65 protein-coding genes (1 of these 65 only partly in view) are annotated in these 54,021 nt (G+C 64.1%); 28 read left to right on the forward strand and 37 right to left on the reverse strand.

Annotated features, from left to right (window positions below; all coding sequences use genetic code 11):
- From VGN68_RS19955 to VGN68_RS19965, 3 genes are all read left to right on the forward strand, one after another.
- Positions 1 to 240: hypothetical protein (locus VGN68_RS19955; protein ID WP_327479386.1), on the forward strand; the 240-nt coding region annotated here is incomplete at its 5' end.
- A gap of 207 nt (positions 241 to 447) precedes the next feature.
- Positions 448 to 750 carry a hypothetical protein gene (locus tag VGN68_RS19960; RefSeq protein WP_327479388.1) on the forward strand — a complete coding sequence of 101 codons (303 nt, stop codon included), beginning with the start codon at positions 448 to 450 and terminating at the stop codon, positions 748 to 750.
- A 245-nt stretch (positions 751 to 995) separates the two neighbouring features.
- Positions 996 to 2,003 (forward strand): hypothetical protein, encoded by a 1,008-nt coding sequence (locus VGN68_RS19965; protein ID WP_327451651.1) that lies wholly within the window; start codon positions 996 to 998, stop codon positions 2,001 to 2,003.
- Here VGN68_RS19965 and VGN68_RS19970 read toward each other — a convergent pair.
- Positions 1,991 to 2,752 (reverse strand): hypothetical protein, encoded by a 762-nt coding sequence (locus tag VGN68_RS19970; RefSeq protein WP_327479390.1) that lies wholly within the window; start codon positions 2,750 to 2,752, stop codon positions 1,991 to 1,993. The genes VGN68_RS19965 and VGN68_RS19970 overlap by 13 nt on opposite strands.
- Before the next feature lie 202 nt (positions 2,753 to 2,954).
- Here VGN68_RS19970 and VGN68_RS19975 point away from each other — a divergent pair, with 202 nt between their 5' ends.
- The 6 genes from VGN68_RS19975 to phhA all read left to right on the forward strand — a co-directional run bounded on the left by VGN68_RS19975 (position 2,955) and on the right by phhA (position 10,343).
- Positions 2,955 to 3,725 (forward strand): hypothetical protein, encoded by a 771-nt coding sequence (locus VGN68_RS19975; protein ID WP_327479392.1) that lies wholly within the window; start codon positions 2,955 to 2,957, stop codon positions 3,723 to 3,725.
- A 392-nt stretch (positions 3,726 to 4,117) separates the two neighbouring features.
- Complete coding sequence (locus tag VGN68_RS19980) at positions 4,118 to 5,287, forward strand: sterol desaturase family protein (protein WP_327479394.1); 1,170 nt, start codon at positions 4,118 to 4,120, stop codon at positions 5,285 to 5,287.
- 215 nt (positions 5,288 to 5,502) lie between these two features.
- The gene (locus VGN68_RS19985; protein WP_327479396.1) at positions 5,503 to 5,895 is read left to right on the forward strand and encodes a hypothetical protein; all 393 of its coding nucleotides are present in this window, start codon (positions 5,503 to 5,505) and stop codon (positions 5,893 to 5,895) included.
- Positions 5,896 to 6,045: 150 nt separating this feature from the next.
- Positions 6,046 to 8,055: a TonB-dependent receptor family protein gene (locus tag VGN68_RS19990; protein ID WP_327479398.1), complete on the forward strand. Its 2,010-nt coding sequence runs from the start codon at positions 6,046 to 6,048 to the stop codon at positions 8,053 to 8,055.
- 16 nt (positions 8,056 to 8,071) lie between these two features.
- Positions 8,072 to 9,427 carry a PepSY domain-containing protein gene (locus VGN68_RS19995; protein ID WP_327479400.1) on the forward strand — a complete coding sequence of 452 codons (1,356 nt, stop codon included), beginning with the start codon at positions 8,072 to 8,074 and terminating at the stop codon, positions 9,425 to 9,427.
- 40 nt (positions 9,428 to 9,467) lie between these two features.
- The gene (phhA, locus tag VGN68_RS20000) at positions 9,468 to 10,343 is read left to right on the forward strand and encodes a phenylalanine 4-monooxygenase (protein ID WP_327479402.1); all 876 of its coding nucleotides are present in this window, start codon (positions 9,468 to 9,470) and stop codon (positions 10,341 to 10,343) included.
- A 98-nt stretch (positions 10,344 to 10,441) separates the two neighbouring features.
- Here the strand turns inward: phhA and VGN68_RS20005 are convergent, their stop codons facing one another.
- From VGN68_RS20005 to VGN68_RS20020, 4 genes are all read right to left on the reverse strand, one after another.
- The gene (locus tag VGN68_RS20005) at positions 10,442 to 11,413 is read right to left on the reverse strand and encodes a 50S ribosomal protein L11 methyltransferase (protein WP_327479404.1); all 972 of its coding nucleotides are present in this window, start codon (positions 11,411 to 11,413) and stop codon (positions 10,442 to 10,444) included.
- A 3-nt stretch (positions 11,414 to 11,416) separates the two neighbouring features.
- Entirely contained in the window at positions 11,417 to 12,109 is a 693-nt protein-coding gene (locus VGN68_RS20010; protein ID WP_327479406.1) for an SDR family oxidoreductase, read from the reverse strand.
- A gap of 160 nt (positions 12,110 to 12,269) precedes the next feature.
- Positions 12,270 to 13,622, reverse strand: coding sequence for a methyl-accepting chemotaxis protein (locus VGN68_RS20015; protein WP_327479408.1), 1,353 nt, complete (start codon positions 13,620 to 13,622; stop codon positions 12,270 to 12,272).
- Positions 13,623 to 13,749: 127 nt separating this feature from the next.
- Entirely contained in the window at positions 13,750 to 14,223 is a 474-nt protein-coding gene (locus tag VGN68_RS20020) for an Lrp/AsnC family transcriptional regulator (protein WP_327479410.1), read from the reverse strand.
- A 160-nt stretch (positions 14,224 to 14,383) separates the two neighbouring features.
- On the opposite strand from VGN68_RS20020, the gene ald reads away from it, so the two are divergent.
- The 6 genes from ald to sdhA all read left to right on the forward strand — a co-directional run bounded on the left by ald (position 14,384) and on the right by sdhA (position 19,470).
- Entirely contained in the window at positions 14,384 to 15,499 is a 1,116-nt protein-coding gene (gene ald / locus VGN68_RS20025) for an alanine dehydrogenase (protein ID WP_327479412.1), read from the forward strand.
- Between the two features lie 21 nt (positions 15,500 to 15,520).
- The gene (locus VGN68_RS20030; protein WP_293697871.1) at positions 15,521 to 15,760 is read left to right on the forward strand and encodes a hypothetical protein; all 240 of its coding nucleotides are present in this window, start codon (positions 15,521 to 15,523) and stop codon (positions 15,758 to 15,760) included.
- A gap of 313 nt (positions 15,761 to 16,073) precedes the next feature.
- Positions 16,074 to 16,682, forward strand: coding sequence for a hypothetical protein (locus VGN68_RS20035; RefSeq protein ID WP_327479415.1), 609 nt, complete (start codon positions 16,074 to 16,076; stop codon positions 16,680 to 16,682).
- A 127-nt stretch (positions 16,683 to 16,809) separates the two neighbouring features.
- Complete coding sequence (sdhC, locus tag VGN68_RS20040; RefSeq protein ID WP_327479417.1) at positions 16,810 to 17,253, forward strand: succinate dehydrogenase, cytochrome b556 subunit; 444 nt, start codon at positions 16,810 to 16,812, stop codon at positions 17,251 to 17,253.
- Positions 17,253 to 17,654, forward strand: coding sequence for a succinate dehydrogenase, hydrophobic membrane anchor protein (gene sdhD, locus VGN68_RS20045; protein WP_327479421.1), 402 nt, complete (start codon positions 17,253 to 17,255; stop codon positions 17,652 to 17,654). Before sdhC ends, sdhD begins: the two co-directional genes overlap by 1 nt.
- Before the next feature lies 1 nt (position 17,655).
- Entirely contained in the window at positions 17,656 to 19,470 is a 1,815-nt protein-coding gene (gene sdhA, locus VGN68_RS20050) for a succinate dehydrogenase flavoprotein subunit (RefSeq protein WP_327479423.1), read from the forward strand.
- Between the two features lie 63 nt (positions 19,471 to 19,533).
- Here the strand turns inward: sdhA and VGN68_RS20055 are convergent, their stop codons facing one another.
- The 7 genes from VGN68_RS20055 to leuC form a co-directional block, all read right to left on the reverse strand.
- Positions 19,534 to 19,830, reverse strand: coding sequence for a type II toxin-antitoxin system RelE/ParE family toxin (locus VGN68_RS20055; protein ID WP_327479425.1), 297 nt, complete (start codon positions 19,828 to 19,830; stop codon positions 19,534 to 19,536).
- On the reverse strand, positions 19,823 to 20,074 hold the full coding sequence (locus VGN68_RS20060) for a type II toxin-antitoxin system ParD family antitoxin (protein WP_327479427.1): 252 nt from the start codon (positions 20,072 to 20,074) through the stop codon (positions 19,823 to 19,825). The genes VGN68_RS20055 and VGN68_RS20060 overlap by 8 nt, the downstream gene beginning before the upstream one ends.
- A gap of 32 nt (positions 20,075 to 20,106) precedes the next feature.
- Positions 20,107 to 20,394, reverse strand: a complete 288-nt coding sequence (locus tag VGN68_RS20065; protein ID WP_293697860.1) for a hypothetical protein — start codon at positions 20,392 to 20,394, stop codon at positions 20,107 to 20,109.
- Between the two features lie 99 nt (positions 20,395 to 20,493).
- Positions 20,494 to 21,489, reverse strand: coding sequence for an NADPH:quinone oxidoreductase family protein (locus VGN68_RS20070; protein WP_327479430.1), 996 nt, complete (start codon positions 21,487 to 21,489; stop codon positions 20,494 to 20,496).
- 10 nt (positions 21,490 to 21,499) lie between these two features.
- Entirely contained in the window at positions 21,500 to 22,093 is a 594-nt protein-coding gene (leuD, locus tag VGN68_RS20075) for a 3-isopropylmalate dehydratase small subunit (RefSeq protein WP_327479432.1), read from the reverse strand.
- Position 22,094: 1 nt separating this feature from the next.
- Positions 22,095 to 22,943, reverse strand: a complete 849-nt coding sequence (locus tag VGN68_RS20080) for an N-acyl homoserine lactonase family protein (protein WP_327479434.1) — start codon at positions 22,941 to 22,943, stop codon at positions 22,095 to 22,097.
- 25 nt (positions 22,944 to 22,968) lie between these two features.
- Entirely contained in the window at positions 22,969 to 24,399 is a 1,431-nt protein-coding gene (leuC, locus tag VGN68_RS20085) for a 3-isopropylmalate dehydratase large subunit (protein WP_327479436.1), read from the reverse strand.
- 147 nt (positions 24,400 to 24,546) lie between these two features.
- On the opposite strand from leuC, the gene VGN68_RS20090 reads away from it, so the two are divergent.
- Positions 24,547 to 25,065 carry a sterol desaturase family protein gene (locus VGN68_RS20090; RefSeq protein WP_327479438.1) on the forward strand — a complete coding sequence of 173 codons (519 nt, stop codon included), beginning with the start codon at positions 24,547 to 24,549 and terminating at the stop codon, positions 25,063 to 25,065.
- A gap of 28 nt (positions 25,066 to 25,093) precedes the next feature.
- On the opposite strand, the gene VGN68_RS20095 is transcribed toward VGN68_RS20090, so the two are convergent.
- The 18 genes from VGN68_RS20095 to VGN68_RS20180 all read right to left on the reverse strand — a co-directional run bounded on the left by VGN68_RS20095 (position 25,094) and on the right by VGN68_RS20180 (position 37,110).
- Complete coding sequence (locus VGN68_RS20095; protein WP_327479440.1) at positions 25,094 to 25,774, reverse strand: glutathione S-transferase family protein; 681 nt, start codon at positions 25,772 to 25,774, stop codon at positions 25,094 to 25,096.
- Positions 25,762 to 26,739, reverse strand: coding sequence for an NAD(P)-dependent oxidoreductase (locus tag VGN68_RS20100; RefSeq protein ID WP_327479442.1), 978 nt, complete (start codon positions 26,737 to 26,739; stop codon positions 25,762 to 25,764). The genes VGN68_RS20095 and VGN68_RS20100 overlap by 13 nt, the downstream gene beginning before the upstream one ends.
- 74 nt (positions 26,740 to 26,813) lie before the next feature.
- Positions 26,814 to 28,121, reverse strand: a complete 1,308-nt coding sequence (locus tag VGN68_RS20105; protein ID WP_327479444.1) for a serine hydrolase domain-containing protein — start codon at positions 28,119 to 28,121, stop codon at positions 26,814 to 26,816.
- A 52-nt stretch (positions 28,122 to 28,173) separates the two neighbouring features.
- The gene (locus VGN68_RS20110) at positions 28,174 to 28,623 is read right to left on the reverse strand and encodes a hypothetical protein (protein ID WP_327479446.1); all 450 of its coding nucleotides are present in this window, start codon (positions 28,621 to 28,623) and stop codon (positions 28,174 to 28,176) included.
- 27 nt (positions 28,624 to 28,650) lie between these two features.
- Positions 28,651 to 28,971, reverse strand: coding sequence for a nucleotidyltransferase domain-containing protein (locus VGN68_RS20115; RefSeq protein ID WP_327479448.1), 321 nt, complete (start codon positions 28,969 to 28,971; stop codon positions 28,651 to 28,653).
- Positions 28,972 to 28,975: 4 nt separating this feature from the next.
- Positions 28,976 to 29,395: an HI0074 family nucleotidyltransferase substrate-binding subunit gene (locus tag VGN68_RS20120; RefSeq protein ID WP_327479450.1), complete on the reverse strand. Its 420-nt coding sequence runs from the start codon at positions 29,393 to 29,395 to the stop codon at positions 28,976 to 28,978.
- Positions 29,396 to 30,031, reverse strand: coding sequence for a CoA transferase subunit B (locus VGN68_RS20125; protein ID WP_327479451.1), 636 nt, complete (start codon positions 30,029 to 30,031; stop codon positions 29,396 to 29,398).
- Positions 30,031 to 30,903: an HAD family acid phosphatase gene (locus VGN68_RS20130; protein WP_327479453.1), complete on the reverse strand. Its 873-nt coding sequence runs from the start codon at positions 30,901 to 30,903 to the stop codon at positions 30,031 to 30,033. Before VGN68_RS20130 ends, VGN68_RS20125 begins: the two co-directional genes overlap by 1 nt.
- Positions 30,903 to 31,232, reverse strand: a complete 330-nt coding sequence (locus VGN68_RS20135; protein ID WP_327479455.1) for a DUF5076 domain-containing protein — start codon at positions 31,230 to 31,232, stop codon at positions 30,903 to 30,905. Before VGN68_RS20135 ends, VGN68_RS20130 begins: the two co-directional genes overlap by 1 nt.
- Positions 31,229 to 31,936, reverse strand: coding sequence for a CoA transferase subunit A (locus VGN68_RS20140; RefSeq protein ID WP_327479457.1), 708 nt, complete (start codon positions 31,934 to 31,936; stop codon positions 31,229 to 31,231). Before VGN68_RS20140 ends, VGN68_RS20135 begins: the two co-directional genes overlap by 4 nt.
- Entirely contained in the window at positions 31,933 to 32,586 is a 654-nt protein-coding gene (locus tag VGN68_RS20145) for an HAD-IA family hydrolase (protein WP_327479459.1), read from the reverse strand. Before VGN68_RS20145 ends, VGN68_RS20140 begins: the two co-directional genes overlap by 4 nt.
- 16 nt (positions 32,587 to 32,602) lie before the next feature.
- Positions 32,603 to 33,007 (reverse strand): hypothetical protein, encoded by a 405-nt coding sequence (locus VGN68_RS20150; protein WP_327479461.1) that lies wholly within the window; start codon positions 33,005 to 33,007, stop codon positions 32,603 to 32,605.
- 48 nt (positions 33,008 to 33,055) lie between these two features.
- On the reverse strand, positions 33,056 to 34,159 hold the full coding sequence (locus VGN68_RS20155; RefSeq protein ID WP_327479463.1) for a DUF2855 family protein: 1,104 nt from the start codon (positions 34,157 to 34,159) through the stop codon (positions 33,056 to 33,058).
- Between the two features lie 94 nt (positions 34,160 to 34,253).
- A complete protein-coding gene (locus VGN68_RS20160; RefSeq protein WP_327479465.1) occupies positions 34,254 to 34,943 on the reverse strand; it encodes a VIT family protein in 690 nt (229 codons plus the stop codon).
- A 23-nt stretch (positions 34,944 to 34,966) separates the two neighbouring features.
- Complete coding sequence (locus VGN68_RS20165) at positions 34,967 to 35,359, reverse strand: type II toxin-antitoxin system VapC family toxin (RefSeq protein WP_327479467.1); 393 nt, start codon at positions 35,357 to 35,359, stop codon at positions 34,967 to 34,969.
- Entirely contained in the window at positions 35,356 to 35,634 is a 279-nt protein-coding gene (locus VGN68_RS20170) for a type II toxin-antitoxin system prevent-host-death family antitoxin (protein WP_327479469.1), read from the reverse strand. Before VGN68_RS20170 ends, VGN68_RS20165 begins: the two co-directional genes overlap by 4 nt.
- 64 nt (positions 35,635 to 35,698) lie before the next feature.
- Positions 35,699 to 36,163 carry a heme-binding protein gene (locus VGN68_RS20175; protein ID WP_327479471.1) on the reverse strand — a complete coding sequence of 155 codons (465 nt, stop codon included), beginning with the start codon at positions 36,161 to 36,163 and terminating at the stop codon, positions 35,699 to 35,701.
- Between the two features lie 26 nt (positions 36,164 to 36,189).
- A complete protein-coding gene (locus tag VGN68_RS20180) occupies positions 36,190 to 37,110 on the reverse strand; it encodes an SMP-30/gluconolactonase/LRE family protein (RefSeq protein ID WP_327479473.1) in 921 nt (306 codons plus the stop codon).
- Between the two features lie 46 nt (positions 37,111 to 37,156).
- On the opposite strand from VGN68_RS20180, the gene VGN68_RS20185 reads away from it, so the two are divergent.
- Both VGN68_RS20185 and VGN68_RS20190 read left to right on the forward strand, forming a co-directional pair.
- Complete coding sequence (locus VGN68_RS20185) at positions 37,157 to 37,756, forward strand: TIGR02466 family protein (RefSeq protein ID WP_327479475.1); 600 nt, start codon at positions 37,157 to 37,159, stop codon at positions 37,754 to 37,756.
- Positions 37,757 to 37,888: 132 nt separating this feature from the next.
- Positions 37,889 to 39,322, forward strand: coding sequence for an NAD-dependent succinate-semialdehyde dehydrogenase (locus VGN68_RS20190; protein ID WP_327479477.1), 1,434 nt, complete (start codon positions 37,889 to 37,891; stop codon positions 39,320 to 39,322).
- A 148-nt stretch (positions 39,323 to 39,470) separates the two neighbouring features.
- On the opposite strand, the gene VGN68_RS20195 is transcribed toward VGN68_RS20190, so the two are convergent.
- Together VGN68_RS20195 and VGN68_RS20200 are read right to left on the reverse strand one after the other, a co-directional pair.
- The gene (locus tag VGN68_RS20195) at positions 39,471 to 40,232 is read right to left on the reverse strand and encodes an SDR family oxidoreductase (RefSeq protein ID WP_327479479.1); all 762 of its coding nucleotides are present in this window, start codon (positions 40,230 to 40,232) and stop codon (positions 39,471 to 39,473) included.
- Positions 40,229 to 40,600 carry a dihydroneopterin aldolase gene (locus VGN68_RS20200; RefSeq protein ID WP_327479481.1) on the reverse strand — a complete coding sequence of 124 codons (372 nt, stop codon included), beginning with the start codon at positions 40,598 to 40,600 and terminating at the stop codon, positions 40,229 to 40,231. The genes VGN68_RS20195 and VGN68_RS20200 overlap by 4 nt, the downstream gene beginning before the upstream one ends.
- Positions 40,601 to 40,689: 89 nt before the next feature.
- Between VGN68_RS20200 and VGN68_RS20205 the strand changes: the two genes are divergently transcribed.
- The 4 genes from VGN68_RS20205 to VGN68_RS20220 all read left to right on the forward strand — a co-directional run bounded on the left by VGN68_RS20205 (position 40,690) and on the right by VGN68_RS20220 (position 43,701).
- Positions 40,690 to 41,193 (forward strand): N-acetyltransferase, encoded by a 504-nt coding sequence (locus tag VGN68_RS20205; RefSeq protein WP_327479483.1) that lies wholly within the window; start codon positions 40,690 to 40,692, stop codon positions 41,191 to 41,193.
- A 146-nt stretch (positions 41,194 to 41,339) separates the two neighbouring features.
- Entirely contained in the window at positions 41,340 to 41,924 is a 585-nt protein-coding gene (locus tag VGN68_RS20210; RefSeq protein ID WP_327479485.1) for a DUF1285 domain-containing protein, read from the forward strand.
- Complete coding sequence (locus VGN68_RS20215) at positions 41,924 to 42,508, forward strand: CoA pyrophosphatase (protein WP_327479487.1); 585 nt, start codon at positions 41,924 to 41,926, stop codon at positions 42,506 to 42,508. Before VGN68_RS20210 ends, VGN68_RS20215 begins: the two co-directional genes overlap by 1 nt.
- Positions 42,505 to 43,701: a CCA tRNA nucleotidyltransferase gene (locus VGN68_RS20220; protein ID WP_327479489.1), complete on the forward strand. Its 1,197-nt coding sequence runs from the start codon at positions 42,505 to 42,507 to the stop codon at positions 43,699 to 43,701. The genes VGN68_RS20215 and VGN68_RS20220 overlap by 4 nt, the downstream gene beginning before the upstream one ends.
- Here the strand turns inward: VGN68_RS20220 and VGN68_RS20225 are convergent.
- Entirely contained in the window at positions 43,674 to 45,356 is a 1,683-nt protein-coding gene (locus VGN68_RS20225) for a bifunctional diguanylate cyclase/phosphodiesterase (RefSeq protein WP_327479491.1), read from the reverse strand. The two genes, VGN68_RS20220 and VGN68_RS20225, sit on opposite strands and share 28 nt — an antisense overlap.
- Before the next feature lie 89 nt (positions 45,357 to 45,445).
- The gene (parC, locus tag VGN68_RS20230) at positions 45,446 to 47,746 is read right to left on the reverse strand and encodes a DNA topoisomerase IV subunit A (RefSeq protein WP_327479540.1); all 2,301 of its coding nucleotides are present in this window, start codon (positions 47,744 to 47,746) and stop codon (positions 45,446 to 45,448) included.
- 296 nt (positions 47,747 to 48,042) lie between these two features.
- On the opposite strand from parC, the gene VGN68_RS20235 reads away from it, so the two are divergent.
- The 5 genes from VGN68_RS20235 to VGN68_RS20255 are packed head-to-tail and all read left to right on the forward strand — an operon-like array spanning position 48,043 to position 51,670.
- Positions 48,043 to 48,681: a lysophospholipid acyltransferase family protein gene (locus tag VGN68_RS20235; RefSeq protein ID WP_327479493.1), complete on the forward strand. Its 639-nt coding sequence runs from the start codon at positions 48,043 to 48,045 to the stop codon at positions 48,679 to 48,681.
- Positions 48,678 to 49,496, forward strand: coding sequence for a DUF1295 domain-containing protein (locus VGN68_RS20240; protein ID WP_327479495.1), 819 nt, complete (start codon positions 48,678 to 48,680; stop codon positions 49,494 to 49,496). Before VGN68_RS20235 ends, VGN68_RS20240 begins: the two co-directional genes overlap by 4 nt.
- Positions 49,472 to 49,891: a ribose-phosphate pyrophosphokinase gene (locus VGN68_RS20245; protein ID WP_327479497.1), complete on the forward strand. Its 420-nt coding sequence runs from the start codon at positions 49,472 to 49,474 to the stop codon at positions 49,889 to 49,891. The genes VGN68_RS20240 and VGN68_RS20245 overlap by 25 nt, the downstream gene beginning before the upstream one ends.
- 40 nt (positions 49,892 to 49,931) lie before the next feature.
- On the forward strand, positions 49,932 to 50,948 hold the full coding sequence (locus VGN68_RS20250) for an ABC transporter ATP-binding protein (protein WP_327479499.1): 1,017 nt from the start codon (positions 49,932 to 49,934) through the stop codon (positions 50,946 to 50,948).
- Complete coding sequence (locus VGN68_RS20255; RefSeq protein ID WP_327479501.1) at positions 50,945 to 51,670, forward strand: ABC transporter permease; 726 nt, start codon at positions 50,945 to 50,947, stop codon at positions 51,668 to 51,670. Before VGN68_RS20250 ends, VGN68_RS20255 begins: the two co-directional genes overlap by 4 nt.
- A gap of 51 nt (positions 51,671 to 51,721) precedes the next feature.
- Here the strand turns inward: VGN68_RS20255 and VGN68_RS20260 are convergent, their stop codons facing one another.
- Positions 51,722 to 52,651 carry an isopenicillin N synthase family dioxygenase gene (locus VGN68_RS20260; RefSeq protein WP_327479503.1) on the reverse strand — a complete coding sequence of 310 codons (930 nt, stop codon included), beginning with the start codon at positions 52,649 to 52,651 and terminating at the stop codon, positions 51,722 to 51,724.
- 281 nt (positions 52,652 to 52,932) lie between these two features.
- On the opposite strand from VGN68_RS20260, the gene VGN68_RS20265 reads away from it, so the two are divergent.
- Entirely contained in the window at positions 52,933 to 53,358 is a 426-nt protein-coding gene (locus VGN68_RS20265; RefSeq protein ID WP_327479505.1) for an EVE domain-containing protein, read from the forward strand.
- A 148-nt stretch (positions 53,359 to 53,506) separates the two neighbouring features.
- On the opposite strand, the gene VGN68_RS20270 is transcribed toward VGN68_RS20265, so the two are convergent.
- The gene (locus VGN68_RS20270; protein ID WP_293697790.1) at positions 53,507 to 53,836 is read right to left on the reverse strand and encodes a PilZ domain-containing protein; all 330 of its coding nucleotides are present in this window, start codon (positions 53,834 to 53,836) and stop codon (positions 53,507 to 53,509) included.
- Between the two features lie 87 nt (positions 53,837 to 53,923).
- Positions 53,924 to 54,021, reverse strand: the end of a protein-coding gene (locus VGN68_RS20275; protein WP_327479510.1) for an SOS response-associated peptidase family protein. It continues 493 nt past the right edge of the window; only the last 98 of its 591 coding nucleotides appear in the window; the start codon falls outside the window, past its right edge; it ends in the stop codon at positions 53,924 to 53,926.

The raw sequence follows: 54,021 nt of genomic DNA on the forward strand, positions 1-54,021 counted from the left end.
GCGCTGCGTGCGCCTCCGGGCGGGCTACGCCCGCCCTCCGCCGCACGCAGCGCAAGGCTCACCTCGACAAACCCCTATCATATCCGCAAGGGGGTCCTTCTTCGACGCCGATCGGGGGTCCCGTTTGAACGCCGTTTGACAGCCCTGATAATCTTTAACACTGGCTGGATCGCATCAATTTTAATCTGGATCTTCGTGATCGAGGGTTATGCGAACGCAGTTACCGATGCCGCAGGCTAATCTGGCACCGTTAAGACACGGCGACGCTGCCGTAGGGTTTAAGCGGACTAAAGATGAGATGACCCGACCAACAGACACTCCTTGTCTTCCTGGCGAGCGAGGCGGGTCAATATTGGCCGAATTTCTGTAAATTTAAGTCGATCTCACGCCTGCGTCTGAAATTCCGCAGCGTGATTCACCGAACGCTCGGACGTTGAGCGTGGTCGGGTGCGCGAGGCATTGGCAACCGGCACGGCGTGCGCCGACCTGATCTTCAACATTCTGTCGCGGCGCCGCGAACCGCCTCGACCGCTCACCATCATCATCTCCGAGGAAAGCGCCTCGCGCCATCCGCCGATCGCCGACTGCGCCCGTTACGACCACCTGAGGACCTTCGATGCAGCGGCAAAACATGATGGAAGCGATGCGCGGGCTCAAGGCATGGCGGGCGCGTTCGACGATGCGATCACCACCGGCCTTCAGCGCCAGCGCACCACGATGGAGAAACTGACCGACCCTCTCCGCGCGTAAGCAACATCGCCATGCTGCCTCGCTCTGATACCGGATGGCGGCCGCCCGGCTGCCAGTCGGAAGGATGGAGGGTGTGTCCCTCATCTTGAGCCTTATCTTAGCTGACCATTCGGCCGCGACACAGCTGCTGGAGCGAGCGAGTCCAAACTCGCGCTCCATCACAGAACTGAAGATGTCCAAAGTCGTGAAGGCTTCACAATCCTAAACAGCTGAATTTTGTTATCTTTCATCAAGGGGAAAAAGCTATGTCCCACGACCTCATGTTCGTGGCACCCGAGCAGCGCGACGAGGTGCGTCGCAGGATCGCAGCCGTGGAACAATTCATTGCCGCGCCCGGGCGCAGGGCCGCCGAGGCGGCCGCTGCGAGACTAGGCCTCAGCACGGCCCAGTTCTACAACCTCGTCCGCGCTTGGCGGGCGAAGCAAAGACCGGAAATAATGATGGGTCGCCATTCGCCGCGCGAGATGCAATCCCGGATCGACCCATTAGTGCTCGATCTCATTGACGAGGTGATCAGCGCGGATCGCCGAGCTGCCGCCAGCGTCCTTGTCGAGCGAGTCCGTTCGTTGGCGGCGATCCGCGGTATTGAACTTCCGGACCCGAGCACTGTGGCGCGCTCCGTTCGACGCAAACGGCCGATGCTACTGACCGAAGAGCATAGGCGGGATGTCGATCTCATCATCGACCATACCGTCGTTGATCTGCCTGTCGACTTCGGTGATGGTCAAGCCCGACGCCCTCTCGTGACTGTCGTCATCGACGTCGCCTCCGAGGCTCCCGTCGCGTTGTCTATCTCCCGCTCGGTGCCGAGCCAGGCGGCCACCGCCGAAGCAATATTCGATGCGCTCCGCGGCGGCATCCGACACGCCAACGGTAGGGCAGCGAAGAGACGCATGAGCATCGTGGCGATGTCGGAGAAAGAGGGTGCCAATGTGGTCGCCACCCTGCGGCAGGCGGGTATCGATGCGGGCCTCATAATGACGGGCGCCCACGGTGGCGGGCTGGTCGTGGAATCGCTACTCGGACCGGAACCTGTCGGACTGCGGCTTAAGCAACGGCTCGTATGGCATCACGGCGAAAAGAGGTTGGCTGCAGTGCGTTCAGGTGCCCCGCCGCTGACAATCGCCGAAGCCGAGACGCTCATCAGGGGACGCCTACTTCACGGTCGTCCCACCACGGCGTTCAGCTCTTTAAGCAACCGCGACCAGGCATATCTGGCCAGGAGCTTGGCGAAGATCGCTCAAGCCGACTGAAGCGCGACCAGCGAGGCACGGATCACGGCGGCTAGACGTCCGTCGGTTACGCCACCACCAATGATGTTGGCTCGGGTCAGAGCGACAATGCGATCGACGTTGTGACGTTCAACCTCCCGCATCCAGATTCCACGTGCTTCTTCTAGCGCCACAATGGGGGCAACTCGACTCTTGAGGTATTCGTCGATGTCCATATCTGCCAGCAAGGTGCGCCGGGAATTCAACGGTATCCTGCCAATCCGCGGACCAGTCACCTGCTGGACTTGCTGACCAAAGGAAAACCCGCCAGCCCGGCCCATCACCAGTTCGCTGACATGCGGCTCCAGCGTCTGGATCAACGACTCAGCGTGTATGTCCGGTGGCAACATCCAGCCCAAACTCGGCATCGTATCGGGCTGGGGCGGCAGATCGGCCCTGTTAAGCTGAAGAAACGAAAGGCCGGCGGATAAGGCTTCGCGCTGGAGCGCACGGCCGTTATCTTTTCTGCCGAGCGCCGAGCCTAGAACGAGGCCACTAGCTGTTTCCATCAAGATGGCCGCCACCGCGAGGGCACGCTCTGTTCCGTCGAGAACAATCTGGACAGCGGTAAGGTCCAAGACCATTTCGCCACCAAATGCAGCGCGGACAAATTTGGGATCCCCAGTAAGCCGCCGACGTTCATCGCCGACTAGCCGCTGAAGGCGCTGGAGGACGGTGAGTGCGTGGTTGGCACCCGCGTCGGTCCGGACGAGATCCGGGTTCGCCTCCATGATACGCCTCGCGACATCAACGTTACGCGAGAGCGGGTTCGAGCGTAACAGGGTCTCGGCTTCTTTCCGAAGCGGACTCTCATCGCTGGCATCTACGCGCCTGCCGCTACGAGTGTCGTGCGGGACCAGACCGGCGAGCGAGTGGGTGCGCCACGCAACGCGCAAGTTGTAGAAGGCTGCGCGCTTAGACGGATCAATTTCAATGGCCCTGTTTGCGCGGCAGACCTATCTCCCGACCTACGCGATCGAGAATCTTTGTGATCATGGGATACTCGAGCGCGAAAGTGACCCAGCACTGTTTCACCTTCGCCATGGCTCCAGCATCACACGGACGTCGATTGAGTCGCTTCGCGCGACGATATTCGAATTGGAACGCGGCACGGCCGCGAGCGATGCCGTCCCGCTCGGGACCGCCACGCGGCGGATTGGAGGCCGCTTAAAGCCATGGGCCGATATCGTAGTCGCATTGCGAGACCGGTCGCTTACGTGCTGGATAGCTCCCAACGCGACTTCGGAGACACCCTGGCTACGCAGCATCCTGATTGCGCCTTCCCAATTCGCTCAGTTCGACAGTATCCCGATGACCGAGCCACCCGGACAAAGCCCACGATCGCTCGCCGACTGTTCGTTGTCCGATGCAAAGGAAATTCTCAACCTTCGAGGCACACCATCAGTTGATCTTCAGGACGTCTTCGCAAAAGAAATCGCGGCATGCGAGCAACGGGGCCCGCGCAAGGCAGTTCCGATGGCGAAGGTCCTAGAGAAGGCTGAACAAGAAATCGGCATCGGCGAGATCTGTGCACGTGCTAATTGGAACGCGCGTCAGGCAAAATGGGCGCTGGCACTCTTCGCGAATGATCGCACGGCATGCGGGTGGAACCGCGCCGCAATCGAGAAATCGGGGGTTTTGGAGACGCAAATTAACTGGAGCGTCAGAGCGCATCGCCGCGATCCAAGGACGTTGGGGTCGTAATAGCTTGTAACCGGTCGTATTAGGTCAAATTAGCTTGTAGCCTGTCAGCTTGTTCTACCCAAGGAACGTGGGTCGTTTCAAGGTTGGGCGAAGGGCGGGGTAGGATGGTCCTCCCTGTGGCGAAGCCATGGGGAGGGGGACCGTTCGCGAAGCGAATGGTGGAGGGGCCGCGACCTTGGCGCCATTGCCCCTCCGTCAGTCCTTCGGGCTGCCACCTCCCCATGGCTTCGCCACAGGGAGGATGTTCCGGATGGTGCGCGTCGTCACAGACGGTTCGGCGTGGTAACCTATCGCTCTCGTCACCCCGGACTTGATCCGGGGTCCATGACGTTAGGGGCGATGATGGATGCCGGATCAAGTCCGGCATGACGAATGAAGGGTTGGGGGACCAAATGGCCAAACGCGATTATCTGACCAACCTCATGCGCGATCTGGAATCGCATACCGAGGTGCGGCGGTTTGGCAGCGGGTGGCTGTCGGGGTTTTTCGCGCTGCTGTTCGCGATCGTCGGGTTCGGGATGGTGATCGCGCTGCGCTTCCCCGACTGGTTCGCGACGCCGGAACTGGCGATCATCAAGGATTGGGGCGGGTTTCGCGGGGTGGTGCATCTGGTGCTGCTCGCGAGTTACGGCCTTGCGCTGCTCAGCCTGTTGCTGCGTCCGCGCAAGGTGCTTGGCGCGACCGCGTTGATGATTGCGCTCGCCGCGACGCTGATCGGCGGCGCCAATGTCCAGCCTGAGGAAACGCGAAGCTGGGGAATTTTCTTCGGACTCGACTTTTTTGTCGTCAACCTGTTGATCACCGGCTTCATGTTCGCGCCGCTCGAACGACTGTTCCCGCATCGCCGCGCGCAGCGCCTGTTCCGTACCGAATGGCGCGAGGATCTGTTCTATTATCTGGTCAGCACGATGTTCGTGCAGGTGCTGGGCTTTCTGGCGCTCGCGCCGTCGACGATCATCAACGAAAGTACGAACAGCTGGGACGCTTTCCGAGCGACCGTCGGCTCGCTACCCTGGCTGGTGCAGTTTGCGATCGTACTCGTCGCGTCGGACCTCGCGCAATATTGGTACCACCGGTTGTTCCACAAAGTGCCGTTCCTGTGGGGGTTCCATGCGATCCACCACAGCGCCAAGTCGATGGACTGGCTGGCCGGATCGCGGATGCATTTTGTTGAGATCATCCTGCTGCGCTCGATCACCTCGCTGCCGCTGTTCACTTTGGGGTTCAGCCCGTCGGTGATGCAGGCTTATATCGGCTTTGTGTATGTCTGGTCGTCGCTGCTCCACGCCAATGTCGGGGGCAATTTCAACCGGCTGGGCCACTGGATCGCGACGCCGCGCTTTCACCATTGGCACCATGGGCTGGAACGTGAGGCGTTCGACGTCAATTTCGCGATCCATTTCCCGTGGCTCGACAAGATTTTCGGGACATTTCATCTGCCGAAGGACCGCTGGCCGGAGAATTACGGCATTCCCGAGGATGTGCCGAAACATTATTGGGGGCAGTTTCTCTATCCGTGGAAGCGGACGGGGAAGAAGATCGACGAGACGCCGGCGGAGTAGCGCCCGGCACGAAGTCGCCGGATGGTTCTCCTTATATTCGCGCAGAGGCGCAGAGAACGCAGAGACGATAGGCGCAGCGGTCCTCGACCCCGCCGACCCACATTTTTTTGAGCGGCTTTGCCGCTCAGTTCATTTTCTCTGCGTCCTCTGCGCCTCTGCGCGAATCTTTCCACCGCTTCTTGCCAGAACCAGCGACCGGACATAAAGGCCGCCGTGTGCGCCTGCTCGCTGCCTTTCGCCGTCCCGGCATCTTGCTGTTGTTGCCGCTGCTGCTCGCGCTCGGCGCGCGGGTGCTGGTCGCGCCGGGGTGGATGATCGAGAGCGATGCGGGCGGGTCGATCACCGTGCGCATCTGTTCGGACCCGACCGATCCCGGCAAGACGGTGACCATCCCGCTGGAAAAAGCGGGCAGCCATGACGCGGGCGAGACGCAGCAGCATTGCCCGTGGGGCGCGCTGGCGAATGCGCCGATCGTGCCGGGTGAGCCGCTGTTGCTGGCGGCACCGATGGTTGCGGCGCCGAACCCGGTGGCGGTGCGGTCGCTGGGCTTTGCGCCCGGCATTGCGTCGCCGCTGCCGCCGAGTACCGGACCTCCTTCCCGAGCTTAATTGTCATCCCGGCGCAGGCCGGGATCTCACCCTTGCGTATTGGCGCAGCGTTGAGACCCCGGCCTGCGCCGGGGTGACGATCACATGAGCATTGCGCTCAAGGCTGTGCCTTCGGCGTGGATCCAAACTGTTTCCGGGAAGAATCTTCCAATGACAACAACTGCCTATCGGGCGGCGCCTTTGCTGGCGCTCGTCCTCTCGCTCGTCCCTGCCGCGGCGCACGCCGCCGAGGCGGAAGCCGATGCGACGATCATCGTCACCGCCCCCGAACTGACCAACGAGGCCGAAGCCCGGGTCGCCAAGACCGCGGGCGGCGCCGACGTCGTCAGCCATCAGGATTATGCCGACAAGTCGATCGTGTCCTTGCGCGACACTTTGGCCTTTTCGCCCGGCGTCTATCTCCAGCCGCGTTACGGGCAGGAGGTCCGCATCTCGATCCGCGGATCGGGGCTGTCGCGCGGCTTCCATATGCGCGGTCTGACGCTGCTCCAAGACGGGGTGCCGATCAATCTGGCCGATGACAATGGCGATTTCCAGGAGCTGGAGCCGATCTTTTTCGACCATCTCGAAGTCTATCGCGGCGCCAATGCGCTGCGTTTCGGGTCGGGCACATTGGGCGGCGCGGTCAATGGCGTGACGCCGACCGGGCGCACGGCCGAGGGCTTTTACCTGCGCGGTGACGTCGGCAGTTTCGACAGCTATCGCGGGCTGGTGTCGGCAGGCGTTGCGAGCGAGCGCGTCGATGCGTGGGCGGCGGTGAGCGCCGACACGTCGAGCGGCGACCGCGAGCATGTTAATCGGCGCAGTTTCCGCTTTCACGGCAATGTCGGGCTGAAGCTGAGCGATGTCGTTTCGACGCGTTTCTATGCCAGCTATAACGACATAAAGCAGGAAATCCCCGGCGCGCTGACCTTTACCCAGGCGCTGACCACCCCACGCGCGGCGAGCGCAGCAGCCGTGGCGGGCGATCAGGCGCGCGACATCGTGTCGCTGCGGCTCCAGAACCGCACCACGTTCGACTGGGGCGCGTTCAAGCTGGATGTTGGCGGCTTCGTCAACGCCAAGTCGCTCTATCACCCGATCTTTCAGGTGATCGATCAGGACTCGCTCGATCTGGGTGGATTTTTCCGCGCCGATTATGCCGCGGGGCCGGTCGAGGTGACGCTGGGCGGCGAGCTGCGCCGCGGCAGCACCGATGCGCGGCAATATGTGAATATCGCCGGGCGGCGCGGCGCGCTGGTGTTCGATGCCGATCAGACCGCGCGTACCGCCAACATCTATGGCGAGGTGCGGGTGCGGCCGGTCGAACAGCTGACCTTGATCGCGGGCGGCGTCTATGCCGACGGCTTCCGCAAGCGGCGGGTCAATGTCTCGACCTCGCGCGACGGGCGGATCGATTTCGACGCCTTTTCGCTCAAGTTCGGCGTGCTGTTCGAACCGAGCGAAGATGTACAGTTCTTCGCCAACTACAGCCGCTCGGCGGAATTTCCGGGCTTTGGCGAAGTGTTCCAGACGATCGGCACGCCGCCGGTCAGCCAGGTGGTATCGACGATCCGTCCGCAGCGCGCGTGGACGGCCGAGGTCGGCACCCGCGGCAAGACCGGGATCGTCAGCTGGGATCTGGCGCTCTATCGCTCGACGCTAAAGGGTGAATTGCTGCAATTCACGACCAATGTCAGCATTCCGGCGGCGACCTTCAACGCCGATCGCACGCTGCATCAGGGGGTCGAGGCGGCACTGGAAATCGCGCCGACCGATTGGCTGCGGCTGCGGCAGGTCTATACCTACAGCGACTTCCGGTTCCGGAATGACAGCCAGTTCGGCGACAACCGCCTGCCGGTGGTGCCGAAGCATGTCTATCGGGTCGAGGCGCGGATCGGGAGCGACGCGCTGCACATTGCGCCGAATGTCGAGTGGGTGCCCGATGGTCCCTACGCCGATTATCGCAACCTGGTGCAGACGCCGGGCTATGCGCTGCTGGGCGTGACGGGCGGGGCGCGGATCGCCGAGGGGATCGACGCCTTTGTCGACGTCCGCAACATCACCGGCAAGAAAGCGATCGGCGACATCAGCGCGGCGATCACGGTGACACCGACATCGGCGGTCTATTATCCGGTCGAGCGCCGCGCGGTGTCCGCGGGCATTCGCGCGCGCTTCTAAAAAAGGAGGACAGGGGATGACCGACATCAACCGGATTCCGCTCTATCGCACGATCTGGCGCTGGCATTTTTACGCCGGGCTGTTCGTCATCCCCTTCATCCTCATGCTGTCGGTGACGGGGGCGGCCTATCTGTTCAAGCCGCAGCTCGACCGGTGGCAGGAGCGTGGCTGGCGCGACCTGCCGATCGCCGAGCGGGTCGATGCCGATGCGCAGGTGAAGGCAGCACTGGCCGCCTTTCCCGGCGCGAGTTTTCATTATTACCGCTTGCCGGAGGCGCCCGGCGATGCGGCGATCGTTCACGTCGGGCTTCCAGCCGGCGGGATGCGCGACGTTGCGGTGTCGCCGCGGGGTGCGGTGATCGGCAGCGCCAATCCCGACGACCGCATTTCGGCGTGGCTGGCGAAGATTCACGGCAGTCTGCTGATCGGCAAGCCCGGCGGCATCATCGTCGAACTGGCGGCGAGCTGGGCAATCGTGATGATCCTGACCGGGCTGTATCTGTGGTGGCCGCGCGGGCGCGGGCTCGCTGGGGTCGTGTGGCCGCGCCTGTCGCTCGGCGGGCGCACCGCGCTGCGCGACCTGCACGCCGTGACCGGGTTCTGGGTGTCGGGGCTGGCATTGGTGCTGTTGCTCACCGCCTTGCCGTGGACCGATGTCTGGGCGCAGGGCTTCCGCGCCGTGCGTGCCGAAATGGAGTGGGTGCAGGGCGCGCAGGATTGGAAAAGCGGCGGCGATGCCGGTCATCATGCCGCGCATGATCATCGTGCGATGGCCAAAGCTACGCCTGCTCCCGTAGCGGTCGGCGATGCGCCGCGCGTCCCGCTCGATCGCATAGTGCTGCGCGCGCAAAACGAAAATCTGCCCGCGCCGGTGATCATCCAGCCGCCGGGGGCGCCGAACCATTTTGGCCCGCCCAATGGCGACACCTGGACGCTGACCACCCAGACGCAAAACCGGCCGCTGGTGCGCAAGGTGAATTACGATGTCGTCACCGGGATCGAAGTGTCGCGCAGCGGTTTTGCCGACAAACATGTCATCGACCGCATCGTCGGCATCGGCATCGCCTGGCACGAGGGCGCGCTGTTCGGGATCGTCAGCCAGCTGATCGGGGTGCTCACCGCGCTGATGCTAATCACTCTCGCGGTGTCGGGGTTCCTGATGTGGCGCCGCCGCAAGCCCGAGGATGAGCTCGGCGCCCCGCCGCTGCCGCGCGATCCGGCGAAGCTGAAGGGGGTGGCGGCGATTGTGCTGTTGCTCGCCGCGCTGCTGCCGCTGCTCGCTGCCTCCCTGATCTTGCTATGGATCGTCGATCGGCTCATCGTCCCGCGCCTGCCGCGCGCCGCCAAATGGCTGGGAGTCGTTCGCGCATAAATGGTTTCTTTTGAAACCAGTTCATGTTAGGTCGCAGCTTATGAAAGACGGCTTTACCCACGTTCATGAAACGCCGCCGCCAGAGGCCGCGGCCGACTGGACGATATCGCAGGATTGGGACGCCTTTTCCGCCGCCGAACATGCGATGTGGGACAAGCTGTTCGCGCGCCAGTCGGCGATGCTGCCCGGCCGCGCCTCGGAGGCGTTCCTGCGCGGCATCGACGTGCTGCGGCTCGAAAAACCAGGGATTCCCGACTATCGCGAGCTTAACGCGCGGCTGATGGCGGCGACGGGGTGGCAGGTGGTCGCGGTGCCGGGGCTGGTCCCTGACGAGGTGTTTTTCAACCACTTGGCCAACCGGCGCTTTCCCGCGGGCAATTTCATCCGTACCCCCGAACAGCTCGATTATTTGCAGGAACCCGACGTGTTCCACGACGTGTTCGGCCATGTCCCGATGCTCGCCGACCCGGTGTTCGCCGATTATATGGTCGCCTATGGCGAGGGCGGTCTGCGCAGCCTGCAATTCGACGCGCTGAAGCAGCTGGCGCGGCTTTACTGGTATACGGTGGAGTTCGGGCTGATCCGCGAGGCGGGCGGCCTGCGCATCTATGGCGCGGGGATCGTGTCGTCTTATGCCGAGAGCGTGTTTGCGCTCGACAGCGACAGCCCGAACCGGATCGGGTTCGACCTCGCGCGGGTGATGCGCACCGATTACCGGATCGACGACTTCCAGCAGAATTATTTTGTGATCGACAGTCTGGACCAGCTGCTGGACACCACAGTGAACACCGATTTTGCGCCGCTTTATGCCGCCAATGACGCGCTGCCGCCGATCGCGATCGCGGATATCTTGCCGGGTGATGCGGTGATCACGCGCGGTACCCAGGATTATGCGTTAGGCAAACAAACCGCCTGAACCCGTTCGTGTCGAGCGAAGTCGAGACACGCATGTGTGGCGCACGACTTCGGGGTGTCTCGACTTCGCTCGACACGAACGGAAACGGCTGCGGTCTGCTACCAGCTCCCGAAACTCGCATCCGCTGGATCGGCGCGATGGAAGGCGCGTTCCTTGCGGCGCCAGCCGTAACGGCGGCGTTTGACCAGCAGCAGGCATGGCCATTCGGCGCTGCCGCCGCGCGCGGCGAGGCGGAAACCCTGCGAGCGATAGGCGGCGAGCACTGGGTCCATCTGGCGCGCGATCAGCCCGGCAAGGATGGCATGGCCACCCGGCGCCGTCGCGGCGGCGATGTCGGGGGCGAGGGTGATCAGCGGCCCGGCGAGGATGTTGGCGATCACGAGATCATAAGGCGCGCGGTGGCGTATCGCCGGATGGTCGGTCCCCGGTGCAACCGCGAGCGTCAGCGCGCCGCTGCCGCGACCGAGCCGCACGCGGTTGATCACGGCATTGTCGCGGGTGACAAAAATGCTCGCGGGATCGATGTCCGACGCGATCGTGCGGGCGCTGGGCCATAAGGACATCGCGGCAAAGGCCAGCAGCCCGGTGCCGGTGCCGATGTCGGCGATATCGCGCGGGGCCATGCCTTTGCGCTTCAGCCGGTCGAGCATTGTGAGGCAGCCCGTGGTGGTGTCGTGACCGCCGGTGCCGAACGCCTGACTCGCGTCGATCAGGAACGGCGTGGTGCCGGGCGGGGCGCGGTCGGCGTAGCTGCTGGTGTGGACGAAAAAGCGGCCGGCCTGGACGGGTTCCAGTCCCAGCTGCGACAGCGTGACCCAATCCGCTTCGGGAAGCTCTGCGACGACGGCTTTTGTGCCTTTCGCGCTCGTCACCAGCGATTGCAGCAATTTGACCAGTGCCGCCCCGGGCTTGTCGTCCATATACGCGTCGAGCTGCCACAGCCCCGCAACCTCGTCGATCTCGCGCGTCACGATGACGGGCGCCTCGGGCAGCGCGTCGAGTTCGGGAATCTCCCCCGACAGCGCCTCGGCCTCGGCGCGCGTACAGGGGAGCGAGACGATCCAGCTCATTGGTCAGCGCACATAGCTCGCGCCGTTCACATCGAGCACTGCGCCGGTCATCGATGCGGGGGCGTCCATCGCGCACCAGCGCGCCATTTCGGCGACCTCGTCGGGCATCGCGACGCGGCCGAGCGGGATTTCGGCGAGCAATTTGTCACCGCCGCGGCTGGCCAGATAGTCGTCGGCCATACCCGTCATCGTGAAGCCGGGGCAGATGGCAAAGGCGAGGATGCCGTCCTTCGCATAGGCGCGGGCGATCGTTTTGGTCATCGCGACCATACCAGCCTTTGACGCGGCATAATGCCAGTGGGCGGGGCTATCGCCGCGGTGTGCGGCGCGGCTGGCGATATTAACGATGCGGCCGTTGGTCTGGCGAGCCTGCCAGTGCAGGACGGCGCGGCGGCAAAGGTCGGCGCTGGCGGTCAGGTTGATCTGGAGCGTGCGGTTCCAGCTTGCGAGCCAGTCGACGTCGTCGCTGTCGATCGGGTTGGCTTCGAAAACTCCGGCGTTGTTGATCAGCACGTCGATGCGGCCGTCGAGCCGATCGAGACAGTGCTGCCATAGGCGGACAGGGGTGGCGGGATTGGCGAGGTCGCCGTCGGCGCTGGATAGGGCGACGGTTTTGGTCTCGTCCGAGGTCAGCGTTTCGGCGATAGCGGCGCCGATGCCGCGGCTGGCGCCGGTGATCAGGATGTGGGTTTGCATCCCTCTGCCTTAGGCAGGGGCAGGATGCTTGCCAAGCGGGTGCGGTTAAAGCGCCATCTTCCCTATGCGTCATCCCGGCGAAGGCCGGGATCGCAAGCTGGGCGCCTTGCACAATCGGCGAGATCCCGGCCTTCGCCGGGATGACGATGTGGTAAGGGGGCTACGCCACCCGGCGGCTGAACTCGCTCGCGGCCTGTTCCAGCTGCTGCAACCGCCCACCCATCTTGCCGAATTCCTGGCTGAGCACGCTGATCTCGCTGGCGACCATCCCCGAATCGTTGCGGATGCTGGCGATCGTCGATGACATGCTGTCGGCGGCAAGCGCCGTTTCATCGACTGCGGCGGTGATCGAGGTGACGGTCTGTGCCTGCGCGTCCATGGCATCGCGGATGCGCTGCGCCGAGCGCTGCACTTCGACAATCGTCGCCTGGATCGACTGGTTGGCGCTTACCGATCCGCGCGTCGCCTGTTGAATCGCCGTGATCTTGCCCGCAATATCGTCGGTGGCGCGCGCGGTTTCATTGGCCAGGCTTTTGACCTCCTGTGCGACGACGGCAAAGCCCCGGCCCGATTCGCCGGCGCGCGCGGCCTCGATCGTGGCGTTGAGCGCGAGCAGGTTGGTCTGGCCCGCGATTTCGCGGATCAACCCCAAAATCGATTCGATCGATTCGGCGTGGTGCGAGAGTGCCTCCGACATCGCGACGGCCTCGCCCGCCTGTTCCGATGCGCGGGTGGCGACGCTGGCCGACGCTTCGACCTCGCTGCGCGCATCCTCGATCGCGCGGATCAGCCCGGCGGCGGTCGACGCGGCTTCGCGCATCGCCATCGCCGATTGTTCGGACGCGGCGGCGACTTCGCTGGTCTTGGCGATCATGCCCTTCGCCGCCTGATCGGCAGAGGCGGCCTGTTTGGCGAGTTGTTCGCGCACCCCGTCGGTGTCCTGCACCAGCGAGGCGATCGAGCGATCGAAATCGCCCGCCAGCATCTGGCGTTCGCTGGAAATCACCGCGCGGTCGAGCTTTTCAGCATAGCGCTGCATGATGTCAAATTCGAGCAGCGCGAGCCGGTTGACGGCACTGGTCAGCCGGGCCAGCCGTTCCGCATCGTCGATGCACGCGGCGACGATATAATCGATGGTGAGCCGCTGGCTTTCCGCGATGCACGACATGACAAGCGCCAGCGGCAGTTTGACGCGCCGTGCCATATGCGCGTTCTGGCAAGCGATTGTCGCCACTTCCTGTCCGGCCGCGTCGGCATATTTGACGTCCGAATGGCGCGCGCTGCCGCGCACATAGGATTCGAGCAGTTCGCCTTCGACGGCGCGTTCGACGCTGGGCAGCGCGTTGAACGCATCCCAATAGGCGCGCGCAATCGCTTCTTCGCGTCCGGCGATGATCGCGTGGATCTCGGCGGCGTTGGCGGCCAGCTGACCGTCGAGGTCGTAATAGGGGAAGCGATCGGCCATCGAAATCGGGTCGATTTGCTGCTTATGAATCGGATTTTCCTTCACCATGATCCTGCTTCCCTGATCGATCCACTGGGGCACGAGTCTGCCGCTCGTCATCGTTCCCAAAACATGTGACCGGGGTATGCGCCAGCGATGGTAAATTGGTCGTTAACCAGCGAATCGTTTTTGCGGCCTAATGCTGATCGACCGTCGGCACGGGATAGCCCTCGAAGGCTTTGATCGTGCGCAGCGCAAAGGCGCTGTGCATCGCCGCAACCCCGGGCAGGCGTGACAGGCAGTGGCGGTGCAGCCGGTCGAAATCGGCAACATTGCGCGCCGCGACGCGCAGCCGGTAGTCGGATGCGCCCGACAGCAACTGGCATTCGAGGATTTCGTCAAAGCTTTTGACCGCGCTTTCAAAGGCGGTCAGCGCTTCCTCGCTCTGTGAGGTCAGGCTGATATCGACAAAGACGTCGAGCCCGAGGCCGATGCGGTCGGGCGCCAGACGCGCGGTGTAGCCGGTGATGATCCCCGCCGCCTCCAGCGCGCGGATGCGGCGGTGGCACGCCGACGCCGACAGCCCGACCGCTTCGCCCAGTTCGGCAGCGGGACGCGGGCCGTGCCGTTGCAGCATGTCGAGGAGCTTGCGGTCGATTCGATCAATCATTGTGCGTCCCTTGATCATATTACGCGTGATTTGTGCGTGTTTGTCGCGAAACCAGCGACGATATGCAAGCACCTCGCGCGCCGTTTCTGCTATCAGGCAGAGTCATGAACGACGCGGCGCCGGGACAGCGTGACCGGCGACGAACCCATGGAGAGCGACAATGATCATCGGCACCCCCAAGGAAATCAAGAATCACGAATATCGCGTCGGGCTGACCCCTGAAAGTGCGCGCGAGTTGGCCGTCCATGGTCACCGTGTGCTGGTGCAGACCGGCGCCGGCGCGGGTATCGGGGCGCACGACCGTTTCTATGTCGAGGCTGGCGCCGAGATCGTCCAGACTGCCGAGGAAATTTTCGCGACCTGCGACATGGTGGTGAAGGTCAAGGAGCCGCAGCCGGGCGAGCGTGCGATGCTGCGCGAAGGGCAGATCCTCTACACCTATCTTCACCTTGCGCCCGATCCCGACCAGACGCGCGACCTGATGAAATCGGGCGCGGTGTGCATCGCGTATGAAACCGTCACCAGCCCGCACGGCGGCCTGCCGCTGCTGAAGCCGATGAGTCAGGTCGCGGGGCGCATGTCGATCCAGGCCGGCGCGACCGCGCTCGAAAAGGCGCATGGCGGCCGCGGCGTGCTGCTCGGCGGCGTTCCTGGCGTGGCGCCGGGCAAGGTATGCGTGATCGGCGGCGGCGTCGTCGGCTTCAACGCGGCGCAGATGGCGGCGGGGCTTGGCGCCGACGTCACCATTCTCGATCGCGATCCCGAAGTGCTCGAACGCGTCGGCACCTTCTTTGAATCGCGCGCCAAGACGCGCTTTTCGAACCGCGCCAATCTCGCCGAATGCGTGGCGGAGGCCGATCTGGTCATCGGCGCGGTCCTGATCCCCGGCGCCGAAGCGCCCAAGTTCGTCACCCGGGAGATGCTCGGCACGATGCAGGCGGGCTCGGTGCTCGTCGACGTCGCGATCGATCAGGGCGGCTGTTTCGAAACCAGTCATGCAACCACCCACGCCGACCCGACCTATGTCGTCGACGGCATCGTCCATTATGCGGTCGCCAACATGCCGGGCGCGGTCTCGCGCACGAGCACCTATGCGCTGAACAACGTTACCCTGCCGCACGCGCTGCGCATTGCCGACCTGGGCTGGAAAGACGCATTGCGACGGGACGTGCATCTTGCGCAGGGTTTGAACGTATGGAATGGCAAGGTGACGTTCGAAGCCGTAGCGGAAGCGATCGGAACCGATTATGTGTCTGTTGAACAGGCACTCGCCTGATAACAAGGACATAGGTACATAATGACCGAGCAAACTCCCCCGCCGCCGCAGAATGACGCGCCGGAAGAAAATGAAGTCCTGCGCGCCGCGCGCGAGCAGCGCCAGCAGAAGGAGGCCGCCGATGCGGCCGAAGCTGCCGATCGCGACGCGGCAAAGGGCGGCAAGCGCGGCTGGAAAACCGCGGCCGCGGCGGGTTTAGGCATCGGCTCGGCCGCGGTGATCGCGGCGCTGCTGTATGTGAACCGCGACAAGATCAAGTGATGCGGTGACGTGACCGTTTGGGGGGTGGGACCGGACGTAGCCGATCCTCCCTGTGGCGCAGCGGACCGCGCGCGAAGCAAGGGGTTGAGAGGCCGCGACCTTAGGGCCATTTGCCCCTCCGACAGCGCTTTGCGCTGCTACCTCCCCGTCGCTGCGCGACAAGGAAGATTGATGGCTAGAAATGGTCGATTTTGATCATTCCCCTTTCCTTCGTTGTTATCGATTGACCTCGAAACACTCGCTGAGTCGCGTGTGACGTTTGGGTGCACCTCAACTTCGGAATTAATTAAACCTGCTTGGCTAGGCTCACGTCATGGCTGCTCAAAACCCCACGATCGAGCGAGAAAAGGCGGCGCTTGTCGCGCTACTTCGATACGAAAAGCCCCACTATATTTTTTCCCGTTCGATCGCTGGTGAAGGCCGACCGCTGTCGGAAAAAGAAGCCGTCAAAATGCTGGTCGAGTATGAGCTGATGCTGGCAGCGCAGGTGCGCCAGTTTAGCCGGTCGGTGTGGGCTTCACTATGCCTCACTGTCGTTTTTGCTTTGCTCGCTGCGAAGCTTTGGACCCCTTTTGCCCTATTTGCATTACTCTCAATTCCCGGCTGGTTTGTTGTGGCAGTCTGGCACCGCTTTCAGCGAATGAAGTTCAAAATGATGGTGTGGAGAAGGCTCGAAACCCGTCCGGTTGTTCACGCGCTGACGCGTGAGCAGAAAATCGCGCGTGGCTATGCTTTGCCGATGCGAACGCTGGTGCCAATTGTGCTTGGGGCCATACTCTTGGGTGTCGTAATATATACTCCCGCCAATCTGCTTCCCAACGGTTGGGGGGCAATTCGTACCTTTGTCATCCTGGCCCTCGTTTCTGTCACGGTCATCACCATGGGGCTGGCCCAATTGCTGTCGAAGCAGAGGGGCGGCTAGGCGGTACACTTTGTGTCGAATACGTCATGATTTCTTGAGCGCGTATCCCCGCTAAGCAATTGCATATCACCGCGGGAAGGCTTAACCGGCTCCACATCGACCGAAGAGAGTCAGAAACGGGGCTGATATGGCTGGCAACGAACCAAATACGCGCCCACGCGCGCCGCATTTACAGGTCTATAAATGGGGCCCCGCGATGGCGGTGTCGATCCTGCACCGTGCCAGCGGCGACGGGCTGGCGATTGTCGGCGCCGGCTTGTTCCTGTGGTGGCTGGGCGCGATTGCCGCGGGGCCGGATGCCTATGCGGCGTTTGTCGCCTGCATCTGGCACGACCCCAGCCCTGAAATCAGCCTCTTTCATCAGATCACCAACATCCTGGGCAAAGTCGTGCTGGTCGGACTGACCTGGGCATTTTTCCAGCATCTGTTTTCGGGGCTGCGCCACCTGGTGCTCGATGCGGGGGCGGGATATGAACTGAAATCCAACAAGCTGTGGTCGACCGTCGTGATCGCCGCGGGCGTGTTCGCGACCGCCGCGACCTGGCTCTATATCCTGGCGGAGGCACTCTAATGGGCGACGGTTCGCATCTCGGCAAGGTCCGCGGCCTCGGGTCGTCCGGGCACGGTTCGCACCACTGGCTGCAACAGCGGTTAACCGCGCTGGGTAACATCCTGCTCGTCGGGTTCCTGTTCGTGTCGCTGATCCGCCTGCCGCTGGGTGACCATGGTGCGGTGCTGCGCTGGGCGTCGAACCCGATGGTCGCGCTGGCGCTGATCCTGATGGTGGTCAGCGTCTTCTGGCATCTGCGGCTCGGCTTGCAGGTGCTGATCGAGGATTATGTCCACGGGCCGATGCGCTTGCTCGCGCTCGTTTTGCTCAATTTCTATGCTATCGGCGGCGCCGCCTACGGGATCTTCGCGATCGTCCGGATCGCGCTGGCGCCTGCCGTGGCCGGCCCGGGGGGCATGTGACATGACCGACGCTTACAAGATCATCGACCATATCTATGACACCGTCGTCGTCGGTGCGGGCGGATCGGGGCTGCGCGCCACAATGGGCAGCGCCGAGGCCGGGCTGAAAACCGCGTGCATCACCAAGGTGTTCCCGACGCGCAGCCACACGGTGGCGGCGCAGGGTGGCATCGCCGCGTCGCTCGGCAACAACTCGCCCGACCACTGGACGTGGCATATGTACGACACCGTCAAGGGGTCCGACTGGCTCGGCGACCAGGACGCGATCGAGTATATGGTCCGCGAAGCGCCGCAGGCGGTGTATGAGCTGGAACATGCCGGGGTGCCCTTTTCGCGCAACGCCGACGGCACCATCTATCAGCGGCCGTTCGGCGGCCATATGCAGAATATGGGCGAAGGCCCGCCGGTGCAGCGCACCGCCGCGGCCGCCGACCGTACCGGCCATGCGATGCTCCACGCGCTGTACCAACAGTCGCTGAAATATGACGCCGATTTCTTCGTCGAGTATTTTGCGCTCGACCTGATCATGGAAGACAGCCCCGACGGTAAGGTTTGCCGCGGCGTTATTGCGCTGTGCATGGACGACGGCAGCATCCACCGTTTCCGGTCGCAGGCCGTCGTGTTGGCTACCGGTGGCTATGGCCGCAGCTATTTCACCGCCACCTCGGCGCACACCTGCACCGGCGATGGTGGCGGCATGGTGCTGCGCGCCGGGCTGCCGCTGCAGGACATGGAATTCGTCCAGTTCCACCCGACCGGCATCTACGGCGCCGGGGTGCTGATCACCGAAGGCGCGCGCGGCGAGGGCGGGTACCTCACCAACTCCGAGGGCGAGCGGTTCATGGAACGCTATGCCCCGTCGGCAAAGGATCTGGCGTCGCGCGATGTCGTGTCGCGGTCGATGGCGCTCGAAATCCGCGAAGGCCGCGGCGTCGGCCCGCACAAGGATCATATCTTCCTGCACCTCGACCATATCGACCCGGCGGTGCTCGCCGAGCGGCTGCCCGGCATCACCGAAAGCGGCAAGGTGTTTGCGGGCGTCGATCTGACCCGCCAGCCGCTGCCCGTCGTGCCGACCGTCCATTATAATATGGGCGGCATTCCATGTAATTATCATGGCGAAGTCGTCACGCTGGGCAAGGATGGTCCCGACACCGTGGTCCCCGGCCTATTCGCGGTCGGCGAAGCGGCGTGCGTGTCGGTGCACGGCGCCAACCGTCTCGGCTCGAACAGCCTGATCGACCTCGTCGTCTTTGGCCGCGCGACCGGGCATCGGCTGCGCGACATCATCAAGCCGGGTGCGGCGCAGCAGCCGCTGCCGACGGACAGCGCCGACCTTGCGCTCGGCCGCCTCGACCATTTCCGCCATGCCAAGGGCGGGTCGCCGACGGCGGAAATCCGCACCGAAATGCAGCGTGCCATGTCGGCGCATGCCGCGGTGTTCCGCACCGACGAGCTGATGGCCGAGGGCAAGGAAAAGCTGACCAAAACCTATCAGCGGATGAACGATGTCGGGGTTACCGACCGCAGCCTGATCTGGAACACTGACCTCATCGAAACGCTCGAGCTCGACAATCTGATCAGCCAGGCGACCGTGACGATGCATTCGGCGTATAACCGCAAGGAAAGCCGCGGCGCCCACGCGCATGAGGATTTCCCGAACCGTGACGATGCGAACTGGATGAAGCACACCGTGGCATGGTTCGACGGCTGGGGCGGCAAGGGCGGCGGCGTCCGCCTCGATTACCGCCCGGTCCACGAATATACGCTGTCGGACGATGTCGAGTATATCAAGCCGAAGGCGCGGGTTTATTGAGGGAGGGCCGGGAGTCGGCGTTCTGCGCGAAACTCCGGGGTGGCTAGCCCACGCTAGTCTATCTTAGTCCCTCAAATGCCGCACGGCATCGCGGCGCTCATGCATCACGCGGACGACATCGACCTTTTCGTCGTCGATCAGAAAGAAGATGAAGTGATGTCCGCTGCGCATCCGTCGTAATCCCGGATAGGCTTCCGTCTCTTCGGGAAAGCGCAGGCCGTCGATAGCGAGACGGTCGATGGCTTTCTGAATGTCGCCGATGTAGCGACGCGCCTGATCGCGGCCCCATTGCTCCATGGTGTAGTCTGCGGCGTCTTCAATATCCACTTCCGCTTCGGGGCGGACGACGATGCTACGCATCGTTTTCGGGGCCGAACTTTCGCTCCATGAAAGCATCCCAGTCGAATGGCTGGGGAGGGCCGCTGTCGATGCCTTTTTGAATTTCGCGCCGCAAAGCTTCGACCCGATCATCATAGGCAATATAGCGCCGCATGGCTTCGCGCACGACTTCGCTCGTCGTCGCGAACTCGCCCGATTCAACCTTGCGACGCGCGAACTGGATGAAGGGTTCGCCGAGGGCGACCGAGGTATTTTTTACAGCCATGACCCAAAATTACCAAAATTTGGTACCGGCGTCTAGAACCAGCTTTCGATCGGATTGATGTCGGAGAAGGGCTGATCGACGTCCTGGCCCATGACCCATAATTTCTGGCACGCGATGGCAAAAAAGATCAGCGCGATCGTCCACACAATGAAGGTTTTGCGCGCGACCCAGCGGCGTTCGGCTTCGGCCGCCGCGGCGCGCGCTTTATAGTCGATGCCGAGCTCGCCCTCGAACTCGGCGACGAGCTGCGCGCGGCGGGTACGCGAAATGTTCGCGAGGCTCGCGTTATTTTCAACAGCCTTTGCGCGGCGAGTCGCCATTGTTGCACCCTGACCCAGATAGTCCTGCCATCACCGTTAGGACAAAGCCCCTGCGAAAGCGTTAACCGGACTAGTACAATTCTGAATCAGGCCGATATTTTAGATGGCGATGACCAGCTTGCCGACCGCACTGCGGTCGCCAAGTTTCGCGATCGCCTGGCCACCATCGGCTAGGGCGTAGGAGCCGGTGACGCGCGGCTTGATCTTGCCCTGCTCCCACAGCTGGAACAGCCGCGCGACATGCGCCCGGTTGCGCTCGGGCTCGCGCGCGACAAAGGCGCCCCAGAACACGCCAGCGACGTCGCAGCTTTTGAGCAAGGTCAGGTTGAGCGGCAGGCGCGGGATGCCGGCGGGGAAGCCGACGACGAGGTAACGGCCTTCCCATGCGATCGAGCGCAGCGCAGGCTCGGCATAATCGCCGCCGACGGCGTCATAGATGACATTGGCGCCGCCGGCTCCGACCGCTTCCTTGAACTTGTTCGCCAATTCTTTCGACTGATCCTTGTCGAACGGTTGGCGGCCATAGACGACGACCTCGTCAGCGCCCGCCTGCCGCGCGACGTCGGCCTTTTCTTCGCTCGATACGCCCGCGACGACGCGCGCGCCGAATGCCTTGCCGAGTTCGACCGCGGCGATGCCGACGCCGCCCGAGGCGCCGAGGACAAGCAAGGTCTCGCCTTCCTGGATATGGCCGCGATCGATCAGCGCGTGGATGCTGGTGCCGTAGGTCATCAGCAGCGACGCACCCTCGGCGAAATCATGGCCTTCGGGCAGGTGATAGACATTGTGAACGCCGACCGCGACGGCTTCCGCCATGCCGCCGTTGCCGCAACCCGCGATGACACGGTCGCCGACCTTGAACCCGGTCACGCCTTCGCCGATTTCGGCGACGAGGCCCGCGACTTCGCCGCCGGGGGCAAAGGGGCGCGCGGGCTTGAACTGATATTTATCCTCGATGATCAACGTGTCGGGGAAATTGACCGCGCACGCCTTGACGTCGATGACGATCTGGCCCGCGCCCGCGGCCGGTCGCGGAAGCTCGCCAAGGACCAGCGTTTCGGGGCCGCCGGTAGCGGTCGACAAGAGAGCCTTCATCATCTTCTCCTCATATTGTCGCGGGGGTCAGCCAGGGCTGATCCGTCGCAATCTTTTTCTCATGCGCGGCGATCGCCGCCTCGCTCTTTTCGGTGAGTGAAATCTCGTCGAGGCCGTTCAGCAGGCACATCTTGCGGAACGGATCGATGTCGAAGGTGAAGCGGTCCTGAAACGGCGTCGTCACCGTCTGGGTGTCGAGATCGACATGGATCGGATCGGTTGTTGCAACTTCCATCAACCGGTCGATGGCCGATTGGGGAAGCACGACGGGCAGGATGCCATTCTTGACCGCATTGCCCGAGAAAATGTCCGAATAGCTTGGCGCGATCACGACCCGGATGCCGAGGTCGCCGAGCGCCCACGCGGCATGCTCGCGGCTCGACCCACAACCGAAATTGTCGCCCGCGATCAGGATTGGGGCGCCCTTATACTCGGAGCGATCAAATAGATTGTCGGGGTCGGCGCGCAGCGTTTCGAACGCGCCGCGGCCCAGCCCCTCGCGGCTGATTGTCTTGAGCCATTTCGCCGGGATGATGACGTCGGTGTCGACATTCTTCAACCCGAACGGGATGGCGCGACCTTCGACCTTTTCGATTGGCGTCATATTATTCGGCCGCCTTCGGGAAAGCGGGCAGTTTCCCGACATCGCGCGGTTCGTGCTGGATGATCACCGTCGCCTTCAGATTTTTGGCTAGCGCCTTGAAGCGGCCGAAAGAGGCGAGCGTGTCGGCGCGGTTGGTATTGAAGGTCGGTACCCCGTCGCTGTCGTAATTTTCCTGAAAATGCGCTTGGTCGCCGCTGAGCAGCGCCGGTCCGCGACCCGCCAGTCGCACCAGCAGCGTGTGGTGGCCCGGGGTGTGACCCGGCATGTCGAACATCACCACGCTGCCATCGCCAAAGATATCCTTGTCGCGCGCGACCGGCTCAACTTTGCCACCACCGCTGATCCAATGGGCGAAAGGGGTCGGATCGACAAACGCGGGCGGGGGGCTCTGGGTGAGCACGTCCCAGTCGCTCTTGCCGATGTAGAGCTTCGCGCTTGGAAAATCGGGCAATTGACCGATATGGTCGAAATGGAAATGGCTGACGCCAAGGATATCGATATCCTCCGGCTTGATACCAAGCTCGGCGAGCTGTTCGACGAGGGTGCGGGTGACCGATGCCGACATGTCGCCGGTTGCGGCAAGCGCCGCGCCCTTCAGCGCGCTGGGCAAGCCCAGATCCCACAGCATCAGCTGGTCGCCGTGGCGGATGAGATAGCAACCGACGGTCAGGTCGCGGCTCTGCCCCGGATAGGCTTCGGTGTCCGAAAAGGCGTTGAGCCGATTGACGCGCACGGTGCCGCAATCGAGGCGAGTCAGGCTGACCTTGGCGGCTTCCGGCTTGTCCTGCGCGAGAGCAGGGCTGGTGAGGGCCAAGGCCGCTGCAGCCGATGCGATAGCTTTCCAGATCATACTCTTGGCTCCCTCTGCCGCGCGTTCAATCGATCAATTCCCGCACGTCGGTGAGCCGTCCGGTCACCGCCGCGGCCGCTGCCATCGCGGGCGACACCAGATGGGTGCGGCTGCCCGGCCCCTGACGGCCGACGAAATTGCGGTTGCTGGTGCTGGCGCAGCGTTCGCCCGCAGGCACCTTGTCGGGGTTCATCCCAAGGCACGCTGAACAGCCGGGTTCGCGCCACTCCAAACCGGCGTCGGTGAAGATGCGGTCGAGCCCCTCGGCCTCGGCCTGCGCCTTCACCAGCCCCGATCCGGGGACGACGATCGCCCATTTGACGGTGTCCGCCTTGCGCCGCCCTTTCAGCACCGCGGCAGCCGCGCGCAGATCCTCGATCCGGCTGTTGGTGCAGCTGCCGATGAAGATATTCTCGATCGCGACGTCCTGCATCCGGGTGCCGGGTTCGAGCCCCATATAGGCCAGCGACTTGGCGGCGGCGGCCTGTTTCGACGGGTCGGCAAAGCTACTCGGCGCGGGGACGCTGCCGGTGATCGGCACAACATCTTCGGGGCTGGTACCCCAAGTCACGCTCGGGGCGATGTCCGCGGCGTCGATGACAACGGTCTTGTCGTAAGCCGCGCCAGGATCGGTCGCGAGGCTGGTCCAGTAAGCCACCGCGGCGTCCCAATCGGCGCCCTTCGGCGCATAGGGGCGGCCCTTCAGATAGGCAAAAGTCGTCGCGTCGGGCGCGATCAGACCGGCGCGCGCGCCGCCCTCGATCGCCATGTTGCTGACCGTCAGGCGCCCCTCGACGCTCAGCGCCCGGATGGCGCTGCCGGTATATTCGATGACATGGCCGGTACCGCCCGCGGCGCCGATGGTGCCGGTGATGTGGAGGATGATGTCCTTGGCGGTCACGCCTGGGCCAACCGCGCCCTCGACGCGAACTTCCATCGTTTTGGCAGGCTGGAGCAGCAGCGTCTGCGTCGCGAGCACATGTTCGACCTCGCTGGTGCCGATCCCGAACGCCAGCGCGCCGATGCCGCCGTGGCACGCGGTGTGGCTGTCGCCGCACACGATGGTCGTGCCGGGCAGCGAAAAGCCCTGCTCGGGACCGACGACATGGACGATGCCCTGCTCGGCGGCGGTCGCGTCGATATAGCGGATGCCGAACTCGGGCGCGTTGGTTTCGAGCGCCGCGAGCTGCGCCGCGCTTTCGACGTCGGCAATCGTGAGCCGGTTGCCCGCCGCATCCTTGCGCGCCGTTGTCGGCAGGTTGTGGTCGGGCACCGCCAGCGTCAGGTCGGGGCGGCGCACGGTGCGCCCGCTCGCGCGCAGCCCGGCAAACGCCTGCGGGCTGGTGACTTCATGAACGAGATGGCGGTCAATGAAGATCAGGCAGGTGCCATCGGGGCGCTGTTCGACAACATGCGCGTCCCAGATTTTTTCATACAGGGTGCGGGGGCGAGTCATGCGGTTGCCTTAGATCAGCGGCACAACTTTGCAAGCTGGTGGCGATAGGAAACGCAATTTTCGGTCGCGGTACGTCGGTCTCATCCCTGTACGGCCATCCCGGCGAAGGGAGTGGCGTGACCGGTTGGGCACGCCTATATTCGCCCCATGACGATTCCCGCCATCCTCGCGCTTATTCTCGCTACCGTCGTCGCGATGGAGTTCGTCGCGTGGGCATCGCACAAATATATCATGCACGGCTTTGGCTGGGCATGGCACCGTGACCATCATGAGCCGCACGACAAGATGCTGGAAAAGAACGACCTGTTCGGACTGTTCGGCGCGGCGCTGAGCATTTCGATGTTTGCGGTGGGCAGCCCGATGATCCTGGGCGCCAGCGCATGGGAGCCGGGGACGTGGATCGGGCTGGGGGTGCTGTTTTACGGTATCATCTACACCGTCGTGCACGACGGGCTGGTCCATCAACGCTATTTCCGCTGGGTGCCACGGCGCGGCTATGCCAAGCGGCTGGTGCAGGCGCACAAGTTGCACCATGCGACGGTCGGCAAGGAGGGCGGGGTCAGCTTCGGCTTCGTCTTTGCGCGCGATCCCGCGAAGTTGAAGGCGGAGCTGAAGGTGCAGCGCGAAGCCGGGATTGCCGTGGTGCGCGAAGCATTGGTCGATTGATCGCTGCCGTCGCGAAGGGCGACGGACGTTAACCGGTCCGGTAATCCGCCGTGATCACCCCTGCTGCCGCCAACTCCTCCTCATGCCCCACCTCGCGCCAGCTTTCGGCTAGCGCCTGCCGTTCCCACTCGAGCATTGCGGGGTGCGACAGAATATGATCGACCCATGCCTGCCCGGCGCCGACGTCGAGGCCATAGGTGCGGATGCGGAACGCGACTGGTGCGAAGAAGGCATCGACGGCGGTAAATTCGCTGCCCGCGAGCCATGGTCCGCCGAACTTCGCCAACCCTTCCTCGAACAGCTCGCCGATCCGCGCGACATTGGATCTGAGCGCGGTCGACATCGGCTTGGGCGTGACGCGCACCCCGACATTCATCGTGCAATCATTGCGCAGTGCTGCGAAGCCGCTGTGCATTTCGGTGGTGGCGCATTGCGCCCAGGCGCGCGCGTCGGGATCGCGCGGCCACACGCCCTCGTGCCGGTCGGCAAGATACAGGGTGATCCCGAGCGAATCATAAATCGTGCGCCCTTCATGGAGCAGCGCGGGAACCTGTCCGGTCGGCGAGAAGCTGCGGAAATCGTCGTAGTTCGCCGGTTTGGTGAAGGGTTCGATGCGGTCGCGAAACGCGATGCCCAGCGCCTTCATCAATATCCACGGGCGCAGCGACCAGCTCGAATAATTGCGGTTCGCGGTGATCAGTTCGTACATGCTTCGCGCTCCTGTGCGACGATGGGGGAGGTGTAGGCGGGGTCGTGTGCGAACGGCAGCGCGCTGCCCTCGCGGAGCGCTGCCAGCACGCTGGCGAAGTCGCTGCGGGCGCGCCAGCCGAAGCGGCGCTCGGCGCGCGACGGGTCGTAAACGCGGTCGATCGTTTCGGGAAGCACCCATCCCGCCGCTGCATAGAGCTCGGCGGCATCGGGGTGGGCGCGCGCGATGACCGCGCGGGCGTCGCGGGCAAGCTCCTCGGCATCGTCGCGCGCAAAGGGCGGCGGCGCCGAGAGGATGAAGGTATCGCAGCCGATCGTCGGCGCCGCCTCCAGCGCCGCAAGATGCGCCGCCGCTGCATCCTCGACCGTCAGGCGGCGGTGGAGCATCTCATTGGCCTTGAGGTTCGGCCCGCTCGGCACCGCATGGGTGTCGTCATCCTCGGGAAAAAAACGGCCGGTGCGCAGGATCGCCACGTTGATGCCATGCTCGCGGTGGACCAGCCGGCATGCCTGCTCGGCGGCGAGCTTGGTGATGCCATAGATGTTGCGCGGCGCCAGCGGACCGAAATCCTCGTCCATCCACCAGGCGCCGGTGTCGCCTGCACCGGCCCGGACGTCGGCGCGCACCATCAGCGAGGTAGTCGAGGTGAACAGGAAGCGATCATTGCCCGCCGCGACCGCCGCCTCGATCAGGTTCAGCGTCCCACTGACATTGACGTCGATGAACGCCTGCCGCGGATAACGGACGATGTCGGGTTTGTGCAGCGCGCCGCTGTGGATGATCGCTTCGATGCCATGCTCGCCCATTGTGCGGTCGACGAGCGGCCGGTCGGCAACGGTGCCGATCACCTGCGTGTGGGCGCCGGACACGACATCGATGCCGGTAACGTCATGCCCGCCCTGGCTGAGCAACGGCGCCAGATATCGGCCGAGCCAGCCCGATGAACCGGTCAGCAGCACGCGCATCGATGATTCTCCTCTGGCTCCTGTACGCGCGCCTTACCCAAGCAGCGGTCCGGTCCGCAACCAGGTCGCGCGCTTCAGCCTTTCGGTGCTGCGGCAACCGGGATCGGTGCTGCGGCCACACCGCGCGCAGGCGGCAACTCGCTGAGGTCGAGCCAGCCGGCGTCGTCGCGTTTGTGATAGCTGTCGATCACCGTGAAGGGGATGCGGAAGGGAAAGCCCCAGTCGCTGTTCCACATCGCCACGACCCCCGTCCGCGTCGCCGGTTCGAAGATCATCGTCGCGCGGTAACCCGAAACCGCGCCCGAATGGCCTTCGAGCCGGTGGCCGCCATAGGTGAAGCTGCGCCAACCAAGCCCATAGGATGCGTCGCCCATCGCCTGCCGCAAGGTGCCGCCATAGAGTTTCGCAGTGCCGACGCGCGGACGGTGGGCGAGCTGCAACACCGATTGCGGCAGCACATCGGGGCGCGCGCCCATCATCGCCTGCATCCATTTGGCGAAATCGACGATATCGCTCTCGACTCCCGCTGCGGCGGGAACGCGCCAATAGGCTTCTTTGACCGGCAGCGTCTGATGCCCGCGGTGCGGTTTCGCCCAATCCTTGGCGCCGGTCAGCCGCTCCATCCCGAAACCGGCGCTGACCATGCCGAGCGGCAAGAAGAATCGATCTTCGACCGCGTTGGAAAAGGGTTTGTCCGCGGCGGCGGTCAAAATCTCGGTCGCCGCATCGAAGGCGATATTCTGATAAGTGTGGCAGGTGCCGGGGTCGCATTGCAGCGGCGCTGCGGCGAGGCCAGTGCGGATCAGCGCAGGATTCTGTCCTTCCTCCAATTTCTCGTCATAGGCGTTTTTGGTAAGACCGGTGCGCTGGGCGAGCAGGTCGTCGAGCGTCACCTGCGTCTCCGCGCCGCGGGGCAGGCGCAGCGACGTGCGCCATGCGGCGACGGGGCGGTCAAGATCGAGGGCGCCGTCCTTGGCCAGCGCCGCCGCCATCACGCCGGTGGTGGTTTTGGAGACCGAGGCCCAGCGGAACATGGTCTGCGCGGTGACCGGCGTGCCGGTCGATACGTCGGAGACGCCATAGGCACGCACGAAGCGCAACTCGCCATCCTCGACTACCGCGACCGCCAGCCCCGCCATTTCGGGGCGCTGCGATAGCGCGGCCAATTGCCGGTCGAGGTCGCGATAGTCGATCCGGCCGCGCCATTGCGCAGGGGTTTCTGGAAGATTTTCCGGCGCCGTGATCGGGATCGAGACGCTGGCGAGCGGTTGGTTGCCGCCAACGACGTGAATGCCAAACCAGCCCGAAAACCCCAACGCGACGATCGCGATCAGGATAGTTAAAACGCGCGCGATTGACGTTGGGTTGGACTGCGACCTCATGATTGATCGCTGTCTTAGCCGCAGCTTCCCCGGCCGTCACCCCCGCAAGGGCTCAGCTCGTCAGATAACGCCAGGCTTTGATCGTGCCGATGGCATGGACGGTCCCATAGAGGAGAACGATCAGCGACGACCAGATCGCAAAGCTGTCGCTATGCTGCGGCCGCCACAGATGGAGCGGCACAAAGATCAGCGCGCGCACCAGATAGATGGCGGTGATCGTCACCAGCCCCGTGCGGAGCAGCGGCAGACGCGGGAGGGCGCCCGCGCCCGAAAAGGCATAGGCGGCCCAGACCGTCAGCACCGCGCTGATCGCCAGCGTAATCAGCGTCGGGGTCCAGTCACCCCGCGCCGCAGCGCGCGCCATGCCCTCACCCGCACCAAAAAAACGATACCAGTCGGGACCGCCAAAGATGCACGCGATATGGAGCAAGGCCGCCGCGACCGACAGTGCGCCACCGACCAGCAACCAAGTCGAACCGGGGTTGGCGGCGACGTCAGGCAAGCGCGTGGACGGTCTTCTGCCGTTCGCTCATTGACGGATTGCCATCAGGTCATCACGGGTGAAAAGAAGCTGGCACCGCTTCAAAATCTCGTCGCTCACCCGCGGATCGGTCAGATCGCGCTCGTGTTTCAGGTCGACAGCAACAGACAGGTCACTTTCCTCAAACGCGACGCCGAGGTTGAGCATGGCGTGGAAATCGATCGTCCCGCTCAGAAGGAGGTCGAGGTCGGAGCCGGGTCGCGACGTGCGCGCCGCGCGCGAGCCATAGAGGCTCACCCGGTCGATTTGATTGGCGTAGCGCGAGAGAATCTGGGCGACGATCCGCATGTCGCCGGCCGACAGGCCCATTGCATCATGCGTGACGCGCATCGGAGGTCCGTTCCAACGCGGTCAATATCGTGAGGAATCGACCTGCGATCAGCTCTAAGCCCTGATTGCGGATCGGTTCGCTATAGGTATGCGACAACTGGTTGCGCAGCTTGCCCATTGCCAGCCATTCGTCGGCCGCAGCGATCATTCCGGCGGCGTGCGCGGCGCGAATGGTCGACGCCGGGGTCAAGGCTTCGGGCGGTGCCAGTTCTTCCGCCAGCTGATCGGCCAGCAGTTTCCAGCCCAATTCCCACGCAATCTCGAAACGCTGGACCATACCAGCCTTTTCCAGTTCGCTCAGCGGACGGTTTTGGCGCAGATCAACGGCCTCTTTCAAGCCCGCCAAGGCGCGTGAAAAATTGTCCAGACGGAGCTGGGACCGCGGCGGTGGCTTGTCATCCATTCAGGATAAGTAGCTTGCCGTCGTTTTCGCAGCAACCTCTTCCGCCGTTACCCCCGGCGCCAGTTCGATCAGCCGGAACGGGCTGTTATGATCATCGCGCTTGAAGACCGCGAGGTCGGTGATGATCATGTCGACGACATTCTTGCCGGTCAGCGGCAGGGTGCAGGCCGGGATGAATTTCGGGCTGCCGTCCTTGGCATTATGCTCCATCACGACGATGATCTTTTTGACCCCGGCGACCAGGTCCATCGCGCCGCCCATGCCTTTGATCATTTTGCCGGGGATCATCCAGTTCGCGATGTCGCCATTTTCGGCGACCTCCATCGCGCCCAAGACTGTGAGGTCGATGTGGCCGCCGCGGATCATCGCAAAGCTGTCAGCTGACGAGAAATAGGCCGACTGCGGCACTTCGCTGATCGTCTGCTTGCCCGCGTTGATCAGGTCGGCGTCCTCTTCACCCTCGAGCGGAAAGGGGCCGATGCCGAGCATGCCGTTTTCGGACTGGAGCGTGACCGTCATCCCGGCGGGGATGTGGTTCGCAACCAAAGTCGGGATGCCGATGCCCAGATTGACGTAATAGCCGTCCTGCAGTTCCTTTGCGGCGCGCGCCGCCATATCGTCGCGGGTCCAGGGCATTATTTCGGCTCCCATTTGGTGTCGGAGGGGAAGGTTTCGTTCCAGCCCAGTTTTTCCCATGGGCCATAGACGGAGTTGGGGAACAGGAACCAGCCCTTGTCCCACAGCGCCGCGGCGGCGGGACTGGTGGCGAGGGCGGTGCGCTGCGCGGTAGGCAGGTCCTTGACGTTGAACTGCTGGCTGAAGTCACCCAGCTGGTCGCCCGCCATCAGGATGACGCAATATTTCGACGCGATTGCGGCGCGGCGCATATCCTTGCTCGACCCGGTGGCATCGTCGCCCATCAGGAACAGGGTTTCGCCATGCTTGAATTCGCCGAGCCCCGCGGCGCGCAGCGTGTCTTCGCTGCCCTTGGCATTGGCGGCGGTGCGGTTGGTGTTGGCAACAATGGTGATGCCCGCCGCGCGCAGTTTGCCGAGCATGTCGGCGGTGCCGGGCATGGCGACCGCCTTGCCCGCGCCGGTCTTTTCCCACTGGTCCCAGATTTTGGGATCATAGGTCGAGCCCTGTTCGGCGAAGTAGCGCATCGGGCCGAGGTTCCAGATCAGCGTCTCGTCGGCATCGAACACCGCGGCAAAGGGCTTGTTGCCGCAGGGTTCGAAGCGCGGCGCGGTCATGGTGGCGCCCGGCACCAAGACAACGCTGTCGGTCGGCCGCTGCTTGACGCGCTGCACAGCATAGTCCGCGATGCGCACATTGGTGGCGCGGATGGCAATTGCGGCTTCGGCTGAACCATAGAGATATTGCAGCGCCACGGGCGGTTTGGCGGCTTCGGCGGGGGTAGCGACGGGTGGCGAGGTCGCCACTGTCGTGGGATTGGTCGCACAGCCTGCGAGGAGCAGGGCGGCAATCGAGATCAATTGCGCTTTCATCAATGTGTTCCTCGCGGGCCGAGCGGACGCGGCAGGTCGGTCGGATTGGCCAGTTCGGCGTTCACGCCTTCCATGATCCGGTCGAACGCATGCGCTTCATCGATTTCAACGGCCGCCGCATAGGCTTTGGCGCCATGATGGACGGCATCGACGATCGCGAGGCCAAAGAGCATCGGGTCGGCGCCGAGGGCTGCGGGATCGATGACGCACAAGACATTGCCGTTGGATTGCTTCCACATCCGCAGAAATTCCTCGCCGCCCGCCAGCGCCGGGATGCCGCTGACGTCGATCGACCCCTTATGGCCGATGCCCTTGCGCCCGAAACTCACGCCGCCTCGCGCGGACGCGTCGTGCGGAATTCGATCTTCTTGTTATACGGCGCGCCGATGATCATGCGCTTCACATAGATGCCGGGCAGGTGGATCATGTCGGGATCAAGGCTGCCGACGGGGACGATTTCCTCGACCTCGGCCACGCAGATTTTGGCCGCGGTCGCCATCGGCGCATTGAAATTGCGCGCGGTCTTGCGGAAGATCAAATTGCCGCTCTCGTCGGCCTTCCAGCCCTTGATGATCGCGAGATCGGCAAAGATGCCGCGCTCGAGGATATAATCCTGGCCGTCGAAGCTCTTGACTTCCTTGCCCTCGGCGACCGCAGTGCCGACGCCGGTCTTGGTGTAAAAGCCCGGAATGCCCGCGCCACCGGCGCGGCAGCGTTCGGCGAGCGTGCCCTGCGGGCAGAATTCGACCTCCAGCTCGCCCGCCAGATATTGACGCTCGAATTCCTTGTTCTCACCGACGTAGGAGGAGATCATCTTCTTGACCTGACGGGTGCGAAGCAGCTTGCCGAGCCCTTCGCCGTCGATCCCGGCGTTGTTGCTGGCGATGGTCAGGCCTTTGGTCCCGGCATCGCGGATCGCGTCGATCAGCCGTTCGGGAATGCCGCACAGGCCAAAGCCCCCCGCGCAAATCTGCATGCCGTCAAAGAGCAGGCCGTCGAGAGCGGCAGCGGCGTCGGGGTAGATCTTTTTCATGGGTGAGAGAGCTCCAGGTCCACAATCTGCGACAGCTCCTTAAGCGCCTGTTCGCCGCTTGTCACCTTGATGGCGTGCATACCGAGCTGCGCGGCCGGTTTGCAGTTGATGCCGAGGTCGTCGAGATAGATGCAGGCGGTTGGTTCAACCCGGAGCGCGTCGCACATCATCTGATAAATCCGCGGATCGGGCTTGCGCACGCCGACCTTGCTCGATTCGATGACATGGTCAAAGCGCGCCATGATTGCGGCGACTTCTTCGGCCTTGGCGAAGCTGCGCGTCATGCCCGCGCCGTGGCCGCTGGGCACATTGTTGGTGATGCATCCGATCGTGAAGCCCTTGGCTTTCAGCGTATCGAGCGCCGCGACCATCGCCGGGCGCACCGCACCCGCCAGCACCGCCAGCACCGCTTCGCCCTCCAGCTCATGCCCCAGCGCCCGCGCCTCTGCGGCGAACAGCATGTCGAACGTCGCGGCATCGATCTCGGCCCGCTCGAACTTCGCCCAAGCGTTGCTGTCGGGGTCGGCGGCGTTGACGCGGCGGACAAAATCGCGCGGCAAGCCGCGTTCGTCTTCCAGCCGGTTGAACGCCTCGAACGGCGACGACGTAATGACGCCGCCGAAATCGAAAATCACGGTGCTGTAAGTCATGAAAGAGAAGGCAACCTTATTTGGGGGAGGGGCTAGCGACGCGATTGCCCGACCAGCTGGCGTCGTCGATGGTGAGGTCGAGCCGATCGGGTGACCGCACCGTGTCGAGCAGGAAGACGTAGGGGCCGCTGGCGGCGAGGATGGCGTCCATCGCCTTTTCGAGCGGGATGGTGACGGTCGGGATGCGCGCATAGCCCGATTTGATCTCGACCTTGTTCGCGCCGACGCGGGTGACGGTAATCGTCACATTGTCGCGCGATGACCCGCGCGCGTCGGAAATAACGGCGCCCTTGTAGGTTCCTGCGACGCGATCGGCGAGGTCGGCCTTGCGTGCCGGGGCGGCCTTGGGCGTTTCGGCATGGGTGGCCGCAACCGGAAGCGACAGGGCGATGGTCGTGGCAATGATCAGGGTACGGAGCATGGATCTATCCTTTCCGGCGCGAACGGACGGGATGCTCGCTCACGACCCTCATGGGACGACGACGATCCCCGTTCGGGGGTCGGCCTGTCCCGAAAGCATTTCCCGATAGGCGGCGAGCGCCGCGTCGCCGCCGCTGCGCTTATCAACCGATGCCAGCCGCGGGGCAATATCCATGAAGGCCAGCCACGCCGCGGCGATCTTTTGCCCGAATACCGCGCCGCCCCAATCGGCGATGCGCTTCTGGCTGCGGCCGGGGGCAAAGAAACCCTGGCGCTCGGGGCCGGGCAATCCCTCGACATCGACCTGCGCGTCCCAATGCGATTTTCCGACGATGATCGATGCGAGCAGCTGGCCGCCGAAATGGCTGTGGACGACGCGCGTCACCGCGCCATTGCCCGCCATGTCGACCAGCGCGGCGGGGGTGGAGGCGTTGAGCGTCATGATCTGGTCATAGCTGATCACCCGGTCGTAGATGCCCTGCGCGGCGAGTGCCTCGACGTTGGCGGCGCTGGTCAGGCCAATCGTTTCGGGGCGATCCGCGCGCTGTTTGAGCGCAAAGCCCAGCCCGATCGCGGTCTTGCTCGACGCGCTGGCGATCAGAATTTGCTGGACGCCATAATCGCCCTCATCCTCGAACTGGTCGGCAATCAGCCAGCCGGTCAGGAACAGCGGGCGGAAGACCGGCCAATAATCATGGTCGGCGGCGCGATAGTCGGGCAGCGCCTCGATCCGCTGATATTGGTTGTAGATCGGGGGTAGGGTGGTGCGGCGCGGGGTGATGTCGGTGAAGCCCCCCGGCCCGGCCTTGCCGACGGTCAGCACGGCCTCGCTCGCCATCGGATAATAGCCATAGAAACGTTCGCCGACCGCGATGCCGTCGGCGGCGCTTTCGGTCACGGTGGCGAAACCCCAGACGGGCAGGCGTCCCGGCGCACCCGGCTCCGAAAAGAAATCCCAATAGCCCTGATCATTGCCGAACAGCCCGGCGGGCTTGCCGAACACGGCATAGGTGATGTTGTTCGCGGTCATCGCATAGCTGTCGATATGGACGCGCACCTGTCCCGCGGCCAGGGGCGTGTCGGGGTCGGCGACCAGTTTCGTTTGCGTGATATCGTCGCGATCGATGTTGATCGCCCAGCTTGTGTTACTCAATGTCCGGACCCCTCCGATTGTCGTGCCGCTGTCGCGGAATGGTCCCTACACATACAGATGCAGCCCGCGCTGACAATCGCATAGGGCGCGCTATTCAGCCGACCGTCGTCCCGAACAGCGATCCGATCGCCATCGTCACCCCCATCGCGACGGCACCCCAAAAGCTGACGCGCAGGACGGCGCGCGCGATCGGTGCCTTGCCCGCCCAGGCGCCAAGCGCGCCCAGGACGGCGAGGAACAGCAGCGAGGCCGCGGACACGATCCACGGCAGCGATGGTCCTGTGATCAGCAGCACGATCGCCAGCGGCAGGGCGGCCCCGACAGTAAAGCTCGCCGCCGACGCGGCGGCTGCCTGAATCGGACGTGCCGCCAGCTCGCTGGTCAGACCCAGTTCGTCGCGCAAATGGCTGTCGAGCGCATTATGTGCGGTGAGCTGCACCGCGACCTGTTCGGCAAGCGGACGATCGAGGCCGCGCTGCTGATAGATTTGCGTCAGTTCTTCGAGCTCCAGGTCGGGAACGGTGGCAAGCTCGCGCTTCTCCTTGGCGATATCGGCCTTTTCGGCGTCGCCCTGCGAACTGACCGAAACATATTCGCCCGCCGCCATCGACATCGCGCCCGCGACGAGTCCCGCGGTGCCGGTGACGAGGATCGTCGATGCGGACGCCCCCGCCGCGGCGACCCCGGCGATCAGGCTGGCGGTGGACACGATCCCGTCGTTGGCGCCAAGGATCGCGGCGCGCAGCCAGCCGATGCGGCTGGCGGCATGGGTTTCGCGGTGCATGGACGGTCTCCTACCAGAAACGCCTACCAGAAACGAACAACGCCGAACTGATCAAACAAGGTTTCGTTGGAGATCAGAGCCAATCCCTCGATTTGCGCTTGTGCGATCAGCATCCGGTCGAACGGATCGCGGTGCGGGATCGGCAGGGTGCCGGCGAGTCGGGCGTGGTCGGCCGTCAGCGGCAAGGGTTCGAGATTGTCCTTGGCGATTTCGTCCGAGAATTCGAGCGCATGGGCTCGCGCAAAATCGAGTTTTCCAACGCGGTGTTTCTGCGCGATTTCAAAAGCCGAGATGGCCGAGGCATAGATCGGTGCGTCGCGACTTTGCAGCAGGTCTCGTACGCGAGACGGCAACACGTCCGGCGCATAGGTTGCCCACAACAAGCTGTGGGTGTCGAGCAAATAGCCTTCGCTCACAGCTTGTCGTTGGGATCATCGGCGTCGCAATTCCACAACGCCAGGTCTTCTTCGGGCAACGGATCCCAAAAGCCGTCTTCCAAGGGATCCTTGCCGGGCGGAATCAGGTGCGCGAGGCGGCCGAGTTGCCGCTTTGGTTTGACCACATCCTTCACCGGCGTCAGCTTGACCACCGGTTCCTTGCCGCGCGCGATCGTCACCTCTTCGCCTGCGAGGACGCGGGCGATCAGGCGCGACAGATTGGTCTTCGCTTCGTGGATGGTCACGATCGTCATATTGGCTAACTTAGCTAAGACGCTTAGCTAAGTCAATGCGCTGGTGACGGACGGGCGAAAGCGATCAGCGAGCGCGCTCCGACTTTAGCCCTGCTGCTGCGATCCCGGCGGCGGCGCAAGCGGCATCGTCAGCAGGCGCTTCGCCCGACGTCCCGACGCCGCCGAGTCGGGTGCGTCCGTCGGCACCGAAAACCGGGACGCCGCCCGCTACCGTGACCACATCGGGGGCATCGGCGAAGCCGGGTGCGGCTTTGGCCGCTTCTTCCATCCCGCTCGTCGGAAATCCCCACGCTGCGACGGCGCGCGCTTTTTCCAGCGCGAACGCCATCATCCCATGTGTGTTGCCGTTCATCCGCCATGTCGCAACAATATGGCCGCCGCTATCGACGACGGCGATCGCGTGGCTTTGTCCTTTGGCGCGTGCGTGCTCGGCGCAGCCCTTGACGATTGCGTCCGCCATATTTGCGTCGAGTATCTGCGCGCTCGCGGGCGTCGCCGCGAGCAGTGCCGCGGTCCACAATATCTTCATCCTCGCCTCCCTATCGAGGCGCGGGGTCAGTACTGCAGTTGCAGCCCCGGTCTGGCCCAGCGCGTCTTTACCAGCCGACCCGTCCCCGACAGGGTGATATAGGCATCCTGCCGGTCAGGTCCGCCGAAAGCGATGTTGGTGGTAAAGATATCGTCGGTCGCGACAAATTCGACCAGCTGTCCATCGGGACCGACGACCGAAATGCCGCATTCGCCGATTGTCGCAATGCAGATATTGCCCGATGCCTCGACCGCGAGGCTGTCGAAGAATTTATAGCCCGCCGGGCGATAGAGCGGGATGCCGGGGCCGCCGGGGCCGGCGTCGGGCGCGACCTTGCCGGGGGCAGTGATGTTGAACTTCATCAGGCGGCAGGTGTAGGTTTCGGCGGCATAGAGCGCGTCGCCATCGGGTGACAGGCCGACGCCATTGGGGTTGTTCGAGGGGAAGATGACTTCCTCGATATAACTGCCGTCGGCCTTGGCGTAGAAGATACCGACGATGTCGTGGCAGCGTTTGGCGTAATCGACCTTGCCATGATCGGTGAACCAGAAGCCGCCATGGCCGTCGAACACGATGTCGTTGGGGCCGCGCAGCACGACGCCATGATCGCCCGATTTGTAGAGGATTTCGACCGCACCGGTATCGACGTCGATCCGCTCGATCCGCCCGCCCGAATAATCGTCGGCGATGCCATGCGGGGTCAGATAGCCATTCGATTCGACATAGTTGAAGCCGCCGTTGTTGCAGCAATATAGCTTGCCATCGGGGCCGATCGCGAGGCCGTTGGGGCCACCGCCGGGGGTCGCGATCACCTCTTTCCGGCCGCCGGGCCAGCAGCGCGTGATCCGCCCCGCCTCGATCTCGACGACGATGACGCTGCCGTCGTCCATAACGACCGGCGCTTCGGGAAAGCGCAATCCATCGGCGATCAGTTCAAACTTGGCCATCCTCGTCTCCCTTGCGCGTCTGCACTTGCTGTGCTTTGCGGCCATCATGCCCGTTCGTTCGCTGTTCGCCAGTCTTTTCTATGAAGCCGATATCGGCACCCCCGACCTGCTTGCCGAGCTGGAGGACAGCAGCCGGTTGTTTGCCGAGGAGGACGGCGCGGGGCGTGCGTGGAGCCGCGCGCATGGCTATAAGGGCTATACCAGCTACGCCAGCCTGAACGACCTGCCCGAGCGCGACCCGGCGTTTCAGGATCTGAAACGCCTGCTCGACAAGGAAGTGAAGGCGTTTGCCAAGGCGGCGCATTTCGACCTCGCCAAACCGCTCAAGCTCGACAGTATGTGGGTCAATGTCCTGAAACCGGGCGGCACGCACAGCGGCCACATCCACCCGCACAGCATCGTGTCGGGCACCTTCTATGTCGCGGTTCCGCCCGGATCGGGAGCGCTGAAACTGGAAGACCCGCGCCTCGCGATGCTGATGGCGGCGCCGGGGCGCAGCGACGATGCGCCCGAACATCTGCTGCCCTTCGTTTATGCCGAGCCCGCGGCGGGGCGGGTGTTCCTGTGGGAAAGCTGGCTGCGTCATGAAGTGATGCCGCACAGCGGCAAGGGCGAACGGATCAGCATCAGCTTTAACTATCGCTGAGCGCGACTATATGAGCCACATCTGACCAATTCTCCCCCTTCCGTTCGTGTCGAGCGAAGTCGAGACACGCCAGCGCAGCGCGAGATGCATCTCGACTTCGCTCGATGCGAACGGAACAGATAGGAAATGCATATGACCGCCACCTACGACGCCGACCTTCAGCTTTTCATCAACGGCGCCTGGCGGAGCGGCGAGGGGCGCGACGAGCGGCCGGTGTATAATCCCGCTACCGCGGGTACGATCGCCGAACTGCCCGTCGCCACCATCGCCGATCTCGACGAGGCGCTCGCCGCGGCGGAGCGCGGTTGGCCGGTGTGGCGTGCCAAGAGCTTCGATGAGCGCGCCGCGCTGATGCACAAGGCCGCGGCGATCATCCGCGAACGGGTCGATCATGTCGCGACGCTGCTGACGCTCGAACAGGGAAAGCCGATCGCCGAGGCGCGCGGCGAAGTGCTGTCGGCGGCGGGGCTGTTCGACTATTTCGCCGAACAGGGCAAACGCATCGAAGGCCGGGTGCTCCAGCGGCCCGCGGGGCAGCGCACGATGGTGCTGCGCCAGCCGGTCGGCCCGGTCGCGGGGTTCAGCCCGTGGAACTTCCCGGTCAATCTGATGGTCAAGAAAATCGCCCCGGCGCTCGCCGCGGGCTGCGTCGTGATCGCCAAGGCGCCCGAGGAAACCCCCGGCTGCACCAGCGCGATCATGCGCTGCATCGCCGACGCGGGTATCCCCGGCAACGTGGTTCAGCTTGTTTACGGCGACCCTGACAGGATCAGCCGCCACCTGCTCGCCAGCCCGGTGATCCGCAAGGTCAGCTTCACCGGATCGACCGCGGTCGGCAAACATCTGATGAAGCTCGCGGCCGATCGGGTGCAGCGGATCACGATGGAGCTCGGCGGCCATGCCCCGGTGCTGATTTTCGACGATTGTGATTTAGAGGCGACGCTCGACAAGGTGGTGACGCAGAAATTCCGTAACGCCGGGCAGGTGTGCATTTCGCCGACCCGCTTTTATGTCCAGCAGGGCATTTACGACGCCTTTTTAAAGGGCTTCGCCGAACGGACGGCGAAGGTGAAGATCGGCAGCGGTCTCGACGGCGACACCCAAATGGGTCCGCTCGCCAACGCGCGTCGCATCCCGGCCTTGGAAGCACTGGTTGCCGACGCGCAGGCCAAAGGCGCGCGGGTGATCGCGGGCGGCGCGGCGACGGGCGAGGGGTATTTTTTCCAGCCGACCGCAATCGCCGACGTGCCGCTCGATGCCGATGCGATGAACCACGAGCCGTTCGGCCCGATGGCGCTGATCCGCCCGTTCGGCAGCGAGGACGAGGCGCTGGAACAGGCAAACCGGCTACCCTATGGGCTGGCCGCGTTTGCGTTCACCGAAAACGGCCGCCGTATCAACCGCATCGCCGACACGATCGAAAGCGGTATGGTCGGGATCAACGGCTTCGTCATCTCGACCCTCGACACGCCGTTCGGCGGGATCAAGGAATCGGGGTTTGGCAGCGAAAGCGGGCCGGAGGGGCTGGACGGGTATCTGGTGACCAAGGCGGTGCATATTTATTGATGGTGATAATCCTCCCTGTCGCGAAGCGATGGGGAGGTGGCAGCGCGAAGCGCTGACGGAGGGGCCATGGCGCACCGTCGGCGCCCCTCCACCATCGCCTGCGGCGACGGTCCCCTCCCCATCGCTTCGCGACAGGGAGGATTGTTTCTCAATCCCGCTCCAACGCCACAAAATCGCGCCCCATCGGCGCCAGATGCGCGCCGCCGTCGACGAAGATCGTCTGCCCGGTCACCGCCTCAGCCCGCGCCAGATACATCACCGCATCGGCGATCTGGGCGGGGGTCGGCAAGGCACCCAGCGGCATCCGCCCCGCGAGCCGCTCGACCTGCGCCGCCGTATAATCCTCCGTAGCCAGCGTCAGCCCAGGCGCGACGGCGTTGACGCGGGCGCGGCTTCCGAACGCGACCGCCAGCGTCGCGGTCGCCTGCCACAGCGCCGATTTCGACAGGCTGTAGGCGAGCTGGTCGGGGACCGGCTGCGCGACGCGCTGGTCGACGATATTGACGATCGCGGGACGCTGGCCTTCGCTTGCGGCGACAAGTGCCTTTGCCAGCATCACCGGCGCAGATAAATTGACCTGCATCATCGCTGCGAGCGACGCCGCCGACAGATCGGCCCACTCGCCCTCTGCGAACAGCGCGGCATTGTTCACGAGCAGGTCGGGCGCGCGGCCGAACTTGTCGATCACCGCGGGGATCAGCGCATCGACCGCAGCGGGATCGGACAGGTCGGCGGCGAAGCGGTGGCTGATCGCGCCGGTCTCGGCCAGCGCGTCGGCGAGCACCGGATCGGCATCGCCCGGGCTGCGCTTGTGGATCGCCAGCGCATAGCCTTCGCGCGCCAGCCGAGCCGAAATCGCGGCGCCCACGCGGTGGAGGCCACCCGTCACCAGCGCCAGCTTTTGGGTCACTTGCGCGCCCGCCGCATCGTGATGCCAATCTCTTCGCCGTCCTCGGCGATCGCCAGCTTGACGATCTTCACCTCGACCTCCTCGACCTTGTCGTCCTGCAGAAAGAGGGTGTCGATGATATGGTCGGCGACGCTTTCGATCAGCACGAAATGCGTGTCTTTCGGAATGCCCTCGGTCGCCGCGAATTTCAGGTGCATGTAGTTTTTGGAGGCGCTGAGCGGCGTCGTCGGATCATAATGATCGGCCATGCTCAGCCGCGCGCGCACCCCAATGCGCAGCGGCTGCGGCAAGTGGGTTTCTTCGGAATAAATGCCGGTCAGCACCTGGGCGATCAGCCCGTCCACCTCCAGCCACAATGTATCGGTCACAAGAAATCCTGTCGAACGCGCGCGACATTCGGCTTTGCATCGCCGCGCCGCACCCCTAAAGCGCCGCCGCATTAGCGAAAGGGCGCGCGTTGGTCGAGTTACTTCCATTGTCGGACATCGAACCGCAGGCGGTCGAGGAACTGCTCGACGCCGCTTTCGGGGCCGATCGCTTTGGACGAACCGCCTACCGCATCCGCGCTGGCGCGGCGGCGGTCCCGGCGCTGAGCTTTGCGCTCGTTGAGGACGGTGCGCTGGTCGGCACCATCCAGTGCTGGCCGGTCGCGCATTGCGCCGCCGACGGCACGGCCACGCCGCTGGTGATGGTCGGCCCGGTCGCAGTGCGACCCGATCTTCAGCGCGGCGGGCATGGCCGCGTGCTGATGACGCACATGCTCGCGGCGGCAGAAGACGGGGCCGATGGCGCGCTGATGATGATCGGCGATCCGGAATACTACGGGCGCTTCTTCGGCTTCGATGCCGATGCGACGGCGGCGTGGAATCTGCCGGGACCGTTTGAGCAGCGGCGCCTGCTGGCGCGCGCGGTGAACGGGCATGGGTTGCCGACCGGCGCGGGGATGATCGGGCCGAGATAGTTACACGATCGTCATCCCGGCGAAAGCCGGGATCTCGCCGTCTCAGCCTGACGCAGCGGCGAGACCCCGGCCTTCGCCGGGGTGACGGCTCAGTTTGGTGGGGCAGTGGGGTTGCACCGACCGCCCCGCCCCTTATGTCGGTTGCCATGGTCACCCCCGCGCCCTCACTCCCCAAAGACTTCGCGCAGCTCTCGCTCTCCGAGGCCGCCGAACTGCTCGCGGCGCGCAAGCTGCCGCCGGTTGAAAGCTGGCACCCCGAACGCAGCGGCGACAGCTTCATGGAAATCCGCGCCGACGGCAGCTGGTATCACGAGGGCGGGCGGATCAACCGCCCCGCGATGGTCAAGCTGTTCTCGACGATCCTGCGCCGCGAAGCCGACGGCAGCCATGTTCTGGTGACCCCTGCCGAGAAGTTGAGCATCGCGGTCGAGGACACCCCATTCCGGGCGGTCGAGATGAAGAGCGAGGGCGAGGGCGACGCGCGCCAGCTTGTCTTTCGGCTCGACACCGACGACCTGGTGATGGCCGGACCCGACCATCCGCTGACTTTCGGCACCAATCCCGACAGCCCCGACCCGCGGCTCCACGTCCGCGGTACCATCGGCAATGGACTGGAAGCGCGGGTCGATCGCGCGCTTTATTATGAGATCGTCGAGATGGCGCTCGCTGACCAAAGCGATCCGCCCGCGATCTGGTCAAACGGCGCGCCATTTCCCTTGGTCGATAGCTGATGCTGTCGGCAAAGCTGCGCGCCGCGCTCGACAATTTGCTGCCCGATGCGGGCGAGGATGAGGCGTATCTCGGCACACCGACGCTCCGCGATGCCGCGGTGCTGATCGCCTTCACCGACCGCCCCGACCCCGGCGTCATCCTGACCCAGCGCCCGCAATGGCTGCGCAGCCATGCCGGGCAGGTGGCGTTTCCGGGCGGCAAGATCGATCCCGAAGACCGCGACGCGATTGATGCCGCGCTGCGCGAGGCGGAGGAGGAGATCGGCCTCAGCCCCCGCGACGTGATGGTGGCGGGGGTGACTGAGCCTTATCGGTCGGGCAGCGGCTATATCATCACCCCGGTGCTGGGCGTCATCCCCCCCGACCTGCCGCTCGACCCCAACCCCGACGAGGTCGAGGACTGGTTCGAAGTGCCGCTCGACATCCTGTTCGATCCCGCCAATTATGCGCGCCAACAGGCGCATTGGCAGGGTCAGGACCGACATTATTACGATATGGATTGGCAAGGACGGCGGATCTGGGGCGTGACGGCGGGCATCATCATCAATCTGGCGCGGCGGATGCCCGCGGGGTGGCACCGGTGAGCGTGCTACCCGATGCCGAATGGCGCGCGCGGCCGGGGCTGCGCCGGATCGTCGCGGCGCTCGGCGGTGAGGGCGGGGCGGTGAAGATCGTCGGCGGCGCGGTGCGCGACACCCTGCTCGGCCTGCCGGTCACCGACATCGATCTGGCGACCCCGTTGTTGCCGCAGGAGGTGACGCGGCGGCTGGAGGCGGCGGATATCAAGGTGATTCCGACCGGCATCGCACACGGCACCGTTACCGCGGTCGCCAGCGGCGATCATCACGAGATCACGACGCTGCGCCACGATGTCGAAACCGACGGACGCCGCGCGACGGTCGCTTTTGCCGACGATTGGCAGGGCGATGCGGCGCGGCGCGATTTCACGATCAACGCGCTTTACGCCGATCCCGAAACGGGAGCGGTCGATGATTATTTCGGCGGCATCGACGACCTGCGTGACGGCTGCGTGCGCTTTATCGGCGATGCGGCGACGCGGATTGCCGAGGATCATCTGCGCATCCTGCGCTTCTATCGCTTTGCGGCGCGTTTCGGGCGTGGGACGCTTGATGCGGACAGCCATGCCGCCGTCGTCACCGCGCGTCAGTCACTCAAAAGCCTGTCGCGCGAACGCATCGCGGACGAGCTGACCAAGATTTTGGCGCTGCCCGATCCGCGCGCGATCGTCGGCCAGATGGCGGCCGACGACATCTTTGCGGTGCTGCTGCCCGAACTCGATCCGGATTTTGCCGCGACGCTTGATCACCTGATACCCAATGAGTTTGCGGCGGAAATCGCTATTACCCCGCACCGCCGTCTCGCGGCGCTGCTGCCCGCCGACCGCGGGGTTGCCGAGCAAGTGGCCAGCCGCCTGCGGCTATCGACCCGGCAGCGCAAATATCTGGGCGCGGTGGCCGAACATCGCGGCGATGTCGCCCGTCCAGTGCGCCAGCTTGCGCACGCCATCGGGGTCGAGGCAGCGCGCGACGTGCATCTGATTGCGGGCGAGCCCGCCGCGGTGCGCGATCTCGCGGATTGGGAGGTTCCGGTGCTGCCGATCAAGGGCGGCGACATTGTCGCGCGCGGCATTGCGGTTGGGCCAGAGGTCGCGCGCATCCTGAAAGACGTCGAAGCGGCATGGGTCGCCGAGAATTTTCCCGGCGCCGACCGCGTTGCCGAACTGGTTGATCAGAAGATCGGGCGCACCAGCGACTGACGCCAGAAATCGAGCGCCGCGGCGCCTTCCAACGGCCGCGCGAACAAATAGCCCTGCCCGAAATCGCAGCCGAGCGCCGACAGGAGGCGCGCCTGATCGGCGGTCTCGACCCCCTCGGCGGTGGTCTTCATGCCCAGCACTTCGGCCAAGCTCTGGATGGTGCGGACGATCGCCACCTTGTCGCGGTCGTCGACCATATGTTCGACAAAACTGCGGTCGATCTTGAGCACGTCGAGCGGCAGGCGCTGCAGATAGGCGAGGTTCGAATAGCCGGTGCCGAAATCGTCCATCGCGACGCGCGCATCGAGCGCCTTCAGCTCGCTGAGCACTGACAGTGCAAGGTCGGGATCGCCGATGATCGCGCTTTCGGTCAGTTCGATCATCAACCGTTCGCCGCCGATTTTATGCTTTGCGAGCGCGCCGCGTACCACCGCGGCGACATCATCGCGCAACAGCTGGATCGCCGAGACATTGACCGAGACATAGCAATCGACCGTCTTGCCGCCATTCTGCTGGTCCCAGCCGGCGAGCACCGCCGCGGCCTTGCCGATCGCCCATTGACCGAGCGGGACGATCAGGCCTGAATCTTCGGCGATCGGGATGAATTCGCTGGGCGAAATCGCATGGCCGTCCTGCTTGTCCCAGCGCGCGAGCGCTTCGAACCCGGCGACCTTGCCGGTCGCAAGCTCGATCAGCGGCTGAAACGCCAGATGGAGCCGGTCTTCCTCGATCGCGTTGCGCAGTTCGGTTTCAAGCCCGAAACGATTGTCGGACAGCATCGCCGATTCGGGCTCATAGATTTCGATGCGGTCGGTCTGCTTCGCGCGTTTCAGCGCGATCTGCGCGTGGCGGATCTGATCGGCGACGTCGCTGTCGATCGCGGGCTGAATGGCACAGCCCAGCGCGCAATCGACGCTGACTTTCAATTGGCCGATACGGAACGGATGGTCGAAACAGCCGCGGATGCGCCGCGCCATTTCGCGGACATCGGCGCGCCCACCCGCGACGCGGGTCGATATGGCAAATTCGTCGCCGCCGGTGCGCGCCAAAATGTCCCCGCTGCGCAAGGATGATTTCAACCGCCGCGCGACTGTGATGATCAGCTCGTCGCCCGCCATCGGCCCGATATGTTCGTTGATGCGGCTGAACCGCGCCAGGTCGAGCAGCAGGATGGCGTGGTCGGCGCCAATGCCGTCGGTGACGCCGCGCTGTTCGACCATTTCTTCGAACCCGGCGCGGTTGGGGAGGCCGGTCAGGCTGTCCGAAACCAGCTCGCGGCGCAAATTGCGCTCGGTCATCATTTCCTGGGTACGGTCGATCAGCGTCAGCAGGAACAGGCTTTCGTCGCCCGTTTCGGTCGGCAACGGCCCGATCGATCCGCGCAGATCGCGCGCCGCGACGCCGTCGCCCAGCTGGCAGCTGAATTCCTGCGTATCGTTGGGCGACTGCGCTGCGCGTTCGACGGCGCGCAACAGCTCGATTGGAGCGTCGGCGCCGGCTGGCGACAGATTGAGCCGGTCAAAAGCGGCGTTGCTGGCGTGCAGACGAAAATTGCCGCGCGCAAGCGGGCGGATCAGCGCCGCTGGCACCGGGAGCGCGTCGATCCAGCCGACGAACAACAAGGGCCGGTCTTCACCGGTTCGATCAAGTGGCATAACAGCGGGTTTTGTGCGACCTTTCCCCATTGGCCATGGCCTAGGGGCGGGGAAGTAAAGAAGCGATTTACGGCAAAGGGAAAATGCGGTCAGCCGAAGCGATTGTTGCGCGGAAAGCCGGTTGGCGGCATCCGTCCGGCGGCGCCGCGCGCGACACGCCACGGCGCCAGGTCGGTTTCGGTCCGCGTCCGCCCGGTATCGCCGCCCATCGCCCAGCTTAACCCGTCGGTAAAGACAAAGCTGACCGCGTCGGACAGGCCGCCGTCGCGATAGCGTTGCAGCATGACCCCTTGGCCGCGCGCCATCACCGGCACTTCGGCAATCGGGAAGACGACCAGCTTGCGATTCTCGCCGACCACCGCGATGCTGTCGTCCCCCGCTCCGATGGGGCGGACGATCGCCAGCTGGGCGCCGCTTTTGAGGTTGACGACGTTGCGCCCCTTGCGCGTTTCGGCGACGACCTCGCCCATCTGCGCGATAAAGCCATGACCGCTGGTCGAGGCGAGCAGCAGGCGCCCGTCGGCGCTCGCCGGGATCATCGCGACGATCTTCGCCTCGGGGTCGATATCGACCATCAGCCGCAGCGGCTCGCCGAACCCGCGCCCGCCGGGCAGCTTGTCGGCGCCGATGGTGAAGAAACGGCCGTCGCTGGCCGCGATCAGCAGCTTGTCGGTGGTCTGCGCGTGCGCTGCGAACAGCAGCTCGTCGCCTTCCTTGAACTTGAATTCGGCCCATTGGTCGGCCGCGACATGGCCGCGCTGCGCGCGGATCCAGCCGCGCTTCGACAGGATCACCGTCACCGGCTCCTTCTCGATCATCGCATCAAGCGGAATATCGCGCGCCGGGGCGGCTTCGGCGATCGTCGTCCGCCGCGCGCCGAGCAATGTGTCGAGCCCGTAAACCGCGCGCAGCTTTTCCAGATCCTTGCGCAGCCGGGTGCGCTGGCGCTGCGGGCTTTCGACCAGCTTGACCAGCTCCTCGCGCTCGGCGGTCAGGTCGGCTTGCTCGCGTTTCAGCTCCATCTCCTCCAGCTTGCGCAAAGACCGCAGCCGCATGTTCAGGATTGCCTCGGCCTGCCGGTCGGTCAGGATGAATTCTGCAATCATCACCGGCTTGGGCTCGTCCTCGGTACGGATGATCTCGATGATCCGGTCGAGGTTGAGGAAGGCGATGATATAGCCCGCGACCAGCTCCAGCCGGTCGTCGATCTTGGCGATGCGGTGCTGAGCGCGGCGGACCAGCACGACGATCTGGTGCTGGAGCCATTCGGTGAGCAGCTGGTGCAGCCCCATCACCTTCGGCGTCCGCGTCGCGTCGAGGACATTCAGGTTGAGCGCGAAACGGCTTTCCAGGTCGGTCAGCCGGTACAGGCTTTCCTTCAATATGTCGGGATCGACGTTGCGGCTCTTGGGTTCGATGACGATGCGCAGATCTTCGGCGCTCTCGTCACGGACATCCTCCAGGATCGGCAATTTCTTGTCGGCGATCAGCTGCGCGATCTGTTCGATCAGCTTGCCCTTGGCGACGCCATAGGGGATCTCGCTGATCACCAATTGCCAGGTGCCGCCGGGCAGCTTCTCGATCCCGCTCTCTTCCCACGTGCCGTCCGCCTTGCCGGTCGAAAAGCGCGCGCGGACGCGGAAACCGCCGCGGCCAGTGGCATAGGCGTGGGCGATCGTCTCGGCGCTATCGACGACGATGCCGCCGGTCGGAAAATCGGGACCTTTGACATGATCGAGCAGTTCGGACAGCTCTGCCTGTGGCTTTTCGATCAGGAGCAGCGCGGCGCCGATGACCTCGGCGGCGTTGTGCGGCGGGATGTTCGTCGCCATGCCGACCGCGATCCCGCTCGCGCCATTGGCGAGCAGGTTGGGGAACAGCCCCGGCATGATTTCGGGCTCTTCATCCTCACCATTATAGGTCGGCTTGAAATCGACGGTGCCTTCGTCGAGACCCTGCATCAGGTCGACCGCGACGCGCGTTAACCGCGCTTCGGTATAGCGATAGGCGGCGGCATTATCGCCGTCGATATTGCCGAAATTGCCCTGGCCGTCGACGAGCGGGTAACGCAGCGAGAAATCCTGCGCGAGGCGGACCATCGCGTCATAGACCGCAACATCGCCATGCGGGTGGAACTTACCGATCACATCGCCGACGACGCGCGCCGATTTCTTGTAGCCCTGCGATGGATCAAGCCGCATCGCGCGCATCGCCCACAGCAGGCGGCGGTGAACCGGCTTCAACCCGTCGCGCAGATCAGGCAGCGACCGCGCGGTGATCGTCGACAGCGCATAGACCAGATAGCGTTCGGACAGCGCACTGCCGAACGGCGTGTCGGTCATGCCGGGGACGGGTTCTGGATTGTCGGGATCGTCGGTGGTGGTCGCCATGGTCGCGGCGCGATAGCAAGGCTGGCGCGCCAAGGCAAAGGGCGATCGCAAAGCCATCCGCTCGTGAAAAATCGCCACGACAAGCGCCGCGGCTTTTGCGCACGGCAGGCAGGAATATTATGATGCTGGTAAAGGGCAGCACGGATAAAGCCGCGGCGCCCGCATTGTCATCGATCGCCTCTGCTCGATTGCTCGTAAAACTCAGTAGAAAGCACCGGCCGCCACCCGCCGTGATCGCGCCCCCTTGCGAACCCCCGATCTTTCGCGCAAGCCGTGCGGTGGGCAGAGGAGAGTATGTGACGCGGATAGACGATCAGCCGCCGGGATGGGTGGCGCGGGCGGTGCGCCGATTGTTGCTGGCATTATACCGTTTGCGCGGCTGGAAAGCGGTCGGGGCGGTGCCCGAACCGCGACGCTTCATCCTGATCGCGGCGCCCCACACCAGCAATTGGGACTTCGTCAATTTCCTTGGCCTGACCGCCGATCTGAAAATTCGTCCCTATTTTATGGCCAAGCTGTCGCTGTTCCGCTGGCCGCTCGGCGGCTTCATCCGCAAGATGGGCGGGGTGCCGGTCGATCGCCGCGGCGGCGGCAATGTCGTCGAGCAAATGGTGGCCGAGTTCGCGCGCCGCACCGAATTCATGCTGACCGTCGCGCCCGAGGGGACGCGCGGCAAGACCGCGAAATGGCGCACCGGATTTTACCAGATCGCGCTGGCGGCCAAGGTGCCGATGGTCGTCGGCTTCATGGATTATGGGACCAAGACCGGTGGGCTTGGCCCGCTGATCTGGCCGAGCGGCGATTTTCGCGCCGACATGATGAAGGTGCTCGAAGTCTATCGCACCTGCATCCCCAAAATTCCCGATCGCGCGGTGCGCTCGATCGACGATATTGTCGGCGACGACGGCCCGGACGAGATGGAGATGCGCGCATGACCGACCTGCTGATGCTGCTGGCGCTCAATTTCATCGGATTGCTGGGGGTGATCCTGATCCTGTGGGCGATCTCGGTGGCGATCCGCGACGTGTCGTTCATCGACGCCTTTTGGGCGTTCGGCATGGTGCTGCTCGCATGGGGCGCGGCGTGGCAGGCTGGATTTGATGCGCTGCACGCCAAATTGCTGCTCGGGCTGACCAGCCTGTGGGGGCTGCGGCTCGCGATCCATTTGGGGCTGCGCTGGGTCAAGCATGGCGAAGACCCGCGCTATGCCAAGATCCTGTCGCGGACGATGGAAACGAAGAAATGGAGCTGGGGCAAGACGGCGCTGCTCACCGTGTTCCTGACGCAGGCGCCCTTGCTGTTCATCACCTGCCTGCCGGCGCAGATCGGCATCTGGGCCAGCGGCGACGCGGCGGCGGACGGCGTCGGCATCTTCGCGATCATCGGCGTGGTGGCGGCGCTGATCGGCATCGCGTTCGAGACGATCGGCGATGCGCAGCTCGACGCGTTTCGCAAGAACCCCGCAAACAAGGGGCAGGTGCTCGACACCGGGCTGTGGCGCTACACCCGCCATCCCAATTATTTCGGTGACGCGCTGACCTGGTGGGGGCTGTGGCTGATCGCCGCCGACATCGGGCCGTGGGTCGCGCTGGCCAGCGTGATCGGGCCGATCTTCCTGACCTTCACCCTGACAAAATGGTCGGGCAAGGCGCTGCTCGAAAAGGGGCTGCACAAGACGCGGCCCGACTATGCCGCCTATGTCGCGCGCACTTCCGGTTTCATCCCATGGCCGCCAAAGACGGGGATTTAGGCGGCGAGGCGCTGGCCGCCGACGCCAGCGCCCTCGGCGACGCCCCGCGCATCCGCGCGATATTGACCGAAGCCGCGCGCGAAGGCCGCGCGGTCAGCTATTCCGAACTGCTCGGCGACCTGGGCTTCCGCTTCACCCGGCCCAAGATGCGCGCGCTGTGCAAGACCTTGGCCGAAGTCGACCGGCTGTGCGCGCTCGACGGCGAACCCGATCTGGCGGTGCTGGTGGTGCGCGAAAGTGACCGGTTGCCGGGGCAGGGCTGGTGGGTCGGCGGCACCGCGCTGCTGCTGGGGTATGACGGGCCATGGGAAGGCGCCGCGGCCGCCCGGTTCATTCGCGAGCAGCAGCAGGGGGTGTTTGATTATTGGGAGGGGGGCGCCTCAATCGCTGGCTGATCGCGCCTTCGCCACCGAATGTACCGGTTCCTCGGGTCAGTTGCCAATCGAGCGGCTGCACTCGACAGGACCACCATCACAACGTTCAAACCGCTTCCAGGCGTCCGCGCGAAGGGCAATAGGCATGCACGCCGTCGAAATTGATGATCTGACAAAGGCCATGTCAGGCCGGACCATCATCGACAGAATTTCCCTCGTCATTGCCCAGCACAGTGTGTTCGGACTTCTGGGGCCGAATGGTGCAGGCAAGACAACCTTCCTGCGCCTCATGCTCGGTCTGCTTCACGCTGATCGGGGAACGGTCAGGCTATTCGGTCATGACATCGGGCGGAACCGGCGTGCGGCTTTGCGGGGCGTGGGATCCTTCATCGAAGCGCCAGCGCTTTATGGCAATTTGTCGGGGCGCGTGAACCTCCAGCTTCACGCAACGATGATGCGCTTGCCCGATGCCGCGGTTGACGAAGCATTGGATATTGCGGGCATGCAGGGCGCGTCGGCGCAACTTGTGCGCACCTACTCGCTTGGCATGCGACAACGGCTGGGGCTGGCCAAGGCACTGCTCGGAAAGCCCCGGCTGCTCATTCTGGATGAGCCGACAAATGGCCTCGACCCGGACGGTATCGCCGAAATCAGGACCTTGATCGCGGATCTGCCGCAAAGGATCGGCGGCACGGTGATCTTATCGAGCCACCTGTTGAGCGAGGTCGAACATGTCGCCGATCAGGTCGCCATCGTTCGTCACGGCCGGATCGTGGCAGACGGAAATCTGGCGACCTTGCTGAGCGGGAATCGCGATATCGTCATCGAGACGACGGACGTGCCTGGTGCAGCGCTGCTGCTCGACCGCCACGGTTTCCAAGCCGAAATGACTGACGAACGGCTCATTGTCGCGGGCGGCGATTTGGCGGGCTGTACGGAACGAAGGGCGCGGATCAACCGGCTGCTGGTCGAGGCGGATTTTGGGGTCAGTGCGATTTTCGCGCGCCCGAAAAGTCTGGAGGATATTTATCAGGGCGTGGCGCTCCGCACCGAAGATGTTGCAGGAGCCGTCATGTGATTCGCCATATAGGCGTCGAATATCGCAAACTCAGTGGGTCTCTGGCGATCCTGCTTGCCATTCTGGCGCCCGCGCTTCCGGCGATCATGGCCTTGCTGGCGATTTCTTCGTCAAATCGGTTGATGAGCTGGCCGATGATCTATTTCCAGTTCGCGCTGCCGATATGGGTGACCTTCCTGATGCCGATGGCGGTGACCGCCTTTGCGACCCTGCTCGGTCAGGTCGAATATCGCGCCAATGGCTGGGAAAGCATGTTCGCGCTTCCGGTCCACAAATATTCGATCTTCTTCGCCAAGATGTTCGTCGGCATCTCGGGTGCGGTGGGGATGATGGTCGTGATGCTGGCGCTGACGGCGATTGGCGCGATGGGCGGGATCGCACTCAGCGGCAATGTTCCTCCCGATGCCTTCCCCACCGCGCCGCTGTTCGACAAGACGATCATGATCCTGGCGGCCTCGGCGCCCTTGGTGGTGATCCAGATGTGGGCGGCGTTCCGATTTGCGAACTTCGTTATTCCCTTGGCGGTCGGGATCACCGGGACGATGGTCGCCATCGCGGTCGCGATGACCAATACGGGCAAGGCCGATTGGTTCCCATGGGTTCTGCCGTATAAGGCGCTGTTGCAAAACCAGCCGTCATCGACGGCTTTGCTGGCTCTGGCGGCCGCAGTGGTGCTCGCGATTGCGGCGGTTGCCAACCTGTCTCGCGCCACGCTGCGGTAGGGTTTGACGGGTCAGTCTCCGACGCTGCGCAACGAAGATCGGTAAATCGGCCTATTTCTTCAACCCGATTTCGCGCAGCCGCTGTTGCAGATAGTCGTCGGCGGTTATCGGCGTCGGATACAGGTTCGGATGCGCATCATCAATGCAGCTCTCTAGCGTCTCGATCAGGTAATCCGAGCGGAAGTGCAGGAAGAAGGGCATCGAGTAGCGCGCGACACTCGCGCGGCCCGCATCGGGGTTGCGGACGCGGTGGGTGGTCGAGGGGAGCTTGTTGTTGGTCAGCCGTTGCAGCATGTCGCCGACATTGACCGCCATAGCCCCCGGCGGCGGGCTGACCGGGAGCCAACTGCCGTCCTTGTCGAGGATTTCGAGGCCCGCCTCTTCGGCGCCGAGCAGCAGCGTGATCGTATTGATGTCCTCATGCGCCTCCGCGCGGATGCCTTTGGCGGGGGCTTCGACGGGGGGATAGTGGAGCAGGCGCATCACGCTGTTGCCGTCGAGCACCGTGTCTTCGAAGAAATCGGGTGCAAGGCCCAGGTAGCGGGCAATGCCGGACAGCAATTGGCCGCCGACGCGGTCGAATTCGGCGAACAATTTGTCATAGACGGCGCGGAAGCCGTCGACTTCGGCGGGCCAGACATTGTTCGGCTGCTGCGCGGCGAGGCGGTGACCGGCGGGCAGGTCGCGGCCGACGTGCCAGAATTCCTTGAGGTCGACTTCCTTGGCGCCCTTGGCGATCTCGGTGCCGAACGGGGTGTAACCGCGCGCGCCGCCGCTACCGGGGATGTGATAGGCGCGTTTCACCTCTTCGGGCAGCGCGAAGAAATCCTTCGCCTTTGCCCAGGCATCGTCGATCAGCGCCGGGTCGATGCCATGATCGGTGATCATCGCAAAGCCGAAGCGTTCGAACGAGGCGCCAAAGTCCTTGGCGAACTGGTCGGCTGGAAGCGACATCGAAATGGTGGGAACAGCGGCGGTCATAGCATCATCCAATTTGGGGCGGCGCTTGGGCGGCCGCGACTCTGTTCCCGCATGTAGGGGCGTCGGCGGGGCAGGGAAAGAGGCTCGCTCTTTTCAAGTGAGGCGGCGATGCGTACAGATCGATGCGTAAGGATCAAACCCCTCTCCTTCAGGGGAGGGGCGGCGAGACTTGCGAACTTGTTCGCTAGTCGCAGCGGGGTGGGGTCTATCGGCCTTGCTCTACGACGCGAAACCCCACCCCAACCCCTCCCCTGAAGGGGAGGGGCTTAAGAAGAGCGCGCATGAGCAAGCAATATTGGCTGATGAAATCCGAACCCGACGCCTATCCGTGGGAGCAGCTGGTGCGCGAAGGCACCGGCATCTGGGACGGGGTGCGCAATCATACCGCGAAGCTCAATCTGAAAGCGATGCGGGTCGGGGACGAGGCGCTGTTTTATCACAGCAATATCGGCAAGGAATGCGTCGGGATCATGCGCATCACCGAAACCGCCTTCCCCGACCCGACTGCCGACGAAGGATCGCCGTGGGTCGTGGTACGCGTCGAACCGGTTCGGGCGCTGAAGCATCCGGTGACGCTGGCGGCGATCAAGGCCGATCCGAAACTCGCCGACATGGATTTGATCCGCCAGTCGCGGCTGTCGGTCGGGCGCGTGACGCCCGACGAGTGGAAGCATATTTTGCAGAAATCGGAGACGGCGGGGGGCTGAGCTAAAAATCCTCCCTGTCGCGCAGCGATGGGGAGGGGGACCGTCCGCGCAGCGGATGGTGGAGGGGTTTTACGGCGGTGGCGCTATTGCCCCTCCGTCAGCGCTTCGCGCTGCCACCTCCCCATGGCTTCGCCACAGGGAGGATCTTTCAACCCTGACGCAGCTGCACCTGCAAATGCTTCGCCACCGACGGGTGCAGCGGGTGGACGAACTCGCACCCGTAATTATTGCCGTCGGCGCGGCGGACCACGGCTTCCAGCGGTTGCAGCCCGGGCAGGTTCACCCAGATATGCTTGCCGATCTGCGGCCGGAAAAAGGTGACCATGCGAAAACCGGTCGATGACAGGTCGAACAATTCGACGTCGAACGGATTCAGCCCCGGCTCGCGATAGCGCGCACGGCCTTTGACGGGAGCGCGCTCGGCGCGGCGGCCGGTGACGGCGGGTCGTTTGGTTTCGATGATGCGATTGCCCAACAATGTTCTGGCCCCAGATTTATCTCTTCATTTCGGGGCTTTTAGCCCGCCAGTGGTTACCTCAACATGAAGAGACATGGTGAATTCTGCCTACATCGTTGGTGCCTCGCTGACCGCCATCAATTGGCCAGGAAACGGGGTCGCGAGCGCCACCGCGTCGCGCCATTCGCCGCTCAGCCAAATCGCAT

This window comes from Sphingopyxis sp., from assembly GCF_035998965.1.
In the GTDB taxonomy this organism is placed as follows: domain Bacteria; phylum Pseudomonadota; class Alphaproteobacteria; order Sphingomonadales; family Sphingomonadaceae; genus Sphingopyxis.

What these genes read in the sequence shown, in the direction of transcription:
- VGN68_RS19965 (WP_327451651.1), top strand. Translation starts at nt 996, where the DNA reads ATGTCCCACGACCTCATGTTCGTGGCACCCGAGCAGCGCGACGAGGTG.
- VGN68_RS20035 (WP_327479415.1), top strand. Translation starts at nt 16,074, where the DNA reads ATGGCTGCTCAAAACCCCACGATCGAGCGAGAAAAGGCGGCGCTTGTC.
- phhA (WP_327479402.1), top strand. Translation starts at nt 9,468, where the DNA reads ATGAAAGACGGCTTTACCCACGTTCATGAAACGCCGCCGCCAGAGGCC.
- VGN68_RS20265 (WP_327479505.1), top strand. Translation starts at nt 52,933, where the DNA reads ATGAGCAAGCAATATTGGCTGATGAAATCCGAACCCGACGCCTATCCG.
- ald (WP_327479412.1), top strand. Translation starts at nt 14,384, where the DNA reads ATGATCATCGGCACCCCCAAGGAAATCAAGAATCACGAATATCGCGTC.
- VGN68_RS20070 (WP_327479430.1), bottom strand. Translation starts at nt 21,489, where the DNA reads ATGAAGGCTCTCTTGTCGACCGCTACCGGCGGCCCCGAAACGCTGGTC.
- VGN68_RS20060 (WP_327479427.1), bottom strand. Translation starts at nt 20,074, where the DNA reads ATGGCTGTAAAAAATACCTCGGTCGCCCTCGGCGAACCCTTCATCCAG.
- VGN68_RS20120 (WP_327479450.1), bottom strand. Translation starts at nt 29,395, where the DNA reads ATGGATGACAAGCCACCGCCGCGGTCCCAGCTCCGTCTGGACAATTTT.
- sdhC (WP_327479417.1), top strand. Translation starts at nt 16,810, where the DNA reads ATGGCTGGCAACGAACCAAATACGCGCCCACGCGCGCCGCATTTACAG.
- VGN68_RS20170 (WP_327479469.1), bottom strand. Translation starts at nt 35,634, where the DNA reads ATGACGATCGTGACCATCCACGAAGCGAAGACCAATCTGTCGCGCCTG.
- VGN68_RS19995 (WP_327479400.1), top strand. Translation starts at nt 8,072, where the DNA reads ATGACCGACATCAACCGGATTCCGCTCTATCGCACGATCTGGCGCTGG.
- VGN68_RS20030 (WP_293697871.1), top strand. Translation starts at nt 15,521, where the DNA reads ATGACCGAGCAAACTCCCCCGCCGCCGCAGAATGACGCGCCGGAAGAA.
- VGN68_RS20140 (WP_327479457.1), bottom strand. Translation starts at nt 31,936, where the DNA reads ATGAAAAAGATCTACCCCGACGCCGCTGCCGCTCTCGACGGCCTGCTC.
- VGN68_RS20215 (WP_327479487.1), top strand. Translation starts at nt 41,924, where the DNA reads ATGCTGTCGGCAAAGCTGCGCGCCGCGCTCGACAATTTGCTGCCCGAT.
- VGN68_RS20095 (WP_327479440.1), bottom strand. Translation starts at nt 25,774, where the DNA reads ATGTACGAACTGATCACCGCGAACCGCAATTATTCGAGCTGGTCGCTG.
- VGN68_RS20100 (WP_327479442.1), bottom strand. Translation starts at nt 26,739, where the DNA reads ATGCGCGTGCTGCTGACCGGTTCATCGGGCTGGCTCGGCCGATATCTG.
- VGN68_RS20065 (WP_293697860.1), bottom strand. Translation starts at nt 20,394, where the DNA reads ATGGCGACTCGCCGCGCAAAGGCTGTTGAAAATAACGCGAGCCTCGCG.
- VGN68_RS20010 (WP_327479406.1), bottom strand. Translation starts at nt 12,109, where the DNA reads ATGCAAACCCACATCCTGATCACCGGCGCCAGCCGCGGCATCGGCGCC.
- VGN68_RS20115 (WP_327479448.1), bottom strand. Translation starts at nt 28,971, where the DNA reads ATGGGCCTGTCGGCCGGCGACATGCGGATCGTCGCCCAGATTCTCTCG.
- VGN68_RS20210 (WP_327479485.1), top strand. Translation starts at nt 41,340, where the DNA reads ATGGTCACCCCCGCGCCCTCACTCCCCAAAGACTTCGCGCAGCTCTCG.
- parC (WP_327479540.1), bottom strand. Translation starts at nt 47,746, where the DNA reads ATGGCGACCACCACCGACGATCCCGACAATCCAGAACCCGTCCCCGGC.
- VGN68_RS20180 (WP_327479473.1), bottom strand. Translation starts at nt 37,110, where the DNA reads ATGGCCAAGTTTGAACTGATCGCCGATGGATTGCGCTTTCCCGAAGCG.
- VGN68_RS20055 (WP_327479425.1), bottom strand. Translation starts at nt 19,830, where the DNA reads ATGCGTAGCATCGTCGTCCGCCCCGAAGCGGAAGTGGATATTGAAGAC.
- VGN68_RS20175 (WP_327479471.1), bottom strand. Translation starts at nt 36,163, where the DNA reads ATGAAGATATTGTGGACCGCGGCACTGCTCGCGGCGACGCCCGCGAGC.
- VGN68_RS20020 (WP_327479410.1), bottom strand. Translation starts at nt 14,223, where the DNA reads ATGATTGATCGAATCGACCGCAAGCTCCTCGACATGCTGCAACGGCAC.
- VGN68_RS20240 (WP_327479495.1), top strand. Translation starts at nt 48,678, where the DNA reads ATGACCGACCTGCTGATGCTGCTGGCGCTCAATTTCATCGGATTGCTG.
- leuC (WP_327479436.1), bottom strand. Translation starts at nt 24,399, where the DNA reads ATGACTCGCCCCCGCACCCTGTATGAAAAAATCTGGGACGCGCATGTT.
- VGN68_RS20125 (WP_327479451.1), bottom strand. Translation starts at nt 30,031, where the DNA reads ATGCCCTGGACCCGCGACGATATGGCGGCGCGCGCCGCAAAGGAACTG.
- VGN68_RS19990 (WP_327479398.1), top strand. Translation starts at nt 6,046, where the DNA reads ATGACAACAACTGCCTATCGGGCGGCGCCTTTGCTGGCGCTCGTCCTC.
- VGN68_RS20080 (WP_327479434.1), bottom strand. Translation starts at nt 22,943, where the DNA reads ATGATCTGGAAAGCTATCGCATCGGCTGCAGCGGCCTTGGCCCTCACC.
- VGN68_RS20160 (WP_327479465.1), bottom strand. Translation starts at nt 34,943, where the DNA reads ATGCACCGCGAAACCCATGCCGCCAGCCGCATCGGCTGGCTGCGCGCC.
- VGN68_RS20150 (WP_327479461.1), bottom strand. Translation starts at nt 33,007, where the DNA reads ATGCTCCGTACCCTGATCATTGCCACGACCATCGCCCTGTCGCTTCCG.
- VGN68_RS20015 (WP_327479408.1), bottom strand. Translation starts at nt 13,622, where the DNA reads ATGGTGAAGGAAAATCCGATTCATAAGCAGCAAATCGACCCGATTTCG.
- VGN68_RS20130 (WP_327479453.1), bottom strand. Translation starts at nt 30,903, where the DNA reads ATGAAAGCGCAATTGATCTCGATTGCCGCCCTGCTCCTCGCAGGCTGT.
- sdhA (WP_327479423.1), top strand. Translation starts at nt 17,656, where the DNA reads ATGACCGACGCTTACAAGATCATCGACCATATCTATGACACCGTCGTC.
- VGN68_RS19970 (WP_327479390.1), bottom strand. Translation starts at nt 2,752, where the DNA reads ATGGAGGCGAACCCGGATCTCGTCCGGACCGACGCGGGTGCCAACCAC.
- VGN68_RS20245 (WP_327479497.1), top strand. Translation starts at nt 49,472, where the DNA reads ATGGCCGCCAAAGACGGGGATTTAGGCGGCGAGGCGCTGGCCGCCGAC.
- VGN68_RS19980 (WP_327479394.1), top strand. Translation starts at nt 4,118, where the DNA reads ATGGCCAAACGCGATTATCTGACCAACCTCATGCGCGATCTGGAATCG.
- VGN68_RS20105 (WP_327479444.1), bottom strand. Translation starts at nt 28,121, where the DNA reads ATGAGGTCGCAGTCCAACCCAACGTCAATCGCGCGCGTTTTAACTATC.
- VGN68_RS20145 (WP_327479459.1), bottom strand. Translation starts at nt 32,586, where the DNA reads ATGACTTACAGCACCGTGATTTTCGATTTCGGCGGCGTCATTACGTCG.
- VGN68_RS20090 (WP_327479438.1), top strand. Translation starts at nt 24,547, where the DNA reads ATGACGATTCCCGCCATCCTCGCGCTTATTCTCGCTACCGTCGTCGCG.
- VGN68_RS19975 (WP_327479392.1), top strand. Translation starts at nt 2,955, where the DNA reads ATGGCCCTGTTTGCGCGGCAGACCTATCTCCCGACCTACGCGATCGAG.
- VGN68_RS20005 (WP_327479404.1), bottom strand. Translation starts at nt 11,413, where the DNA reads ATGAGCTGGATCGTCTCGCTCCCCTGTACGCGCGCCGAGGCCGAGGCG.
- sdhD (WP_327479421.1), top strand. Translation starts at nt 17,253, where the DNA reads ATGGGCGACGGTTCGCATCTCGGCAAGGTCCGCGGCCTCGGGTCGTCC.
- VGN68_RS20225 (WP_327479491.1), bottom strand. Translation starts at nt 45,356, where the DNA reads ATGCCACTTGATCGAACCGGTGAAGACCGGCCCTTGTTGTTCGTCGGC.
- VGN68_RS20190 (WP_327479477.1), top strand. Translation starts at nt 37,889, where the DNA reads ATGACCGCCACCTACGACGCCGACCTTCAGCTTTTCATCAACGGCGCC.
- VGN68_RS20260 (WP_327479503.1), bottom strand. Translation starts at nt 52,651, where the DNA reads ATGACCGCCGCTGTTCCCACCATTTCGATGTCGCTTCCAGCCGACCAG.
- VGN68_RS20185 (WP_327479475.1), top strand. Translation starts at nt 37,157, where the DNA reads ATGCCCGTTCGTTCGCTGTTCGCCAGTCTTTTCTATGAAGCCGATATC.
- leuD (WP_327479432.1), bottom strand. Translation starts at nt 22,093, where the DNA reads ATGACGCCAATCGAAAAGGTCGAAGGTCGCGCCATCCCGTTCGGGTTG.